Genomic DNA, 49,385 nt, shown 5'->3' on the forward strand with positions numbered 1-49,385 from the left:
CCCGGATCAAGCGTCATGCACGGCAATGGATCCTCGCCTTCCCGGCCAATACCGTCGCCTTTACCGCCTTCACCCGTCTCCATACGGCCTGGTCCACGCCCTGAAGTGTTCCTGAGCACCAAACCCCGTCGAGAATGCCGTCAGACGGCAGGGATTCCTTCGCTCGCATGCTGAAAAAGTCGCCTCTCAACACCTGAAAATACCTCCAGCCACCTCGGTTTGCCGCCCTGACAGGGCCAACACGCAGCAATTCGCCATCTCCTGACCCACAAAAATCATCCCTGGCGCTGACCTCACAGGAAGGTCACGGATTCAGGCGTAAAGCGCATCAATTTTCCATGGACCAGGCAGGCTGCCTCGGCCGTTACCGGAATGGGGCATGCGTACCCATTCATCCCTCCCAGCCTGCCGGGCCACCCATGGCCCTGTTTGTCAAGCAGTTTAACGGTTAAATCCGCAAACGGATAGGTTCCGGTGAATGGCCGGCCGGTAAATCCGGGAAGCACGCCATCCATGGGTGCCTCGGCCTGGCCAAAAGCGTCAGGCGTGCCGCGCATCGGCCAAACCCCGCTTCGCGACGTCCCCGGTTTGTCCCCATCCAAGCTATAATCAAGATGATAAAACCTATCACGAAGTTCAGGGGGCCATACCCGACATGCGCAGAACTTGGTGGGGGACCATACTACTGCTGTTGAACGGCATCCTTGCCGGCCCGGCGTTGGCCGGCCCGCCCCCTGCACCTTCTGCCCAGGAGCCAACCATGCAGATCCATTCCAGTGCCTTTGCCAACAATGGCATCATTCCGCACCAGTACACCTGCGAGGGGACGGACCTTTCGCCACCCCTGCGCTGGGAGGGTCTCCCCGCCGGGACCCAAAGCCTGGCCCTCATCGTCGAAGACCCCGACGCTCCGGACCCTGCCGCCCCCCAGCGCATCTGGGTGCATTGGGTCCTGTACGACATCCCCGCAGGCATCCATGATCTCCCCGCCGGAGTGCGGAAGCTTCCGCCCGGCACCCGGGAAGGCATCAACGACTGGCAGCGCACCGGTTATGGCGGCCCCTGTCCGCCCATCGGTCGGCACCGCTATTTTTTCCGGCTCTATGCCCTGGACACGATCCTGCCCGACTTGCAGGATCCCGACAAGGACCGCCTCCAGGTGGCCATGCGCGGCCATATACTAGCCGAGGCCACCCTCCTGGGCCGCTATGCCAAGGGCGATCGCTAAGTCGCGATGCCTTCTGGTTACCTCTTTTCTGCACGGCAAAGTAGCGTCACAACGGCCGCCCCGGCTTGGTTTATGGAGAGCAGGCGGACGTTCCTGCCGTTCCCATCTACCGCCTGGTCTGCGCCAGGAGAGTGCGCAGTTCGGGGAGGGAACGGGTGTTGAGCACATCCTTTTTCTCCAACCACCCGCGCCGCGCCTGCAAGACCCCCCAGCGCAGGTGATCGAAATCAAAGCGGCTATGGGCATCGGAGTTGACGGCCAGCAACACCCCCTCCTCCTTGGCCCCCTGCGCCTGGATGTCGGGCAGGTCCAGGCGTTGGGGCTGGGCGTTGACCTCCAGGAAGACGCCGCGCTCCCGAGCGTGGCGGATGATGCGCGGCAGGTCCAGATCCATGGCCGGACGACTGCCAATGAGGCGGCCGCCGGGATGGGCGAGGAGCGTGAAGGCGGGGTGATCCATGGCCTTCAATACCCGCGCCGTCTGGCGGGCGCGCGGCAGGTCGAAATGGGAATGCACCGCGCCGATGACGATGTCCAGGTCGCGCAACAGGGCATCGGGAAGATCCAGGCTGCCGTCCTCCAGGATGTCCACCTCGCAGCCCTTGAGCAGGGTGAAGCCCCGGAGCTTGCCGTTGAGAAGATCGATCTCGTCCATCTGCCGGCGCAGGCGCAGGGGATCGAGGCCGTTGGCCACCCGCAGGGCGCGGGAATGGTCGGTGATGGCCAGGTATTCCCAGCCCCGGGCCTGGGCGGCCGCGGCCAGGTCCTCCAGGCGGTCATGACCATCGCTGGCCGCACTATGGCAGTGCAGATCGCCGCGCAGATCCCCTTCCTGCACGAGATGGGGCAGCTTGCCCAGCGCCGCCGCTTCGATCTCCCCGCGGTTTTCCCGCAGCTCGGGCTCGATATAGGGCAAACCCACCGCCGCGTACACCGCTGTCTCCGTTTCGCCGGCGACCCGCTCCTTGCCCCGGAAGATGCCGTATTCGTTGACCTTGAGCCCCAGCCCCTGGGCGCGGCGGCGGATGGCGATATTATGACTCTTGGAACCGGTGAAATAATGCAGGGCAGCGCCGAAGGATTCCGCCGCCACCACTCGCAGATCCACCTGCAGATGGGAACGCAGGACGACCGTGGCGCGGGTGGGGCCCTGGGCGAAGATTTCCGCCACGTCCTCGTGATGCACGAAGCGCTCCATCACCGGGCTGTCGAGCCGGGCCGTGACCACCAGATCGAGATCCCCCACCGTCTCCTGCCCACGGCGAAAGCTGCCGGCCACCACCGCCTCCTGCACACCGGGAACGCTCCGCAACAGACGCAGCAAATCCTCAGCCACCGGGGCGGCCTGGGCGATGGAGACACGCGGGATCCGGGAAAGGTGGGCGGTGAGGAGCTCCAGGATGCGCAACTCGGTCTTCTCGCCAAATCCCGGGAGCATGCGGATCCTGCCCGCCCGGGCGGCCGCGGCCAGGTCCTCCAGGCTCTCCACCTGCAAGGCCTGCCACAAAGCCTTCACCCGCTTCGGCCCCAGGCCCGGCACCTGCAGCAGTTCCGTCAGGGCTGGCGGCTCCTGCTTTTCCAGTTGCTCCAGAAAGCGGCAATGGCCGGTCTCCAGGATCTCCACGATCTTTTTGGAGAGATCCTCGCCAATGCCCGGCAAATCCCGGAGGTCCTCACCCCGTTCCACCATTTCCCCAAGATCCCGGCTGAGGCCCTGAATCAGCCGCGCCGCATTGCGATAGGCCCGCACCCGGAAGGGGTTGGCATTCTCGATCTCCAGCAGATCGGCAATCTTGCTGAAAACCGCGGCAACTTCGGCATTATGCTTGGGCATATCAGCTCCACCTTCGGGTAAAAACCTGCCTCCGCCTAAACCCTGCCTGGTTAGGACTATTTTTATCTTAACGCGCTCTGCCCTTGAAAAATACTCATCGCATCCTGATATAGGCATTAACCAGGGAGGAACCGGCCATGACCCGTATGCGACCAGCCGCCGTGGCGGGTGCTTTTTACCCCGCTCAGGCGACGATTCTGAACAAAGACTTGCAACATTATCTCCACGAGGCGGGCGCCCGCCTGCCCAGCGGCCAGGAGGGGTCACCATGGCCCAAGGCGCTCATCGTACCCCACGCCGGTTATGTCTACTCCGGGCCCATAGCGGCCAGCGCCTATAGCTTGCTGGCTCCGGGCCGGGGAAAAATCCAGCGGGTCGTCATTCTCGGTCCAGCCCATCGCGTGCCCTTTCGGGGCATCGCCCTGCCTGGCGCGGACGCCTTCCAGACCCCCCTCGGGACGTTGCCCGTGGATCGCGCCGGGGTCGCCGCCATTGCGCACCTGCCCCAGGTCCTGGAATTGCCCATCGCCCATGCGCAGGAACACGCCCTGGAAGTGCAACTGCCTTTCCTGCAAGAGGTCCTGGGGCAGGTGTCCATCCTGCCTCTGGTGGTGGGGGAGGCGAGCCCCAGGGAAGTGGCAGAAGTGCTTGATGTCCTATGGGGTGGGCCGGAAACCGTCATCCTGATCAGTTCGGACCTTTCCCATTACCACCCCTATGCCGAGGCGCGCAACATCGACAGCGCCACGGTCCAGCAGATCCTGCGCCTCGACAGCACGCCCATCCATCATGAGCAGGCCTGTGGTGCCACACCCATCAATGGCCTCTTGCAGGCTGCCCATCGTCATCACTTGCAGCCGCGCTTGCTCGATCTGCGCAATTCCGGCGATACCGCCGGGAGTCGGGACGCAGTGGTCGGCTACGCGGCCTTTGCCTTCTTTGCGGAGCCCACAACGCCATGAGCGACATGCAGCAAACATCTCAAGAACACCGTTCTGGTCAGCTTCCGGAGAATGCCGGCCCGGTTTTGCTGGAACTGGCCCGCACGTCCATCGCCGCGGCCCTGGGCCAGACAACGGCGCCCGTCCCCGTCGCCAACTGGCTGCGCGAGCCGGCGGCGAGCTTTGTCACCCTCAACCAGCGGGGCGCCCTGCGCGGCTGCATCGGCAGCCTCATCGCCCATCGTCCCCTCGGCGAAGACATCCGCGCCAACGCCCTGGCGGCGGCCTTTCATGACCCCCGCTTTCCGCCCGTGAGCACGACAGAGTGGCTTAGCGTGCAAGTGGAAGTGTCGGTCCTGTCTCCGCTGGAACGGCTGACCGTCCGCAACGAAGTCGACCTGATCGCCCAGATTCAGCCGGGCAGGCATGGCCTCCTCCTGCGTTACGGGGCCTATCAGGGCACCTTCCTTCCCCAGGTTTGGGAAGAGTTGCCGGAGCCCAAACAATTCCTGAGCCAACTCAAGCGCAAGGCCGGGCTCCCGCCCGATTTCTGGTCGCTGGAGCTGGAAGTCTATCGCTACCATGTCGAAAAATGGCGCGAGCCCCAGGCTCCCGCCGGGAAGGCAACATGAATACCGAAAACGCCGAACATCCCGAAGGGCGGCACCCCGCCCGCTACTGGCATCGGCTGGAGGACGGGCGTATCCAGTGCGACCTCTGCCCCCGCGACTGCCGGCTCAATGACGGTCAGCGCGGTGCCTGCTTCGTGCGTCAGCGGGTGGGCGACGAGATGGTGCTCACCACCTATGGACGATCCTCCGGCTTTTGTGTGGATCCCATCGAAAAAAAGCCCCTGAACCACTTTTATCCGGGCAGCAGCGTCCTGTCCTTTGGTACCGCAGGCTGCAATCTCGCCTGCAAGTTTTGCCAGAACTGGGACATTTCCAAATCCCGGGAGATGGACCGACTGCAGGACCAGGCCAGCCCCGCGGCCATTGCGCAGACAGCCCTGGACCTGGGCTGCAAAAGCGTCGCCTTCACCTACAACGACCCCATCATCTTTGCCGAATACGCCATGGACACCGCCGATGCCTGCCACGCCCAAGGCATTCAGACGGTGGCGGTGACGGCGGGCTATGTGCATGCCGAGGCCCGGCGGGATTTCTTTGCCAAGATGGACGCCGCCAATGTCGATCTCAAGGCCTTTACCGACGAATTCTATTACCGGCTGACGGGCGCCCATCTCGCGCCGGTGCTGGAAACCCTGGAATATATCGTCCGGGAGACCTCCACCTGGCTGGAGATCACCACCTTGCTCATTCCCGGCCATAACGACTCGGAGGACGAAATCCGCGCCGAATGCGCATGGATCATGGAGCATTTGGGCCCCGACGTGCCGCTGCATTTCTCCGCATTCCACCCGGACTACCGGATGCCCGATGTGCCGCCCACTCCTGCCGCCACCCTGACCCGGGCACGGCAGATCGCCCTGGAGGCGGGGCTCCATTATGTCTACACCGGCAACGTCCATGACGCCGCGGGGGATACCACCTACTGTCCGGGCTGCGGCGCGCCATTGATCACCCGGGACTGGTACGAGATCCTCAGCTACCATCTCACCCCCGATGGTCATTGCCCCCATTGTCAGCATCCCATCGCCGGACGCTTCGAGAGCCGGGTCGGCCGCTTCGGGCGCCGCCGCATCCCCTTGCGCATGGGCGGCTGATGCCAACTGCCGATCCGGGAGAACGGTTGCCGTGTCATCTCCTCAGGGAAAGGTGACTCCCGCCCGCTGCCAGATGGGCAGCACCCCATCGGGCAGCGGCAACAGGCGGCCAATGGCCGCATGACCCATGTCGGGCCCATGAAAATCCGATCCCAGGGAGCCCGCCATCTCCAGCTCTTTGGCCAGCCGCCCCAAGTGCTCACGATCCCCTGCCGCCTGACTGCCCGAAGAGACCTCCAGTCCCGCTCCGCCCTCTGCCCGGAACTCCGTCAGCAAGGCCCGCAACTGCGTCCCGCTCAACTTGTACCGTCCGGGGTGGGCCAGCACCGCCACCCCCCCGGCATGGCGTATCCACGCCACCGCCTCGGGCATGGGGATCCAGTCGCTGGGCACATAGGCCGGGCAGCCGCGGCCCAGGTAACGGGCAAAAGCCTCGGCCGGGTCGCCGCAATGGCCCTGCCGCACCAGCCAGCGCGCAAAGTGGGTGCGTCCCACCATGGGGCTGCCGGCCATGTTCCGCGCCCCCGCGGCCGCATCGGCAATGCCCTGCCCCGCCAGCAATCGGCTTATCTCCTCCGCGCGCCAGTCGCGAAAGGCCATCACCCGCGCCAGCCCCGCCTGCAGGACCTGATCATCCGGATCGATGAACAGACCGACGATATGAATGCCCTGGTCATGCCAAACGCTGGAGATCTCCACGCCCCTGATCAGGGTCATCTCCAGCGCAGTAGCAGCGCGTTCCGCCTCGGCCAACCCCCCGGTATTGTCATGATCCGTCAAGGCCATCACCCGCACCCCCGCCCCATGGGCGCGGCTCACCAGCGCCGTCGGCGTAAGGGTGCCATCGGAGGCCAGGGAATGCATGTGGAGATCAATGGGAGAAAAGGCGAGCTGCGCTGAAGAAGCCATGACGGAATCCTGAAAAACAGCAAAAAGAGGGTTACGCCGCAGAGCGGCGAAGGAAAGTCCTGTGCTACCATACCGCATTGATCATGAATTGGCATTTTTTAGGAGAATCTCGTGCCCCTAGACATGGACATCCGCAACGCCCAGGCGCGCTTCGAGCAGTACGCCAAGCCCATTCTGGGCGCCTTCGCCAGCGCCGCCATTCCCACGGGGGAGCAGATCACCCCGCCCATGCTGGTGGATGCCCTGCGCCAGCTCTTCGCCCTGCTCGGCACCGACGTGTCCACCTGGGACCCTTCCTTGCCGCCCGACGAACCCGAGCGCGTTGGCGACATCGCCATCGGCCTGCTCATGGATCTCGCCACCTGGGCGGAGCGCCTCCAGGAACGCCAGGCCAAGGCCGCCATGGAACTCGTTGCCGTCAGTATCGCCGCCTGGGTCATCTCCCAACACGGGCAGATCCTCACCCTTGAACCCATCGTCAACGGCTTGGCCGCCCTGGCCAACACCCGAAGCGAAGCGGCTGCGCTTTACCCCCTGGCCATCCTCATGGGGCAGGTGGCCGATGCGGCCACGGCGCAGTTCGCGGCGGATCTCGACAGCGTCGATCCCCACCGCCCCTGGCGCATTTTGCTCATCAACTGGGGCATCACGGCCACCCGCGCCCATAGCCCCCAGGAAATGACCAGGGCCTTCCAGGCCATTCGCCATCACCTTCCCGCCGACGCCCGCGCCTTCTTTGCCGAAGGCCGCCAGCAGGTGGAACAGGGCGACTTCCCCGACGCCGTGCGCGCCGTCATGATCCAGGCCGCCGATGCCATCGAGCACAGCCTGCACTAACAGCAGCCGTCGGCTGCACTTTTTATGGTCTTACTCCGGGAGAATGAAGGACATCCGCCATGGCAATCTATATTTTCGATACAGAAACCACCGGCCTCAAAGAGCCCGAGGTAATTGAGGCGGCCTGGTTGCGGGTTGATCCGTCACCCTCCCAGGCCAAAACCGCCGATATCGTGGTGCAACGCTACCGTCCGGCCAAGCCCGTTGAGTTTGCCGCCATGGCCGTTCATCACATCCTGGATGAAGACCTGAGCGAATGCCAGCCCTCGTCCTCCTTTTGCCTGCCGAACGACGTCGCCTGCATCATTGGTCACAACATCGACTTCGACTGGGGCGTGGCCGGCAAGCCGGATATCCGGCGCATCGATACGGATGCCATCAGCCGGGTCCTGTGGCCGGAAATGACCTCCTACAAACTGACCGCCTTGCTCTACGCCCTGACCCCAACGGAGAAACGCCCCGCCTTCCGCGACCGCATGCGCAACGCCCACAATGCCGGCGTGGACGTATGGGCCAACTGGAAGTTGCTTTTGCACATTTTCAACAAACGCAAGGACTTGCAGAACTGGGACAAATTATGGGCTTTTTCGGAGGAGTGCCGGGTGCCCAGAGTGATGCCTTTTGGGCGGCATAAAGGGGTTCCGTTTTCGGAAATTCCCGACAGGGACCTCCGCTTCATCCTGGGTTACGATGATCTGGACGACTATTTGCGCCTCGCCATCGAAACGGCATTGGGGAAAAACGGGCCCAAGTAAACATCTTCGGGTCCCTGGCGGCGAGTCATCGGCAAGCCAGGCCGGCTGTTGGCGGGTGCTTTTTGCTCCGAATCGGGATCCATGGCAATCCCTGCCCGGCTTATTTGCCGACTGCCCCATGGGTTTCTGCCCCATAACGGTGATGAAGCGCCAGATTGAGCTTGAGTACATTGACGACGGGTTCACCGATAAGCCCCAGAAAAGGTCCCGTGGTATTATCGCGCACCAATTGCCGCAAGGTGGTTTCGCTGATGCCGCCGGCATGCGCCACCCGCGGCACTTGATAAAGGGCCGCAGCCACGCTGATATCGGGGTCCAGACCGCTTCCGGAAGAGGTGACCAGGTCGACGGGGATAGGACCCTTTGCCTGGGGGTCGGCCCTCTGCAAAACCCGGATACGCTCCCGGACATGCCGTATCAGTTCCGGATTATTGGGGCCGAGATTGGAGGCGCCGGAATTTTCCGCATCATAGGGCAGCGGCGATGTTGCCGAGGGCCGGCCCCAGAAATACTGCGGCCCAGCAGAATACTGCCCGATCAAACTGGAGCCCAGCACCCGGCCGTCCTGGCGTAGGAGGGAGCCATTGGCCTGCTGGGGAAAGAACAATTGGGCAATTCCCGTGACTACCAGGGGATAGACCATGCCGGTGCTGACCACGAGAAGCAGAAAAATGACCAAACCGGCACGCAGGGAACGAAGCATGGGCAATCCTCCTTACAACCAGGCCAAAATGAGGTCGATGAGCTTGATGCCGATGAATGGAGCAATAATCCCACCCAGGCCATAAATGAAAAGGTTACGCCGCAGCAGCGCCTGGGCGGCGACGGCCCGGTATTTCACCCCCTTCAAGGCCAGGGGGATCAGGAAAGGAATCACCAGGGCATTGAAGATCACCGCTGCCAGAATGGCGTGCTCCGGAGAACTGAGCTGCATGATGTTGAGGGCCTGAAGCTGCGGATAGGTGCTCACGAAGGCCGCCGGGATGATGGCGAAATATTTGGCCACATCGTTGGCGATACTGAAGGTGGTGAGGGAACCGCGGGTCATGAGGAGTTGCTTGCCGATGCGCACGATCTCCAGCAGCTTGGTGGGGTCCGAATCCAGGTCCACCATGTTGGCGGCCTCCCGCGCGGCCTGGGTGCCGCTGGCCATGCACACGGCCACATCGGCCTGGGCCAGGGCCGGGGCATCATTGGTTCCGTCTCCGGTCATGGCCACCATGTGGCCCTCGTCGTGGTAGTCGCGGATGCGGGCGAGCTTGGCTTCCGGTTTGGCCTCGGCGAGGAAATCGTCCACCCCCGCCTCGGCGGCGATGGCGGCGGCGGTGAGGGGGTTGTCGCCGGTGACCATCACCGTGCGGATACCCATCCTGCGCAATTCGCCGAAGCGCTCCTTGATGCCGCTCTTGACGATGTCCTTGAGTTCCACCACGCCCAGGACATGGCCGTCCAGCGCCACCACCAGGGGCGTGGCCCCGGAGCCGGCAATGCGCTCCAGATCACCGTCCACCGTCTCGGGCCAATCACCGCCCTTTTCCTTGACCCAGGCCTTGATGGCATCCGGCGCGCCCTTGCGCCAGGATTTTCCCTTTTCGTCTACCCCGCTCATGCGGGTTTCCGCCGTGAAAGGCACCCACTGGGCATCCCCGCTCAGCGCCTCGCGATGCTCCGGGAAGCGCTTTTCCGCCAGCACGACGATGCTTTTGCCCTCGGGTGTCTCGTCGGTAAGGGAAGACAGCCGGGCAGCCTCCGCCAAGTCTTCCTCCACCACGCCGGGAACGGGATAAAAGGCGGCGGCCTGGCGGTTGCCATAAGTGATGGTGCCCGTCTTGTCGAGGAAAAGGATATCGGCATCACCCGCCGCCTCGATAGCCCGTCCCGACTTGGCCACCACATTGGCTTGCAAAAGACGCATGATGCCGGCAATGCCGATGGCCGGGAGCAGGGCACCAATGGTGGTGGGAATCAGACAGACCAACAGGGCCACCAGGACGGTGGTACTGATCACCCGGCCGGCGTGCTGGGCGTAATGGACGCTATACCAGGAGAAGGGATACATGGTGACCGTCACCACCAGAAACACGATGGTGAGCAATACCAGGAGCACGGCCAAGGCGATCTCGTTGGGTGTCTTGCGCCGGGCGGCGCCCTCCACCATGCGGATCATGCGATCCAGAAAGGTCTCGCCCGGCGCGCTGGTGATCCTGACCACCAGCCAATCGGACAGGATGTGCGTACCGCCGGTAACGGCGCTGCGGTCGCCGCCGCCCTCGCGGATCACCGGGGCGCTTTCACCGGTGATGGCGCTTTCGTCCACCGAGGCCACCCCCAGGATGGCCTCGCCGTCGGCGGGGATGGCATCTCCTGCCTCCACCACGACCAGATCACCGGGCCGCAACGTCGCGCCGGCCACCTCCTCCCAGGGCGCATCCCGACGCGCTTCCCGGAGGCGCTTGGCGGTCACCTCCTGCCGGGCCTGGCGCAAACTGGCCGCCTGCGCCTTGCCCTGCCCTTCCGCCAAGGCCTCGGAAAAATTGGCGAAAAATACCGTCAACCACAGCCAGAAATCGATGGCCAAGGCGAAACCCGCCATGGACCAGTGTTCCTTCAGCAGATCGTCCAGGCCGATGGCCAAGACCAAAATGGCGCCGATATACACGACAAACATCACCGGGTTGCGGATTTGCTTGCGCGGATCCAGTTTGTAGACACTTTCCTTGAGGGCCTCCCGCCCCAGCCGCCGCCAGGAAAAAGTCGCTTGGTGTATATGATGCTTCGTCATTTCTCTTTACCTCAGTGCGCAAGGATGGGAGCGCTGAGCGGCGGGGTCGCCAATTGCTCGGCAATGGGACCGAGGGCCAGGGCGGGAATGAAGTTCAAGGCACCCACCAGCAATACCACCCCGATGAGGAGGCCCACGAAGAGGGGGCTGGCCGTCCGGAGCGTCCCGGCGCCCGCGGGAATGCGTTTTTTGCGGGCTAGGGAACCGGCCATGGCCAGCAGGGGCAGATAGGCCAGGTAGCGATTGAGGAGGATGCACAGACCGGTGATGATGTTGTAGAAGATGGTATCGGCATCCAGGCCACCGAAGGCGCTGCCGTTATTGTTGGCGGCGCTGGTGAGGGCATAGAGGATTTCCGCGAAGCCGTGGGGGCCGGGATTCACGGCCCCTTCCCGCCCACCCAGCGTGCCGACGGCAACGGCAGTCCCGATGAGCACCAGAAGGGGCATGATGAGAATGGCCAAAGAAGCCATCTTGATCTCGTAGGATTCGATCTTTTTGCCCAGGAACTCCGGGGTGCGGCCGATCATGAGGCCTCCCAGGAACACCGCAATCACCGCAAAGGCCAGCATGGACGCCAAGCCCGTCCCCACCCCGCCGGGCGTCACCTCGCCCAGTTGCATGAGGAAGAGGTTCACCATCCCCGACAGGGGCATGAAGGAATCATAGGCGGAGTTCGCCGCCCCCGTGGAGGTGCCGGTGGCCATGGCGCCGAAGAGGGCGCTGCCCGCCACCCCGATACGGTCTTCCACTCCCTCCATGTTGCCGCCCCCCGCCAGGGCCGGCGTATGGGCCTGATCCACAGAAAGAGCCGCCAGTTGGGGATTGCCGGCCAAGTCCGCTTTTTCGCTCCACAAGGCCAAAGGCGTGAAGAGCAACATCATGGCGGCGAGTATGGCCCAGCCCTGCCGGCGATCTTTGACCTCGTGGCCGAAATAAACGGCCAGGGCAAAGGGGATGAGAAACATGGCCACCATCTGGAAGAAATTCGTCAGGGCGGTGGGATTTTCAAAGGGATGGGCGGAATTGGCGCCAAAAAAGCCGCCGCCGTTGGTGCCCAGGAGCTTGATGGCCTCTTGGGAGGCCACCGGTCCCATGGCGATGACCTGCTCCGTGACGGCCTTGCCATTTTCTCCGAAGGGTTGGATCAGATGCGCATGGACGTAGGCAGTGAAATTCTGGATGGCCCCCTGCTCCACCAGGAACAGGGCCCCAAGGAGGGACAAAGGAATCAACAGATACAAGATGCTGCGGGTCAAATCCACCCAGACATTGCCGATGCCGTCCTTCTCCGCACGGCTGAAGCCGCGGACCATGGCAACGGCTAGGGCGATGCCCGAGGCAGCGGAGAGGAAGTTCTGCACCGCCATGCCCAGCATCTGGCTGAGATAACTCATGGTGCTTTCACCGCTATAGTCCTGCCAGTCGGTGTTGCTAATGAAGCTCGCCGCGGTATTGAAAGCCGAAGGCGCCGGAAGATCCGGAAAATGCTGGGGATTCAAGGGCAGATATCGTTGCAGCAGAAGGAGGAGGAAGAGGAAAGCACCGCCGATCGCATTGAACAGAAGCCACAGCAGGGCATAGCGCTTCCAGGACATTTCTTCCTGGGAATCGATCCCGGCGAGGCGATAAAAACCGTGCTCCACGGGCGCCAGAATGCGGAAAGCCCAGCATGGGCTGCCGGAGAAGATCTTGGCCATATACCCCCCCAGGGGCCAGGCGAGGATGATGGCGATCAACAGGACCATCGCCGTCAAAAGGAGCGCGGCATTCATAGAAAACGTTCCGGATTAAGGAGAAAGAACAAAAGGTACACGAGCAGGCCCACGGCTAGCCCCAGGCCGATCCAGGTAAATATTGTCATTACCACTCCCTCATGCGATCCAGTAGCTCCACGAAACCAGCCGCCAGGAAAAATGGCAGTAGCAGTAGGAGCAAATAGGCGATGACCATTGCTGCTTCCCCTCGTAATGGATGCCGGGAAAGCGCCGCGCTTCCCTGCTCTGCTCTTAAGGTAATGCCCAAGGCCGTAAAAAATCCATAAAAAAGGCATAAAATATCCGTCAAACAGGCGGACCGGACCCCAAGCCCCGGCGCTTGGCTGCCACACCCCCTTGGGCTATCATCCTCCCCTACGCTCGGCGCGAGGCGCTGCGCCCCGCCGTGATCATGGGCACGCTGCTCTTATCCAGGGATCAGCGTGCAACAGAGAGGAGAGAGTAGCAATGACGGCCTTGACCATGTCCGGCATCCACGGCCTCCTTACGGTGGGGCTGCCGCTGCTTTTGCTCTTGGGCGGTATGTTGCGTTACCTCATCCCCGGTTGCTTCTCCCTTCCGAACCGGCAAACATGACTCTCCAGCCGCGAACGGCATCGGCAGGAGCCGGGGCATGGGCATAGAAGAAGACGAACGTCCCAATCCCGACGCCCTCCTGGCGCAAGTGCAGGCGGAAGAGCGCAGCCAGGAGCGGGGACGCCTGAAGATCTTTTTCGGCGCCGCCCCGGGAGTGGGGAAAACCTATGCCATGCTCCGCTACGGCCAACAGGAAATGGCCAAGGGGAGCGATGTGGTGGTGGGCATCGTGGAGACTCACCAGCGCAGCGAAACCCAGGCCCTGGCCGACACCCTCCCGATCCTTCCCCGGCGGCGGGTCCCCTACAAAAACATCACCCTGGAAGATTTCGACCTGGATGCCGCCCTGGCGCGCCGCCCCGCGCTGCTGCTCGTGGACGAGCTGGCCCACAGCAACGCCCCGGGTCTGCGCCACAAAAAACGCTGGCAGGATGTGGAAGAACTCCTCAACGCCGGCATCCACGTGGCCACCACCGTCAATGTCCAGCACCTGGAAAGCGTCAATGAGACCATCCGCCAGATCACCGGCATCCAGGTCCGGGAAACCGTGCCCGACCGGATCATTGCGGAGGCCGACGAGCTGACCCTCGTCGACATCAGCGATGAGGATCTCCTGCAGCGCCTCAAGGAAGGCAAGGTCTATCTCGGCGAGGGCGGGCAACGCGCCATGGCGAATTTCTTCCGCAAGGGCAACCTCATCGCCCTGCGCCAACTCGCCCTGCGCCTGGCCGCCGACCGGGTGGATCTGGAATTGCGCAACTTCCGCAACCGCAACCCCGAAGAGGGAAGCCGCGCCGGCGGTCGTGACCGGATCCTGGTGGCGGTGAGCGGCCGACCGGAGGATGAGCACCTGGTGCGCGCCACCTATCACCTGGCGACGGCCCAACGGGTGGAATGGCTGGCCATCCATGTGGATACCCCCAAAGGGCTCCTGCATCGGCCCCAAGCCCAGGCCTGGGTATGGAACCACCTCCATCTGGCGGAAATCCTCGGGGCGGAAACGGCGCGGCTCACTGGCGTCAATGTGGCCGACGAGATCCTCGCCTACGCCAATTTACGGGATGTTACCCAAATCGTCGTCGGACAGTCGCAGGGCTTGCGCAAATTCCTGTGGTGGTGGCCGGGCTCCCTCATGGCCAAGCTGCTGAGCAGCGAGCGCAGGATGGATGTGGTCATCCATCCCTTGCCGCGCAAAGGGGCTCCCGGCGAAGAACGGCGCTCCCTCAACCGCCAGTACCTCGGCATGGTGGACAGCCCGGAGCGCCGCCGCAAGCGCAATATTCAGTACCTCATCAGCGCCGCGACGGGCGCCGCCCTGAGTGGATTGGCCGCGCTCATGGGAAGCTACCATCTGGGACTGGCCGGCATCTTTGTCCTCTATCTCCTGGGGGCCGTCGGCACGGCCCTTTTCTATGGCCGCTGGCCCGCCATCATCACCCTCTCCGTGGCGGTAATCACCTATTATTCCTTTGGACTGAGCCGCAACCTGCCCACCACCTTGGGTTCCCTCCTATCCTTCTCCATCATCCTGTCCCTTTCCCTCCTGATCAGCCAACTGGTAGCGCGCTCCCGCGAACAGGAAACCATGGCGCGCCTGCGCGAACGAAGGGCACGGAATCTCTACCAATTGGTGCAAGATCTCAGTCGCGCCCGCAAGGTGGAGGACATCCTCCAAACCAGCATAGACCAGCTCCACCGTACCTTGGGCATCAGCGTCGCCTTTTGGCTGCCCCCCGACAACGCGGCGGCGGGAGAGCATTTGCATCTTTTCCCTGAAGATATGGAATTGCCTGCCTCCAAACGCCACCTTTTTGCCGCCGCCCACTGGAGCTACCTCAACAAGAAAAATGCCGGCATGAGTACGGATACCTTGCCCGATCTGCCGGCCCTCTTCATGCCCATGCTATCCGGCGATACGCCTCTGGGAGTGATGATGGTGACGGATCTGGACCTGCGCCGCGCGCCATCGGATTGGCTGCGCTTTTTGGAGACCGTAACCCGCCTCGTCGGCGTGGCGCTGGAATCGGCGCGGTCCTTCACCCAGCGCCGAGAGGTGGATGTCCGCCTGCGCGTGGAGCAACTGCAAAACGCCCTCCTCGGCGCCGTCTCCCATGACCTGCGCACGCCCCTCGCCGCCGTACTGGGGGCCGCCACCACCCTGCAGCGCAATGCCGACAGTCTTTCCCTGGAGGAGCGGGACTCCCTCATTAAAAATATCCGCGGCCAGACGGAGAAGATGTCCGGCATGGTAGAGCGCATACTGCACATGGCCGCCCTGCAATCGGGCCGGCTCGAACTCAAGAAGGACTGGGTACCCCTGGATGACCTCCTGGTCGCGGCGCGGGACCAGATAAAAAACCTCTGTAGCGAGCGCGAATTCCGGGTGCGCATCCCGCGCGATCTCCCCCTCCTGCATGTCGATCCCCAGCTCATTGAGCAGACCCTCGCCAATCTCCTGGAAAATGCCTGCAAATATACGCCGGCAGGAACAATGATCGAGGTGGAAGCCCGCACCACGGAGAGCGAGATCGAGGTTTGCGTCATCGATCACGGCTATGGGGTCCCGCCGGGCCGGGAAGAAGAAATATTCACCCGCTTCAGCCAGGTAAAGCCACCCATCGGCGAAGGCGGCAGCGGTCTCGGCCTGGCCATCTGCGCCGCCATTGTCCAGTTGCATGGCGGCAAGATCTGGGTACGGAACAGGGTCATGGTGCGGGGCGCCGTTTTCTGTTTTACCCTGCCGCTGGAGCAGGAGCCGCCGGCGCCGGCGAAGGATGAATGAGGAATGGAATCCCCCGTGGAAATCCTGATCATCGAGGACGACCAGGGAATCGGCAACTTCCTCCAAACGGCCCTGCGTCACGAACCCCAATACCAGGCGCGGCACACGGCTACCCTGCGGGATGCCTGGCGGGAGATGGAAAAACGCCAACTCCATGGCGGCGAGCCCTTTGCGGTGATTCTTCTGGATCTGGGGCTGCCCGATGGCAATGGCCAGGACTTCATCACCCGGGTACGCGCCCGGTACGCCGACGGTCCCCTCATCATCGTCCTCTCCGCCCGCAACAACGAAGCCGACAAAATTCAGGCCCTGGATGCCGGAGCCGACGACTACCTGGCCAAACCCTTCACCATCGGCGAACTCCTGGCCCGCCTGCGCGCCCACCTGCGGCGGCGCGGATCGGCGGAGCCGGCGGAAAAGATTTGGCGGGTCGGAGGGCTGGAAATAGACGACAGTGCCCACACCGTCAAAAAAAATGGCGATGAGGTGGCCCTCACCCCCACCGAGTACCGGCTTTTATGTCTCCTTGCCGAGCATCGGGGCAGCGTCCTCTCCCATCGCAAGATTCTTTCTTCCATCTGGGGAGACAACAACCGCGAGCAGGCCCACTATGTGCGTATCTATGTCAAGCGATTACGGGAAAAACTCGAGGACGACCCCGCCGCACCGGAATATATCCGCACCGAACAGGGCACCGGTTACCGCCTGTGCAGCGGACGGACGGAGTCTTGATATCCATGGCAATGTCCGGCGGCCCATGCGCCTCTCCCATGCCGGAAGACCTCCTGCCATCCACTACCGGAATAATCACGTCATAAAAAAGAGGCGCAATGTTATCCCGTAACTATTTGATTATTAATGTGGTGCCCAGGGCCGGACTCGAACCGGCACGGGAAAACCCGAGGGATTTTAAGTCCCTTGCGTCTACCGATTTCGCCACCTGGGCATGGCTACAAAGATGTGGAGGCTGAGGTCGGAATCGCTTTATTGATCTGGGTATTTTGTCGATGGATTATTTGATGATCCTAACTGCTTATGTCACCCAAATATGCCAACGCCAACGGTGCTTCCTCCGCTACGCGAACCCCTTACCTATGGCGATTATCCATGGGTCACGGCCAACAGTCAAAAATGCAGCCGGCGCCACGGGCCGGGCAATGAAATAATCCCGGCGGATGCGGGCAGATCCGGATGAGCGTCGAGGACGGCCTGCAGGTCGGACCGAAAGCACTGGTCCAGAAGATCGCGGGCGCTGATATCCTCTGAGACGCGCAAGGGGGCATTGCATTCCATGCCGTCCCGTCCGCCCGGCCAGCGGCGTCCCTGGAAGCCACGCCGGTCCGGGAACATCCCCCACTTGACCTGTTTCATTAATGCGCCTTATTATCATTAGCGTTCGTATCAACCAGGGAAGATGGCTTATGTTCCGACGGCAATGGGCTTTGGCGGTGATGATCATGGTTTTTTCGCAAACCGCTCCTGCGGCAACTTGCGAGGTGGATGAATACGTCACCAGGGCCATCGGCATTGAGGAACCCTGGCTGGAAAATGCCGCCTACCTGTTTTCACAAACGGCCAACCAAGCCGGGGGCGCGTGGGTTCTGGCGCCCGAGATGGACCTGCGCCTTTCCGACCGGGTGGGGCTGGAGATAGACCCTCCTGCCTATGTCATGAATTATCCCGTCGGCCGGGGACCGGCGGCCTTCGGCCCTGCGGGCCTGGGCCTGAAGGTGCCGGTACCGCAGCGTTGCAATCAGTTGGGCCGGGGGCGGGCCACCATCGTGACGGCGGAAGTGGAAGGGCAGTTCTGGCCGGCCCCCCAACGCAACGCCATAGACGGAGCGGGCAGCTCCATTACCGCGCAAGTCGAATGGGCCCAGTTGTGGTGGCCATGGTTCAACCAGGGGGAGCTGGGATACACCCAGCGCGTGGGCACCGGCGTCACCAGCGGCGGCTTCGTCAATACGAGCCTCGGCAGGGCCCTCGACGCCACCACGGCGATTCAAGTCGAATTGGAGCTGGACGACCAACTGATCAGAGGCGACGAAAAACGGGGTCTGGAGGGCAGCGTCATGCCGCAGGTGGCCTATCGACCCGGCCCCCAATGGCTGCTCGCCATCGGGGAGGAGTTCGCGGTCCGGGAGAATGATTGGCACCCCCAGATAAGCACCATGTTGATGGCGGAAAGGGAGTTTTGAACGGCGGAAGAAATGGATCCGCAATTGGCAAACTGCATGCCGCTCCCGGCTTATGGATTTGGCGCCGGCGCCACCCTTGACCAGCGCACATCCGCCCGACAAGGAAGACGGCAACCCGCCATCCCCGGCTTAATAGAGCAGGTAGCGGCCGCGCAGCCGTGCGAAATCCCGCAGCTCCCGGTGCCATTGCGCCACGATGAGCCTGGGGTCTTCGCCCCTCCGGATGGCCGCCAGGACCCACCGCGCGCCGACCATGCCCAGGATACGCCGCGTCTGGAATTTTTCCGGGTACAAGCGGGTGAGCGCACTGGCGATCTCCACGCCGAGGGCGGGCGCGTCGAGGGTCTGGCGGTCGATAAGGACAACGCGCACACCGCGACACAACCGCCCCTGGTAGCGGCTCGCACCGGGCGTAAAGGCCGTCGGCACGAACCGTACTCCCGGTATGTCCCTGTCGTTCAGGTACTGCGCAAGCCTCTCGGCGTCGATCCATGGCGCTCCGACCAATTCGAAGGGCATATCCGTCCCCCGCCCCACGCTCACATTCGCGCCTTCGACCAGGCCTACGCCGGGATAAAGGGCGGTTTCCGCAAGCGTGCGCAAATTCGGCGAAGGGGCCACCCAGCGGAGACCCGTTTGGTCATACCAGTCGCTGCGCCGGTAGCCCCGCATGCGGATGACATGGAGATCGGCCCCCAGGTGGTCTTCGGCATTGAACATTTCGGCGAGCTCGCCGATGGTCATGCCATAGCGCACGGGAAGGGGGAAACAACCCGTGAAGGACTCCAGGTCGGCATCCAGGATGGGGCCCTGCACGACATTGGCGCCGATGGGGTCCGGGCGGTCGAGGACATAGAAAGGGATGCCGTGCTTCGCCGCCGCCTCCATGGCATAGGCCATGGTGGTGATGTAGGTGTAGAAGCGGGCCCCCGCATCCTGCATATCGAAGACCAGCGCATCGACCCCCTGGAGCATTGCGCCCGTGGGCCGTCTGACCTGGCCGTAGAGGCTGTAGACGGGCAGCCCCAGGGATGGCTCCATGCCCGAAGCCACTTTTTCGTCCAAATCTCCGTACAGCCCGTGTTCGGGGCTGAAGATGGCCACGAGCCTCACGCCGGGCGCCCTGGCCAGCAGGTCGGCCGTGCGGTTGCCATGGGCGTCAACCCCGGTCTGGTTGGTGATCAGGCCCACGCGCAGGCCCTTCAGGGGAGCGAAGCGTTCCGCCTCCAGGACATCCACGCCCGCCTGGACCGGGCCCGCTCCATTGGGCCCGCCCACCTCCGCATAATAGCGCCCCAGGAGGGGCCGTCGCGCTGCCACCTGGGCGTCGGTCAAGGGGGCGAGATGGGCAGATAGCAGATTGATCACCGCTTCCCTGAGGGGGCCGGCGTTGCCCTTGCCGAAGGGATAGACCCGGTTCGTCAGGATGATCACATAGGTCCTGGACACCGGGTCGATCCACAGGAGCGTCCCGGTAAACCCGGTATGATCGTAGGCCCCCACCGGCAGCAGGTCGTCCCGGTTGGGAGCAAAAGGGGCGGCCAGATCCCAGCCCAGCCCGCGCAAGCGCACTTTCCCGGGCGGGGATTGGGGGATGGTCATCCGCTCCACGATGGGGCCGTCCAATATCCGCACGCCGTGATAGCTTCCCCCATCGAGAAGCGCCTGGGCAAAAACGGCGAGATCGCCGGCGGTGGAAAAGAGCCCGGCATGGCCCGAAACTCCTCCCATGCGGTAGGCCGTGGGGTCATGCACCTCGCCCCAGCGCAGCTTGCCATCCAGGTATTCCGTGGGAGCGATGCGATATCGCTCCCACGCGGGGGGGCGAAAGGTGGTTTCGCGCATGCCCAGCGGCCCGAAGATATGCTTTGCGCAGTAGACATCGAGCGCTTCGCCGGAAACCCGGTGAATGATTTCGCCGAGTGCCTCGAAGTTGATGTCGCTGTACACATAGCGGGTGCCCGGTTCGGCCACCGGCTTTTCCGCGATGATCGCCCGGAGCGCCCCCCGGTAGCCGCTCCATGGCGTTGCCAGATTGAGGTCGGGGGCCAGTCCCGAGTAATGGGTGAGCAGCTCCCGCACCGTGATGGCGCCCTTGCCGTTCTCCCCGAAGGCCGGCCAGTATCTGGCCGCCGGGGCGTCAAGCTCCAACCTGCCCTGTTCCACGAGTTGCATGACCGCCGTGGTGGTGGCGACGACCTTGGTGAGGGACGCCAGATCGAACAGCGTCCCGACGGTCATGGGCATCCTTTCCGGCCCCAACGCGGCATAGCCGAAGGCCTTGCGGTAGACGATCCGGCCCTCGTTGCCCACGAGCACGACGGCCCCCGGGATCCTGCCGGCCCGGATTTCCTTTTGCACGATCTGCGCGATGCCGGACAACTCCGCCCGCCGGAGGTTTTCCGGGTCACCCGCCCGGGCGGGCAAAATGCCCGTGCCCAGCAGGACGGATAGCAGCAGCGCCCCTGCCGTCCCTTTCCCGATCAGCGCCCAAGCCGCGGCGCATCTTCCGCGATATTGCCCGAACATGTTTCCGTCCCGATCCCGCCCAGATTTCCCGGGGACCCGCCATGGCCCTTCATCACCATTCCCGACCTTGGGGGGAGCCCTGCTGCAGCATAGACATTGCGGGGGTTCCACAGCATCCAGCCGTCCGTTCCGATGCTTTGCGCCGCGTCGATCTGCGCCGCGATCTCCTCGCCCCCGAAGGGTTGCCCGCCAAAGGCGTAGTCGCGAAACGCCTGCAGCCAGGGGCGAAAGCGAACCGCAGGCAAATCCGTTTTATCCTCGGCCTTGCGCAGCGAAAGGTAAACCACCTGGCGCGGATGGCGAACGGGATCGCGGTAGCCGGGGATGCCGTACTGAAAACCCGAAGGATAGAGCATGGGAGAGAGATAATCGACCTGCTGCGCCAGATCCTTCAGTCTCTGACCGATCCCCGTGTCGTTGCGGTTCCAGATCACGTAACCAAAAATATCCGCGGAAAGAAAGACGTTGTAGGGCACCAGCCGCTTGCGGGCTGCCGCGAGAAATCCGGAAATTGCCGCAATCCTGTTCTCCTCGGTGTTGGGCTCCGAAAATACCAGGCCCTTGGCGTCGGGAAAGCGGACGTAGTCGAACTGGATCTCATCGAATCCGTCCCTGGCGGCCTCAACGGCAATGTCGATGTTGTAGTCCCATGCCTGCCTGGCGAAGGGATCGGTCCAGGCGAGGCCTTCCCGATCCCTCCAGATGGCGCCACCTGCGGTCCGCACCGCCCAAGCCGGTCTCGCCAGCGCGAGGACGTTGTCTTTGAAAACGACGATCCTGGCAATGGCATAGATGCCTTCCTTGTGCAAATCGTCCAACAGTCGCCTGACATGTTTGATGGTGACGATCTTTTGGGCCCCGATTTCCGTCGCCAGAGGAATGTCGGCCCGGTACGCAATCATCCCCCGGTCGCTTTTCACATCGATCACCACGGCATTGAGGCCGGTTTTCCTGATGAGATCCAGGGCCGATTCGCGCAGGCGCATATCGCCCGCTCCATAGGAAGACAAATAAAGCGCCTTGGGCCGAAACGGCGCAAGGGATAGGGTTTGACCCGCCTTGAGATCCCCCACGGGAAGCTCGCTCCTCCCGTAGCCATACGCCCTGAGGCCAAGCGCCGCCCCTTCCCCGCCGATCTGAAAACGGCCATCCAGGCTGGTGCGCGCGACCGCGTCCCCCAAGGTCACGAAAGCCCCCGGGATCGGCTTGCAGGTCAAGGCGTCCACCACCGTCCCGCTGTAGGCGGCAGCGCTCCCCGGGGCGAGCAACAGGACTGCAAACAACGAAGCGCATATATTCTTGATCTTCTGATGGCTCCCCACAGCCCACCTCGTTCATCTGGAGTTCGTTTTCAGCAGCCTCCCCAAGGCCTTGCCCGAGTCCTGGTCCGTGACCAGATAGCGCGGGAGTGCCACCTTGTCCGCTTCATGCCAAGTCATGGCGGAGGGGCGGAATGTCCACGGGTGTCAGGGCTTCGGTCGCTCCCGGTAATAGGCGCCGGGCGTCGACCCTCGCGCGGGCGAGGGGCGAAAATTGACCCAGGCCAGCCCTTCCGGTGGAGAGCCGCAGTTAGAAGCGAAAATCAACATGCGCTTCCATTGTTGCCGGTGCATTTATGACGATGGTTTGATTTTGTTTGGAGGCTGGGGCCGGAATCGAACCGGCTTCCACGGCTTTGCAGGCCGCTGCATGACCACTCTGCCACCCAGCCGGAAGCAAGAAAGGGGAAAGACTGGCTTTCCCCTGAAATTGGAGCGGGAAACGAGGCTCGAACTCGCGACCCCAACCTTGGCAAGGTTGTGCTCTACCACTGAGCTATTCCCGCATGGGTGCAAAGATTACCGGCGGTGCTGGTCACTGTCAAGGGCGGACCCGGCGCTTCCGCTCAAGCTGGGCCAGGCGGCGCGCAGGTAGGCGAGCATGCTCCACAGAGTCATGGCGGCCGCAACGATCAACAACACCATGCCCACATCCCGGCTGGGAAACCAGCCGATGGGTTGGGCATAGAGAAGGAAGATGATGGACAGCATCTGCATCACGGCCTTGCCCTTCCCCAGCCAGGAAACGGCCACCTTCTTGCGCTGGCCGATCTCGGCCATCCACTCGCGCAGGGCCGAAACGGTGATTTCCCGGCCAACAATGATGCTCGTCAGGATACCCGCCAACAGCGCCGGCATTTCTCCGGCGGCAGTGATGAGCACCAGGGCCGTAGCGACCATGAGCTTGTCGGCAACCGGGTCCAGAAAGGTACCGAAGGGCGAAACCCCCTGATAGCGGCGGGCCAGAAAACCATCCGCCCAGTCGGTCAGGGCAGCCAGGGTAAATACCGCCGTCGCGCCCAGATAACGGGCCGGCCCGCCCCAGTAAAACAGCCCGACGAAGACCGGCACCAGGACGATGCGCAGGATGGTGAGGAAGTTGGGTAGTCGCGCCATCACGAGCGTTGTGGCCCCGCATGAAAGAAATCGTAGATCCGCTGCGCCAACTGCTGATCGATGCCGCTCACCCGCTGCAGATCTTCCACGCCCGCGTCGCGCACCCCCTTCAGCCCGCCAAAGGCCCGCAGCAGGGCTACCCGGCGCTTGGGCCCCACCCCGTCCACCGCATCCAGTTGCGACTCCTGACGCCCTTTGGCGCGGCGCGCGCGATGGCCGGTGATGGCAAAGCGATGGGCCTCGTCGCGAATCTCCTGGATCACCAGGAGGGCGGGGTCATCATCGGCCAGTTGCAGAGCCTCCGTGCGCCCGGGCAGGTGCAGCAACTCCAGACCGGGCCGTCGCGTCGTTCCCTTGGCCACGCCGCAGAGCTGTACCGCAGACACACCCAGTTCCTGAAATACCCCTTCCGCCGCCCGCAACTGCCCGGCGCCGCCATCGATGAGCACGATATCCGGCAACGCCAGACCCTCATCGCACAAGCGCCCATACCGGCGCGTCAGGGCCTGGGCCATGGCGGCATAGTCATCGCCGCCGGTGACACCACGCACATTGAAGCGCCGATATTCCGCCTTGAGCGCCCCTTCGGCGCCAAAGACCACACAGGATGCCACCGGCAATTCCCCCCGCGTGTGGCTGATATCGAAACACTCCACCCGCTCCGGTGCGGCATCCAGGTCAAAAAGCTCCTGCAACAGGAGCATGCGCCGCCGCGCCACAGAGCCGTTCTCGGCACGCTGGCGCAGGGCCCCGCGGGCGTTGAGTACGGCCATGTCCATCCAGCGCTTGCGCGGCCCCCGCTGCGGTTGGCTCAACTGCACCCGCCGCCCCGCCTGCTCGCTGAGGCCGGCGCTCAGGATACCGGGGCCCCGGGGGAGCACATTGACGAGGATATTGCCGGGGATTTCCTTGTTCACATAAAACTGCCCGAGAAAGGCCGCCAGGATATCCACTTCCCGCTCCTCCTCCACATGCCGCGGGAAGACCGTGCGGCCGCCCAACTGCCGGCCATTGCGGATGAAACTGACGTAGATACCCACCGCCCCCATTTCCCGGAAAATGGCGATGACGTCGAAGTCTCCACCCCCGGCCTGGGCCACATACTGCCGCTCCTGGATCTTGGACAAGGCCGCGATCTGATCCCGCCATTGAGCCGCCGCTTCAAAATGCAGCGCCTCGGCAGCGCCCTGCATGCGTTGCCCCAGGCTCTGGATCACTTCGTCGCTCTTGCCCTCCAGAAAACGCAAGGCGTCCTGCACGTCCTGGGCATAGGCAAGGGCGTCGATATGGCCCACGCAAGGCCCGCTGCAGCGGCGAATCTGATACTGCAGGCAGGCGCGGCTGCGATTGCTGAAGGTATGCTCGTCGCAGGTGCGCAAACGAAAGGCCTTTTGCAGCAGGACCATGCTCTCGCGCAAGGCGGTCACCGCCGGGTAGGGGCCGAAATAGCGGCCGCGGCCCTTCTGGGCTCCACGATGAAAACCCATGCGCGGAAAGGCGTTGGGCGTATCCACATAGAGATAGGGGTAGCTCTTGTCGTCGCGCAGCAGGATGTTGTAGGGCGGCTGGTGACGCTTGATGAGGTTGGCCTCCAGCACCAGGGCCTCGGTTTCGGTGTGGGTGACCACCACCTCCACCCGCGCCACCTGCGCCAGCATGGCCAGGGTTTTGGGGCTGTGGCGCTGTTTCTGAAAGTAGGAACTCACGCGCCTCTTGAGGTTGCGGGCCTTGCCCACATAGAGGATGCGGCCGCGGCAATCGAGCATCTGATAGATGCCCGGCTGGCTGCTCAACGTCCGTAAAAAAAAGGCCCGATCAAAGTCCGCGTCCGGGACAGCCGAGGCCGCGACGCCATCGGCACCGTGCGCGTCTACCGCGGGCGCGTGGCGCACTGCTTCCGGTTCAGGCACCAGCACCCTCTTCGTCGAGAAAACGCAAGTATTCCCAGGTGAAGATGCCCGTATTGTGGCCGTCGCTGAAATGGAGCTGGATGGCATAGTTGCCCACCGGCTGCACATCGCTGATGGAGACATCCTCCTTACCCGTAATGGTCTTGGCCTCCGCCGGGCTATGCCCCTTGCACTCGGCGCAGGGACACTCCACCCGCAGGCGCTCAAAGCTGACCCGGCTGGTATGGCCATCGGCCCAGTCCACCTCCAGAATGCGGCTGATCATCAGGGGACGGATCTCCAGGGGCTGGGTGCGGGCGTCGGACATGGCTTCCTCGGGGTTACGGCTAGTCAGGGAAATATCCCTAGGGTACAATTCGCGCCCTGTAAAGGGAATGCCCGAAGGGAACACGATCATGAAAATTTCTGCTTTTGACATCCGCCCCGGCAATATTCTGGAGTACGAAAAGGGCCTGTGGCGCGTGCTCAAAACCGATTTCGTCAAGCCCGGCAAGGGCGGCGCCTTCATGCAGGTGGAGATGAAGAATATCGAAACCGGCACCAAGACCAACACCCGCTTCCGCTCCGAAGAAAAAATGGAAAAGGCCGTGGTCGAACCGCGCACCATGCAGTTCCTCTACATGGACACCAACGGCTACGTTTTCATGGACAACGAGAGCTACGAGCAGATGACCCTCTCCGCCGAACTCCTGGAGGGGCAGACCGGCTATCTCCTCCCCAACACCGAGATCCAGGTGAACATGCACAACGACCGGCCCATCGGTGTCGAGTTGCCGCCGGTGGTCGTCCTCGAAGTGGTCGAATCCGAACCCGCCATCAAGGGGCAAACCGCCACCGGCTCCTACAAGCCGGCCAAGGTGGAGACGGGCATCACCGTCATGGTCCCCCAGTTCGTCAATAGCGGTGAGAAGATCCGCGTCAACACCGTCGACGGCAGCTACATCGACCGCGCCTGACGCAGAGCCTGCAAGGGCAGCGAATACCCCTTAGGGTTGCCCCTGGAGGTCCAGATCCGCCTGGACCGTGTCCACCCCGGCTTGGGCGCAGACGGCGTCCTGTTCTCCGCTGGCGGCGCCGCTCACCCCTACGGCCCCCAGCAACTGGCCGCCGGCGCGGATGGGTACGGCACCGGCGCTGATGAGCAGGCCCGGGCTCTTGGGCACCGAATAGGCCCCCGGAAAGCGCCCCTCCAACCGGGCCGTCGGCTGATTGAAGGACACGGCCGTATACGCCTTCTCCCTGCTGATCCGGAGGGTAAGGCGCGGGGCCAGGGTATCGCGCAGGACGACCTGGGGAATCCCATCCAGGTCCACCACCGTCACCCCTGCGGCAATCCCCTTGGCCCGGCAGGCGTCCACCGCCCCCTGCGCGATATGCAGCGCCGTGTCCATGGTCAACTGCGGCCGCTGCACCAGCAGGTCGGCGGCCTGGGCCGGGCAAATTGCGCAAGGGGCCATGACCAGCAGAAGCGCTGCTCCCAGTCGGTTGAATTTGGTGTTCACGTGATCCTCCTCCATCCTTCCCGCAGTGCCCCGCCAACCGGCGATCCCGGCCCCCTCCAGACGGGAGGAAAGTCCACGCCGGTTTCAGCGCCGCCGATCGTATTCAGGATAGTCCAAAAAATTCCAGGCCCATTTTCACTCCCTCCCCGCCAAGGCGCCCAGGGCGAGAGCCTCTTCGCGCAGGCGCTCGCCGTCCATGAGGCCATCGATAAAGCGCCGGGGAATAGCGTCCAGACCGACCTGCGCGCCCACCAGGGCGCCCGTGAGCATGGCCCGGGACATGTTTTGACCACCACCATTGATGGCGTGCAAAACAGCGGATTCGTAATCATCGGCAAAACGGCTCGCCAGATAGTAGGCCGCCGGCAACTGCTGATAGATGGCGCAGGGCAGGCCGTAGACCAGCGCCGCCTTCCAGGCGGGTTCAATGCGGATTCCCGGGTCCCGGGCGGCGATGGCGGCGTAATGGGGCAGCAGCAGAGCGTCGGGGGAGGCAAAGGTTCCCGCCCTTGGGGCCTCTCCCTCCCCGGGACCGGGCGGCTGGAGATTTTGCCGGGTGACGGCGTGGAAAGGCAGTTCACCGTCATGCACCAGCCCGAGAAGCGCCGGGACCAGATCCGGGCCCAAGCGCTGTCCGGCGATCAACTGCGAAAGGACGATATTATAGGCGGTGGACATGGCGATGATGGCCTCATCCCCCTGGGTCAGGGCCACATGGCCGCTTACCGCTTCGGCCACCCGGCGCGGCCGCCGGGCATGGAGGGCCGCCAAGACGATGGCGCGTTCCGCCCCTTCCGTCGTATCCGCGTGGCCACTGCAGTCCTGCCAGGATTTCCCTTCCCGGACACGGCATCGCCAGGCTTCCCGGATGGACTGATTGGTATAGCCGCCCGGACCGCAAAAAGGCGTGCCATCGAGTTGAGGAAAGAGATCCTCATCCAGGCGGCGGGTAAAGTCCGCCTCGGAATACTCCCCGTGGGCAAGTACGGAATGCAGGAGCATACGCAGCAGGATGGCCGACTGGGAGGGTTCTCCCGCCGCCATTCCCCCGTGGTAACGGCCCGGGCGCGGTGCCAGATAGCCGTCGATCCACGCGCCGCAATCCCGCCGCATTTCGTCGAGATCGTAATACCAGTGGCAACCCAAGCCCAGGGCGTCACCGATGAGGGACCCCATGATGGCCCCTGCCGCTCTTTGCTGTATCATCGGAGACTCCTCGCCCCTTGGCAGAATGAAGGATGCATCGGCATCATGCCGGATTTCTTATCCTAGCGGGATTTTTCCATGGCCGCGCACGGGCATCCAGCCGGCCCATGGGTGGCGATCGTACCGGCGACAGGAGAAGCTCATGCGCCTTTTGGGCAATATCATCTGGTTCGTGTTCGGCGGCTTCCTCATGGGACTGGGATGGTGGCTGGCGGGACTCTTGTCGGCCATTACCATCATCGGGATCCCCTGGGCCATTGCCGCTTTCCGGATCGGGTCCTTTTCTTTTTGGCCCTTTGGCCGGGAGATAGTGGATCAGGCAGCAGGCGGGCTGGGGAAAAGCATCAGCCTGCTGGGAAACGTGATCTGGATCCTGCTCTTTGGCTGGTGGCTGGCGCTGGGGCATTTGCTCAGTGCGCTATTGTGCGCCATCACCATCATCGGCATCCCCTTTGCCCTGCAGCACATCAAGCTGGCCGGATTGGCCCTGGCGCCTTTCGGCAAGCAGATCGTGCCCATCGCCTAGGGGCGAATCAGGACAGACCGGCCTGCCGCGCGGGGAGAGGGGAAGGATTGGCCGCGGCATGGGCGGGAACCACCCAGACGAAGATCTCGCCTTTGCCCACCATGCCCAGATGGCGCCGGGCCAGTTCCTCGATGGCGCCGTTGCCGGTCTGCAGATCGGCCACCTGCGCCTGGAGCTTGGCGTTGCGCGCCTCCAGTTGACCGAGAACGGCCTCCTTGCCCTGCAGCTCCCGATGCAGAGACAAGACATTCCACCAGCTACCAGAGCCCAGCCAGAGGGGGTACTGGAGGGCGCAGAGCAGGGCGAGGAGCACAAAGTCCACGAAGCGCATCTCTGCGCTGCGCCCCTTGAGCCACAGCCACATCCCTTGCCTTTCCCCTTCCATGGAGCGCCCTCGGTACGACTTGGTAAAGTTCTTTTTTAGTCCAAGTTGTAGAAAGCCGCAAGGCCGGGATAGACGGCCATCTCACCCAGTTCTTCCTCGATGCGCAGCAGGCGGTTGTACTTGGCCACGCGGTCCGTGCGTGAGAGGGAGCCGGTCTTGATCTGACCGCAGCCCGTGGCGACGGCGACATCGGCGAGGGTGGTGTCCTCGCTTTCGCCGGAGCGGTGGGAAACGATGGCGGTGTAGCCGTGGGTCTTGGCCATCTCCACCGCCGCCAGGGTCTCCGTCAGGGTGCCGATCTGATTGAGCTTGATGAGAATGCTGTTGGCCACGCCGCGATCGATGCCCTGGCGCAGGATCTCGGTGTTGGTGACGAAAAGGTCATCGCCGACGAGCTGGATCTTGTCGCCCAAACGATCCGTCAGCAGGCCCCAGCCCTCCCAATCGTTCTGGTCCATGCCGTCCTCGATGCTGATGAGGGGGTAACGGGCGGCCAGATCGGCTAGGTAATCCACAAACCCGGCGCTGTCCAGATCGCGCTTTTCGCTGGCGAGATGGTAACGGCCATGCTGATAAAACTCGCTGGAGGCCACGTCCATGCCCAGCCAGACCTCCTTCCCCGCCACGTAACCCGCCTTGGCGATGGCTTCCATGAGGAGTTCCAGGGCCGCCTCGTTGGAGGGGAGATCGGGAGCGAAACCGCCTTCGTCGCCCACGGTGGTGCCGAGGCCGCGGGCATGGAGGACGCCTTTGAGGCTGTGAAAGACCTCCACCCCCATGCGCAGGGCCTCGGAGAAACTTGGGGCACCCGCCGGGATGATCATGAACTCCTGCATGTCGATGGCATTGTCGGCGTGGGCGCCGCCGTTGATGACATTCATCATGGGCACCGGCAACTGCAGGGGTCCCAAGCCGCCGATATAGCGGTAAAGGCGTTGCCCCGCGGCGTGGGCGGCGGCGTGGGCGCAGGCCAGGGAGACGGCGAGGATGGCGTTGGCCCCCAGACGCGATTTGTTGGCGGTGCCGTCGAGACTGCAGAGGGCGGCATCGATGCGGGCCTGGTCGGCCACATCCATGCCGATGAGGGCGTCCTGGATCTCGCCGTTGACGTGGCCCACGGCCTTGCGCACGCCCTTGCCTCCATAACGGCCGCCGCCATCCCGCAGCTCCACGGCCTCCCGCTCGCCGGTGGAGGCCCCGCTGGGGACGATGGCACGGCCGACCATGCCATTTTCCACAAAGACTTCGGCTTCGACGGTGGGGTTGCCGCGGGAATCGAGGACTTCACGGGCGGCGATGCGAATGATGGCGGTCATGGATGCTCCTCTAAAAATGTTTCGGGAAATGCTTCGGCTTTGACGCGGGCGTCGATATCCTTGAGGACCCGCAACAGGGTCTCCATCTGCCCCAGCGGCCAGGCGTTGGGTCCGTCGGAAAGGGCCTGATCGGGATCGGGATGGGTTTCCATAAAGAGGCCCGCCACTCCGGCGGCCATGGCGGCGCGGGCCAGAACCGGCACGAATTCGCGCTGGCCGCCGGAGCGTTCGCCCTGCCCTCCCGGCAGTTGCACCGAGTGGGTGGCGTCAAAAACCACCGGACAGCCGGTATTCCGCATCACGGCCAGGGAACGCATGTCGGAGACGAGGTTGTTGTAACCAAAGGAAACGCCACGTTCGCAGACGAGAATGTCGTCATTGCCGGTGGCCTTGGCCTTGGCCACCACCTGCTGCATATCCCAGGGGGCGAGGAACTGGCCCTTCTTGATGTTGACGGGCTTGCCCGCCGCCGCGACGGCCTGGATGAAATCGGTCTGGCGGCAGAGGAAGGCGGGCGTCTGCAGGACGTCCACCACGGCGGCGACGGCGGCGACGTCTTCCTTTTCATGGACGTCGGTAAGGACGGCCACGCCGATTTCGCTGCGCACCTTTTCGAGAATACGCAGGCCTTCCTCCATGCCCGGCCCGCGGAAGGTCCGGCTCGAGGAGCGATTGGCCTTGTCATAGGAACTTTTGTAGATGAAGGGGATGCCCAGGCGCGCGGTGATGTCCCGCAACTGCGCGGCCGTCTGCAGGGCGAGGGCCTCGGACTCGATGGCGCAGGGGCCGGCGATGAGGAAGAAGGGCTGGTCGAGACCTACCGCGAATCCGCAGAGCTTCATGATGTCTCCCCTGTTGGGGCCTCCATTCGGGCCTTTTGGGCCATGGCCGCGTGCAGATAGGCATCAAAGAGGGGATGCCCCTGGCGCGGGTTGCTGGTGAATTCGGGATGGAACTGGCAGCCCAAAAACCAGGGATGATCGGGCAACTCCACGACTTCCACCAATTCGCCATCGCCGGAAAAACCGGTGTAACGCAGCCCCGCGGCGGCCAGAGGGGCGCGAAAACGATTGTTGAACTCGAAGCGGTGGCGATGCCGCTCATGGATGGACTGGCTGCCGTAGGCCTGGGCCGCCAGGCTGCCGGGCAGCAACCGGCACTCCTGCTCCCCCAGGCGCATGCTGCCGCCGAGATTCCCGCCCTCTTCCCGATAGGCCTTGTGGCCGTCGGGAGCGGTCCATTGGGTCATCAGGGTAATGACGGGGGCGGAGGTGGCGGGATCCAGCTCGGTACTGTTGGCGTCGCCAAGTCCGGCGCAATGACGGGCAAACTCGACCACGGCCAATTGCATGCCCAGACAGATGCCCAGGTAGGGGACACGCTGCTCCCGGGCGTAGCGGATGGCGGCAATCTTGCCTTCCGTGCCGCGGCCGCCAAAGCCGCCGGGAACGAGGATGGCATCGGCCTCGGCCAGCGCGGCGGGGCCGTTCTGCTCGATGTCTTCGGCATCCACATAGAGGAAGCGCACCCGCCGCCGGGCGCGCAGACCGGCGTGCAGCAGGGCTTCGGCCAGGGATTTATAGGACTCGGTCAGGCCCACATACTTGCCCACCAGGGCGATGCAGACCTCCCCTTCAGGGTGTTCCAGGGCGTCGATGATCCTCTGCCAAACCGACAGATCCGGGGGCGGCGTCTCCATGCCCAGGCGTTGCACCACCAGGGTATCCAGGTGTTGCGCATGGAAGAGCAAGGGGATGCGATAAATGCTGTCGGTGTCGATGGCGGAGATCACCGCCTCTTCCGCGAGATTGGAAAAGAGGGCGATCTTGGCCCGATGGTCGGCGGGTATGGGCCGGTCGGCGCGGCACAGGAGGAAGTCGGCTTGGATGCCGATGGCGCGCAGTTCGCGTACGGAGTGCTGGGTCGGCTTGGTCTTCATCTCCCCGGCGGAGGGCAGGTAGGGCACCAGGGTGAGATGGAGAAACAGGGTATTGCCCCGCCCTTCTTCCACGGCCATCTGGCGAATGGCCTCCAGAAAAGGCTGGGATTCGATATCGCCCACGGTACCGCCGATCTCCACCAGGGCCACGTCCGCGCCTTCGGCACCGAGGCGAATGCGGCGCTTGATCTCGTCGGTGACATGGGGAATGACCTGCACCGTGCGCCCCAGATAGTCGCCGCGTCGTTCCTTTTCGATGACCGTCTGATAGACAAGGCCGGTGGTGAAGTTGTTGCGCTTGCCCATGCGGGTGGAAATGAAGCGCTCATAATGACCGAGATCCAGGTCCGTCTCGGCGCCGTCGGCCGTGACGAAGACTTCGCCATGCTGGAAGGGGCTCATGGTGCCGGGATCGACGTTGATGTAGGGATCGAGCTTGAGCATGGTGACCTTGAGGCCGCGCGCCTCCAGGAGCGCGCCCAGGGCGGCACCCGCCGCGCCTTTGCCAAGAGAGGAAACCACACCGCCGGTAACGAAGATATATTTGCTCATGGATGCTTACCAGTGCCTTGCGACCGCCCGCTGCATGGTAGCCAATTCGGCGATGCGGCACAACGCAGGGAGCGGCGCGGGCGAAGACCTTGTCGACGAATCGCCCCACTTGACGCCCGCGGGGCATGGGCAAATGCTATATGCATCGTGTATTGCGGATAACCCCCATGAAAACCATCTCTTCCCTCTTGACAGCCACCCTATTGCTCGGCGCAAGCAACCTGGCCTTGGCCGATGGCCCGCCCATCAGCCTGCAATTGAATGTGGGCACCACGCCCGTCTATCTCCCCCCCGCCTACCCCCCCATGGACGTGCCTCCGGTCATGGTCTGGCTGCCGCAACTTCAGGTCTATGCCGCCCTGGGCGCGCCCCAGCCCATCTTTTACCTGGGGCAGAGCTACTACTATTATTATGGCAATCGCTGGTATGCCGGACCCGGGTATCGCGGGCCCTGGCGCCCCTTGGCGGCGCCGCCGCCTCCCCTGCGCGGCTACCGGGGGCGCGACTGGGGACGCTATCAGGAGCGCGCCCGGGAGTATTACCGGCAACCCGACTGGCGGCATTTTCGCGCCGGTGAAAGGCCGCCCGCTTTCCGCGGCGAGGGACCCCAAGGTCACGGGGGACCCGGCCATGGTCCCCAAGAACGCGGGCCGCAGGGATATGGCCCCGAAAGACCGGGACCTGGTCCCGGGGGGGATCGCGGGCCGGCTGGGGATCATGGCCCCGGCGGCCATGGCGATGAGCATGGGCCGGGAGGCCGGGGTGATGGGCCGCGGGGGCCGGGAAATTAGGGATCCGTAACGCAGGCCCGCACCCGCGAGCCGCGCTCCGGAATCTCAGCCAAGGCGTTCGGCAATCCAGGTCCGGGCCTTGGCCAAGGCTTCCGGAAGCCGCTCGGGATGGCCGGCCCCGGCCTGGGCCATGTCGGGGCGACCGCCGCCCTTGCCGCCCAGGGGCTGCGCCACGGCGTTGACGAGATCGCCGGCCTTGATCCGCTCATGCAGTTCTTTGCTGACACCGGCAATGAGGGCCACCTTCTCGCCCTCCACGGCCGCCAGGACGATGACGGACTGGGGTAGTTGCGCCCGCAGGCGATCCAGCGCCTCGCGCAAGCCCTTGCCATCGACACCCTCCAGACGCGCCAGCAGGACCTTGATCCCTCCCAGATCCTCGGCTTGCAGGGCCAGATCCGCACCGGCCTTGGCCGCCTCCTTGCGCTTGAGGTTTTCCAGCTCTTTCTCCAGTTGCCGCAGGCGATCCAGGGTCTGCTGGAGGCGCTGATCGAGTTCGGCCGGCGGGACCTTGAGCATCCCGGCCGCAGCCTGCAAACGCCGTTCGTCGCGCTGCACCATCTCCAGGGCGGCGGCCCCCGCCACCGCCTCGATGCGCCGCACTCCGGCCGCCACGCCGCTTTCCGCGAGGATCTTGAACAGGCCGATGTCACCGAGGCGGCCGACATGGGTACCGCCGCATAATTCCAAAGAAAAATCTCCCATGCGCACCACCCGCACCGTATCGCCGTATTTCTCACCGAAGAGGGCCATGGCCCCCAGGGCCTGCGCCTGGGCGATGGGCAGCACATCCGTTTCGGCATCGGCATTGGCGCGCACCTCGGCGTTGACCAGCCGCTCGATTTCCTGCAATTGCGCCGCCGTCACCGGTTCGGGATGGCTGAAATCAAAGCGCAGGCGCTCGGCGGAGACCAGCGAGCCCTTCTGCTGGACATGGGTGCCGAGAACCCGGCGCAGGGCGGCATGGAGGAGATGGGTGGCCGAATGATGGGCGGCGGTGGCGCGGCGGGCCGCCTCGTCCACCAGCGCATGAATGGCATCACCGACCCGCAGGGCGCCCGCTTCCATCACTCCGAGATGCACATGCAGGCTGCCCAGGGGCTTGTGCGTATCGTCCACCCGGAAGCGGGCGCCGCCCTCTCCTTGCAGGATGCCGCGATCTCCCGCCTGTCCCCCGGATTCGCCATAGAATGGAGTCCGATCGAGGACCACGGCACCGGCCTGACCAGTCTGCAGGGCGGAGGCTTCCTCCCCATTGCACAAGATGGCCAATACCTTGGCGCTGTCCTGGCATTGTCCGTAACCGGTGAATTCCGTGGCCGGCAGGCGCATGGCCAGGTCATGATAGACGCGCTCGGCCTTGACCTCGCCGCTGCCCGACCAGGCGGCGCGGGAGCGGCGGCGCTGCTCGTCCATGGCCGCCGCAAAGCCCTCCATGTCCAGGAGCAGACCCTTTTCCCGGGCAATATCGGCGGTGAGATCGACGGGGAAGCCGAAGGTATCGGCGAGTTTGAAGACGACGGCGCCGGGAATGGCTGCCCCCGCAGGCAGTTGGGCAATGGCCTCTTCCAGCAGGGTGAGGCCTTTTTCCAGGGTTTCGCGGAAACCGCTTTCCTCCTTGGCCAAGACCCGTTCCACCTGCCCCTGCGCCTGTGCCAGTTCGGGGTAGGCATGCCCCATGTTCGCCACCAGCGGCGCCACCAGCCGGTGGAAAAAGACCTCTTCCAGACCCAGCTTGCGCCCATGGCGCACGGCGCGGCGGATGATCCGGCGCAGCACATAGCCGCGCCCCTCGTTGCCCGGCAGGACGCCGTCGCTGATGAGGAAACTGCAGGCGCGAATATGGTCCGCCAGCACCCGGAGGCTGGTGTCCGTCGCTGCATCCACGCCATAGTCCTGGTGGCAAAGGCCCGCGGCGGCGTGAATGAGAGGACGGAAGAGGTCGGTGTCGTAATTGTTGTGCACGCCCTGCAGGACGGCGGCCAGGCGCTCCAGACCCATGCCGGTATCCACGGAGGGCTTGGGTAGAGGAGTCATTTTGCCGCTGCTGTCGCGATCAAACTGCATGAACACGAGATTCCAGATCTCGATGTAGCGATCGCCGTCGGCCTCGGGGCTGCCGGGAGGTCCGCCGGGGATATGGGGGCCGTGGTCGTAAAAGATCTCCGAGCAGGGGCCGCAGGGGCCGGTATCCCCCATGCTCCAGAAATTGTCCTTTTCGCCGCAACGGGAGAAGCGCCGGGGGTCGATGCCCATCTCATCCAGCCAGATGGCAGCGGCCTCCTCGTCCTCCTGATAGACCGTCACCCAGAGCTTTTCGGCCGGCAGGCCGAGGCGCCCGGTGAGAAATTGCCAGGCGAAACGGATGGCTTCGCGCTTGAAGTAATCACCAAAGGAAAAATTGCCGAGCATCTCGAAAAAGGTGTGGTGGCGGGCGGTATAGCCGACGTTTTCCAGGTCGTTGTGCTTGCCGCCGGCGCGCATGCAGCGTTGCGCGGAGGCCGCCCGCCGGTAAGGCCGCGCCTCCAGACCGAGGAAGACATCCTTGAACTGCACCATGCCGGCATTGGTAAAGAGCAGCGTGGGGTCATTGCGCGGGATGAGGTCGCTGGAGGGGACTATGCTATGCCCGTTTTCGGCAAAGTAATCGAGAAAGGCCTGACGAATCAATTCCGCTTGCATGTGTCTTCCATTGTCAAAAAAATCAATATGCGTCGGGATCGCCGTCGAGGGCCCGGCGGATCAGCTCGCTGGTGAAGCCCCGTCCTGCCAAAAAACGTGCGCGGCGCTCCCATTCCCGCCGGTTCTCGGCGGGGGCATCCCCAAAGCGCTTGTGCAGCGCTGCGCGTGCCTGGATCAACCAGTCCGCCTGGGGGATGGACGGTTGTTCCAGTTCCACCCCGGCCCGCGCCAGGTCCCGGCGCAGCCGAAGGGGACCGTGCCCCTGACGCAAACGGGTCCGGCCGAGCATCTCGGCATAGCGGGCGTCATCCTGACAGCCTTCCCTGGCCAGGGCGTCGAGGGTGCCATCGATCTGCCCGGCGTCATAGCCGGCCCGGCTCAAACGGTCCCGGAGCTCCGCCCGGCTGTACTCGCGGCGGGCGAGGAGGCGCAGGGCATGGGCCCTGGGGTCTGGCGCAGCCGCGGACAATCATTCCCCCGCGACAACGTCTTCCGCCGTCCGGGGCTCTTCGGCGAAGGCCAGGGGGTGTCCCGAAGCCGCCGCCCGGACACGCTCGTCAATCTCCTTGGCCATGTCCGGATGCTCTTTGAGGTAGACGCGGGCGTTGTCCTTGCCCTGGCCGATGCGCTCGCCCTTGTAGCTGTACCAGGCGCCGCTTTTCTCCACGATGTCGAACTTGACGCCCAAATCCACCAGTTCCGAGAAGCGGGAAATGCCCTCGCCGTAATAGATGGCGAATTCGGCCTCGCGAAAGGGCGGGGCCACCTTGTTTTTGAGCACCTTGACGCGGGTTTCGCTGCCCACCACTTCATCGCCCTTTTTGATGGCGCCGATGCGGCGGATATCCAGGCGCACCGAGGCGTAGAACTTGAGGGCATTGCCGCCGGTGGTGGTCTCGGGGCTGCCGTACATGACGCCGATTTTCATGCGGATCTGGTTGATGAAGATGACCAGGGTGTTGGTGCGCGAGATATTGGCGGTGAGCTTGCGCAGGGCCTGACTCATGAGCCGGGCCTGCAGGCCCACATGGGAGTCGCCCATGTCGCCTTCGATTTCCGCCTTGGGCGTCAGGGCCGCCACCGAGTCCACGACGATGAGATCCACGGCGCCGGAGCGTACCAGCATGTCGGCAATCTCCAGGGCCTGCTCGCCGGTGTCGGGCTGGGAGATGAGGAGGTTTTCCAGGTCTACGCCCAGTTTTTGCGCATAGGTGGGATCGAGGGCGTGCTCGGCGTCGATGAAGGCGGCGGTGCCGCCGGCGGCCTGGCAGTTGGCGATGACATGGAGGGTGAGGGTGGTTTTGCCCGAAGACTCGGGCCCGTAGATCTCCACCACCCGCCCACGCGGCAGACCGCCTACGCCCAGGGCGAGGTCGAGACCCAGGGAACCAGTGGAATAGACGGCAATGTCCTTAATGGCATTCTGATCTCCCAGGCGCATGATGGCGCCTTTGCCAAACTGCTTGTCGATCTGCGACAGGGCGGCACTGAGGGCCTTGCTACGCTGCTCATCCATGGGCATTCCTTGTATGGTTGGGGACTACCTGCGGCAAAAATTGCCGTAACACCCGCCGCAGGATGCTACTTCGTATCGTCTTCCCTATTCTAGCGAAGGCCGGGGAGATGGGAAACGGGGCAGGCCAAAAATCTTGGCGGATCGCCGGATACCGCCTATATTTCCACCGGACCACCGCCACGATCAAAGGAAACAACCCATGCGCCGCGCCAGCAAAGGAATGATCAGCCTCCTCCTTCTCCCCCTCTCCGCTTCCGCCTGGGCGGGCATCATTACCCCCGGCCTATGGGAGTTGCAGGAACACGGCACCATACAGATACAAAATCCGCCGGTGTCGGAACCCTTCCGGCACAGCGCTCAGCTATGCATCCGGCCGGAGACGGAAAAAAGCCAGATTCTTCCCAATTTTTCCGGACATTGCAGCAAACCGGTCAGCACCCCGGGCGCGGCCGGGAAAACCCTGTGGCACTGGCACTGCAGCATTCCCCAGGGGACCGTCACGGGTAGCGGCTGGATACAAAGCACCCCCGACAGCTACGACAGCCAGTGGGTAGTGACGACCCAGGCGGGAGCGTCCAGCTCCACCGTGCATAGCAGCATTTCCGGCCGGAAACTCGCCGGCCGATGCGCCCCCAAACAGCCTTGACGGCCGGCGGCCTCCTCAGCCCAAGAGGCCAAGAAGGCCGCCCAGGGCGACGGAACCCGCAGCATACTGCACGGCCCAACGGTCCCCGCTAAAATGGCAGGTCCGTACCTGGCCGGAGGCGCCGTGCTGGCCCCAGGCGATGCAGACGGTGCCCACGGGCTTGCCCGGCACCGCGCCGCCGGGGCCGGCAATGCCGGTGATGGCCGCGGCCAGATCGGCCTCCCGCAAGGCCCCCTCCAGCATTTCCAGTGCCGTCGCTTCCGCCACGGCGCCGACGCGCGCGAGGGTCTCTTCGCGCACATTCAGGAGCGCCATTTTGGCGGTGTTGCTATAGCTCACGATGCCCTGCTGCAGGAGGGCCGAAGACCCCGGCAAGGCGGTAAGGCGGGCGGCAAGGCCGCCACCGGTGCAGGATTCCGCCAGGGCCAAACGCCGTTTTTCGCGCCGCCAGCGCCGCAACAGCGCCCACTCCGGCGGTGCAAAGTCCAGGGCAATGGCCCCGGCCTGCCCCGCTGCCACCCAATATTCGCCCGGCAAAACCGCCTCCTTGCCCGGCAGACCATCGGTAAAACAGGTCCAGGGCCTGGCCACGGCGGGCAAGTGCGCCTCCGCCCAGATGCTCAGGGCTGCCCAGTCACTGGCGGGCAACTGCCAGCGCTGGGTGCCGACCCATCGGGCGCTGTTGGCAAATTCACCCAAAGCCAAGGCTGGCCCTCCTTGGTCCGGCAGGGTCTGGACCAGTTCTATCCGGCAAGACCAGCCCGCCAGATGGGCCCAGGCGGCCAGTCGCTGGGCGTCGGGCAGGGCCGCCGGCCGCCAGGGAAGGTAGAGAGAGAGTTCGGTCATAACCATCCTCCATACAGGAGCCCGCGCAGGACCACGGTAGCCGCCAGCGCCGCCGCCAGATCATCGAGCATGATGCCCATACCGCCGTGGATGCGACGATCCAGCCAGGAGATGGGCCAGGGTTTGAGCATATCGAAAAAGCGGAACAGCAGAAAACCGGCCAGCAGCGTGGACCAGGAAAAGGGCAGCCCCCAGAGCGTGAGCAGCAGACCGGCCCACTCGTCCCAGACAATGGCGGGCGGGTCGATGGCCCGTGCGCCGCCCTGTTGTGCCTGCAGATCCCGCGCCGTCCGGCCGCAGAGCCAGGGTCCCACGGCCAGGATGAGGAGCAGAACCGCGCTGTAGAGCATGGGATAGGGGACGACGAGCCAATAAATGGGGATAACCGCGAGGGTGCCCATGGTACCGGGCAGCCAGGGCGAAAGACCGCTGCCCAGACCGAAGGCCAGCCAGTGATACCAGGACCTAGAAGACATGCTCATGCCCCCCTTGCGCGGGCAGGGGCATGGCACTGCCCTGCCAGGACAATTGCACACTGCCCGCCGGCAGATCCCTCCCGGGCGCGACGACCTCGCCCACCCGCGTCAGGGCCAGACCAAGGGTACGGGCCCGGGCTTGCAAGCCCTCCTCAAGGGCCGGGGCTACGCCGAGGATCAGTTCATAATCGTCGCCGCCGCGCAGCGGCCAACGGCTCCATAGTTGCGGATCCCGGCCCGCCACCCGCCGGACGGCCGCGCTCACGGGCAAGGCCTCCAGGGCAATGCGGGCGGTCATCCCCGAGGCCTCCAGGATATGGCCGAGATCCGCCAGGAAACCGTCGGAGCAGTCGATGCCCGCCCGCACCCCCAGCGCCGCCGCCTGACGGCCAAATGCCAGACGCGGTTCGGGCCGGAGCCGGCGCTGCTCCAGAAAATGGCGCTCCTCCCTGGTCCAGTCGGCCGCCATACCCCCCATCCCGCGCTCGGCAAAGGCGGCATCCAGGGCTGCGGCGGCATCCCCCAGACTGCCCGTCACCCAGATGCCGTCCCCGGCCTGCGCCCCGGCGCGGGTCATGACCGCATCGCCCGACCAGAGTCCCAGGGCGGTCACCGACAAGGTCAAAGGACCATCCGTGGCCACGGTATCGCCGCCCACCAGGGCGACCTGCTGCGCCTGCGCCAGGGCCTGCCAGCCCGCCATGAAGGCCGCCAGCCACGTTTCCCAATCGCGCTGACCCGCAGGCAGGGCAAGGCCCAGCAAACACCAGGCCGCCTCGGCCCCCATGGCGGCGAGATCGCTGAGATTGACCGCCAGCGCCTTCCAGCCCAGATCGGCGGGGTCCGCATCGGCGAAAAAATGCCGCCCGGCCACCAGGGTATCCAGGCTCACCGCGAGCTTGCGTCCGCCGGGGTCCAGCAGGGCCGCGTCGTCCCCCATCCCCAGGCCCACATCCGCCCGACCGACGCACGGCATCCGCCGCAACTGTTCAATGAGAGCAAACTCCCGTCCTGCCATGCCCCATCCTCGCTGTTCACAACGGCGTTCAAAGGATGTCCACTATAACCCTTGCCAGATCGACCCCCAAGCCGGGAAAATCTACCCATGGAATCGGCTCCTCTTCCCCCCATCGGTCGCTTCGCCCCCTCTCCCAGCGGCCCCCTCCATCGCGGCTCCCTGGTAGCGGCCATCGGCAGCTACCTCAGCGCCCGCAGCCGGAATGGGCAATGGCTGCTGCGCATGGAGGACGTGGATGGGGGACGGGTCCGGCCGGGGGCGGCGGACGCCATTCTTCGCCAATTGACGGATCTGGCCCTGGATTGGGATGGGCCGGTGCTTGTCCAGTCCCGCCGCAGCGATCTGTACCGGGAGGCCTTAGGGGTCTTGCAGGCCTCCGGCCATGCCTATCCCTGCGCCTGCACGCGGGCGGAGGTTCACGCCGCCGGCGGGGTCTATCCGGGCACCTGCCGCCATGGGCTGCCCGCCGGCCGTTCCCCTCGGGCCTGGCGACTGCGCCTGCCGCAGACCCCTTCCTCCTGGCAGGACCGTTACCTGGGTCGGCAGCGCGGACGGAACGGGGGCGACCCCGTTCTCTTGCGGGCCGATGGCTATTTCGCCTATCTGCTGGCCTGTGTGGTGGACGATGGCGCGCAGGGGGTAAGCGAGATCATCCGCGGCGCTGATCTCCTCCCTTTCACCCCCAGCCAACGGACCTTGCAGCGGGCCCTGGGCCTCCCCTCCCCCGCCTACGGCCACCTGCCGGTAATCCTCGGCCCCGATGGCCGCAAGCTGTCCAAGAGCAGTGGCGCCGCTCCCTGGCAGGGCAATGCCGGGGATGCCTGGGGGCGCGCCTTGCAGGATCTCGGCTGGTCGGTTCCCCGGGACCTGCATGGAGCCTCGGCCCGACAATGGCGGGATTATGCCCTGGCGGAACTGCGCCAAGGCAAGCCCCTATGGGACGGCAAGGCCCAATAAATCAGCCGCCGGCCAAGACTTCCACCCCGAGCAGTTGCCGCTCCAGACCCTTGATCTGGTCGCGTACCCGGGCGGCCTGTTCGAACTCCAGATTGCGCGCGTGCCGATACATGCTTTCCTCCAATTCCTTGATCCGCTTGCCCAGCGCCTTTGGGTCTCCGGGCTGGCCATAGGATTGCGCCGCCGGTTCGGCGGCACGGGCGGCTAGGGGGGCGTTGCGCCGATAGACGCCATCGATGAGATCCGCCACCGGCTTGACGATGCCCTTGGGGGTAATGCCGTGGGCGAGGTTGAAGGCCACCTGCTTTTGCCGCCGCCGCGCCGTCTCGCCCATGGCCCGCTCCATGGAGCCGGTGACGGTATCGGCATAGAGGATGGCCCGGCCGTGGAGATTGCGGGCGGCGCGGCCGATGGTCTGCACCAGGGAACGCTCGGAACGGAGAAAGCCTTCCTTGTCGGCATCGAGGATGGCCACCAGGGCCACCTCGGGCATATCCAGGCCCTCGCGCAGCAGATTGATGCCGATGAGGACATCAAAGACCCCGGCGCGCAGGTCGCGGATGATCTCCACCCGCTCCACGGTCTCGATGTCCGAATGCAGATAGCGGCACTTGATGCCCAGTTCGTGCAGATAATCGGCAAGATCTTCGGACATGCGCTTGGTCAGGGTCGTCACCAGCACCCGCCAGCCGGCGGCCACCACCACATGGATCTCGCCCACCAGGTCATCCACCTGACCGCTGGCCGGCCGCACCTCCACTTCGGGATCCACCAGACCCGTGGGCCGCACCACCTGCTCTACCACTTGTCCCGAGCGTTGCAGCTCGTAAGGGCCGGGGGTGGCGGAAATGAAGATGGTCTGGGGCATGAGAGACTCGAACTCGCTGAACATCAGGGGCCGGTTGTCCAGGGCCGAGGGCAGGCGGAAACCGTATTCCACCAGGGTCTCCTTGCGCGAGCGGTCGCCCTTGTACATGCCCCCGATCTGGGGCACTGTGACGTGGGACTCGTCGATGAAAAGCAGCGCCCCGTCAGGCAGGTAGTCCATCAGGGTGGGGGGCGGCTCGCCGGCGGCCCGGCCCGAAAGATAACGGGAATAGTTTTCGATGCCCGAGCAATAGCCCAGTTCGGCCATCATTTCCAGATCGAAGCGCGCGCGCTGTTCCAATCGCTGCGCCTCCACCAGCTTGTGCTGTTGACGGAGGAACGCCAAGCGTTCGCGCAACTCGTCCTTGATGGCCTCCAGGGCACCCAGAATGGTCGCCCGCGGCGTTACATAATGACTCTTGGGAAAGACCGTGTAGCGCGGCAGGCGGGTGAGGATTTTGCCCGTGAGGGGATCAAAAAGGGAGACGCGCTCGATTTCATCGCCGAAGAGTTCCACCCGCACCGCCTCGTCCTCGCTCTCCGCCGGCCAGATGTCGATGACATCGCCATGCACGCGAAAGGTGCCGCGCTTGAGCTCCACGGGGTTGCGGGCATACTGCATGTCGGCCAGGCGATGGAGGATGGCGCGCTGATCCATGCTGTCCCCTTCGCGCAGGTGCAGGATCATGCCATGGTAGGCGGCGGGATCGCCCAATCCATAGATGGCCGAGACGGTGGCCACGATGATGACGTCCGGCCGTTCCAGCAGGGCCTTGGTGGCCGACAGGCGCATCTGCTCGATATGGTCATTGATGGAGGCGTCCTTCTCGATAAAGGTATCGGAGGACGGCACATAGGCCTCGGGCTGATAATAATCGTAATAGCTGACGAAGTACTCCACGGCGTTGCCGGGGAAAAAGGCGCGCAACTCGGCGTAGAGTTGCGCCGCCAGGGTCTTGTTGGGGGCCATGACAATGGCCGGGCGCTGGGTTGCGGCAATGATGTTCGCCATGGTGAAGGTTTTCCCGGAACCGGTGACGCCGAGCAAGGTCTGATAGACCTCACCGGCCAGCAAACCGGCCGTCAGCAGACGAATGGCCTCGGGCTGATCACCCTGGGGGGAAAATTGGCTCTTGAGTTCGAAGCGCTTTTGCATATCATCTTGCCCTTTGCGTGCCGAAACGGTTCGGCCCGTCTGACCTCGCCCATTTGGAGTCGAAAATAGTGGACATCCGCCTTTCCCGCCGCGTCAATGCCGTGCGCCCCTCTCCCACCCTGGCGGTTGCCGCCCGTGCGCAGCAGTTGCGGCGGGAAGGCAAGGACATCGTCAGCCTGGGCGCCGGCGAACCGGACTTCGATACTCCCGAATATATCAAAGAAGCGGCCATTGCGGCCATCCACCAGGGCTTCACCAAATACACGGCCGTTGGCGGTACCCCCGAACTAAAGGCTGCCATCATCCACAAATTCCAGGGCGACAACGGCCTGAGCTACCGCCCCGACGAGATCCTCGTCTCCGTGGGCGGCAAGCAGAGTTTTTTCAACCTTTGCCAGGCCCTCCTGGATGCGGGGGACGAGGTCATCATCCCGGCACCCTACTGGGTGTCCTACCCGGACATGGTGCTGCTGGCCGAAGGCCGGCCGGTGATCCTCCCCACCGATGCCACGCAGCACTTCAAGATCACGCCGGAACAACTGGCGGCCGCCATCACCTCCGCCACCCGGCTGTTGGTGCTCAACAGTCCTTCCAACCCCTCCGGCGTAGCCTACAGCCGGGACGAACTGGCCGCCCTGGGCGAAGTCCTGCGCCACCATCCGCAAGTGCTCATCGCCAGCGACGATATGTACGAGAAGATCCGCTTCCATGACGAGGCCTTCGTCAATATCGCCAATGCCTGTCCGGACCTGACATCCCGTTGCATCGTCATGAACGGCGTTTCCAAGGCCTATGCCATGACCGGCTGGCGCATCGGCTACTGCGGCGGCCCCCGGGCACTCATCGCCGCCATGACCACGGTGCAATCCCAAAGCACCTCCAACCCCACCTCCATCGCCCAAGTGGCCGCCCAAGTGGCCCTGGAGGGGGGCGACAGCGCCATCCACCCCATGGTCCACGCCTTCCGCCGCCGCCACGACTACGTCTATGGCCGCCTGCACGCCCTGCCGGGGGTGCAGATACTCCCATCTGATGGGACCTTTTACAGCTTTCCGGGCTTTCAGGGGGTCATGGCCGCCAAGGGTCTGTCGGACGATGTCGCCGTGGCCGATGCATTGCTGGAGGCCGGGGTGGCAGTGGTGCCGGGATCGGCCTTCGGCAGCCCCGGCCATATCCGCCTGTCCTTCGCCACCAGCGACGACAACCTGCGCCTGGCCCTGGATCGCATCGCGGCCTTTGTCCATGGGGCATCCTGACGCCCCGGAAGCTCACGGCGCCGGCATGGCCCTGACCAGGGCAGCGGCCGCCTGTGCCCGCTCGCGGGCGGTGTCGGTATCGGGCGCCGTGGCCAGGGCCACCCCCAGACGGCGCAGCTTCAGGGCCTGCGGCTTGCCGAACAGGCGCAAGTCCGCTTCGGGCACGCTCAAGGCCTCCGTCACACCCGTATAAACGGGGCCCCAGCCCAGCCCCTTGGCCCGGATCACCGCCGAGGCGGCCGGCTGACGGAAACCGGGGCGGACCGGCAGGCCGAGGATGGCGCGCAAATGCAGGTCGAACTCGCTCTGCGCCTGACTCGCCAGGGTAACGAGGCCGGTGTCGTGGGGGCGCGGCGAGAGCTCGCTGAAGATCACCTGCTCTCCCCGCACGAAAAATTCCACGCCGAAGATCCCCTGGCCGCCGAGATTGTCCGTGACCACTTGCGCCATTTCCTGGGCCGCCGCCAGCGCCGCGTCGGACAAGGCCTGGGGCTGCCAGGACTCCACGTAATCCCCCGCCTCCTGGCGATGGCCGATGGGCTCGCAAAAAACCGTGCCGAAGGCGCTGCGCACCGTGAGCAGGGTGATCTCGAAATCAAAATCCACAAAGCCCTCGACAATCACTCGCCCGGCCCCCACGCGCCCGCCCGACTGCGCCTCCTGCCAGGCCAAGCTTAACTCCGCCGGCGTCCGCACGACGGACTGGCCCTTGCCGCTGGAGGACATCACCGGCTTGACCACGCAGGGGAAACCCAGGGCAGCGGCCGCCGCCTCCAGTTCCGCCAGGGATCCGGCAAAGCGATAGGGGGAGGTGGGCAAACCCAGATCCTCGGCAGCCAGGCGGCGGATGCCCTCGCGGTCCATGGTGAGCTGCACCGCCCGCGCCGAAGGCACCACCGTCGCCAGCCCCCGGGCCTCGATCTCCGCCAGGGCGCCGGTGGCAATGGCCTCGATCTCCGGCACCACGTAATGCGGCTGCTCCCGCGCCACCAGGGCGAGGATGGCCGTCGGATCGGTCATGTCGATGACATGGGCGCGGTGGGCCACCTGCATGGCCGGGGCGTCGGCATAGCGATCCACGGCGATGGTCTCCACCCCCAGGCGCTGGGCGGCGATGAGGAGCTCCTTGCCCAACTCTCCCGAGCCGAGCAACAAGAGGCGGGTGGCGTGCGCCGAGAGGGGGGTGCCGATCTTCATGGATGCTCCTTGGCAATTGCGCTCTATAATGAAAAGATGGCCGGATAGTGATGGCCCAATTCGGATGATACGTTTCTTGAGGTATGACGGCGAGAGCCGGGGAGACTCCATGAAAAACGCCATTGGCATGGTGGGCTTGGGGCGCATGGGCGCCAACATGGCACGGCGCCTGCATCAGGGCGGCGCCCGGGTGGTGGTCTACAATCGCCATGGGGACAAGGCCGAGGCCTTGGCCCGGGAAAACGGCATGGTGGCGGCCGGGACCCTGGAGGCATTGGTCGCGGCCCTTCCCTTCCCCCGGGTCCTATGGCTCATGCTCCCCGCCGGCGACGCCACCCAGAGCCACGTCGATGCCTTGGTTCCGCTGCTGTCCGCCGGCGATGTCCTGGTCAACGGCGCCAACGCGCAATACGAGACTTCCATAGCCCAGGCCGCCAGCGTCGAGCAGGCGGGGGTGCATTACGTGGATGCGGGGGTTTCCGGCGGCGTCTGGGGCTTGCAGGAAGGCTACGCCTTGATGGTCGGCGGCAGCCGGGAGGCGGTGGCGGCAGTGGCGCCTTTTCTGCAGATCCTCGCCCCCGCCCCCGACCAGGGCTGGCTGCACTGCGGCCCCGTGGGCAGCGGTCATTTCGTCAAGATGGTCCACAACGGCATCGAGTACGGCATGATGCAGGCCCTGGCGGAGGGGTTCGCCATTCTCAGGGGCAAGGAGGCCTTCCACCTGGACCTCGCCCAGGTCGCCGAGATGTGGCGCCATGGCAGCGTGGTGCGCTCCTGGCTGCTGGACCTCAGCGCCGATTTCCTCAAAAAGGACCAGACCCTGGACAGCATCGCCCCCGTGGTGGCCGACTCCGGCGAGGGCCTGTGGACGGCCCAGGCCGCCCTGGACCTCAAGATCCCGGCGCCGGTCATCACCCTCGCCCTGCAGATGCGCTGGGCCAGCCAGGGCCACACTGACTACGCCGCCAAGATGCTGGCCATGATGCGCAACGAGTTCGGCGGCCATGCCGTGCAGAAGGAGGCCTGAATGCCGGCCTGCAATTGCCAGTTCGTCATCTTTGGCGCCACCGGCGACCTCGCCAGCAAAAAGCTCCTCCCCGCCCTCTATCACCTGCAGTGCGCCGGCCGCATGCCCGAGGCCATGCGCATCTTCGCCTTTGGCCGCCGCCCCTGGGACGACGCCGCCTGGCAGGCGTTTTTGCGCGCAGAGCTGGAAAGCCATGCCTCCGGCTTCCATCCCGAGCACTTCGACGCCTTCTGCCAGCATTTCCAGTACGTGCAGGGCGAACTGCACGATCCCGAATCCTATGGGAAACTCTCCGCATTGCTCACCCGCGAAGGGGCCGAGCGGCCCGACGACACCACCTTTTATCTCGCCATCCGCCCGGGCGAATTCGTCCCCGTCGTCCAGCAACTCTCCGCTGCGGGTTTCAACCGCGACTCGGGCAGTCACCGCATCGTCATCGAAAAGCCCTTCGGGGACGACCTCGAAAGCGCCATTCAGCTCAATGAGCAACTCCATCGCCATTTCAACGAAGACCAGATCTACCGCATCGACCACTATCTGGGCAAGGAAATCGTCCAGAACCTCATCGTCTTCCGCTTTGCCAACCTGCCCATCGAATCGGTGTGGAACCGCAATTACATCGACCACGTGCAGATCACTGTCGCCGAGGACTTCGGCATCGAGAACCGCGCCGGTTACTATGATCAGGCCGGCGCCCTGCGCGACATGCTGCAGAACCACCTCATGCAGATCCTCACCCTGGTAGCCATGGAACCGCCTCCCTCCCTGGAGGCCGACGCCCTGCGCGACGAAAAGGTGAAGGTCCTGCGCTCCATCCGCCCCATCCCCAAGACCGCCATCCATGCCTACGCCATGCGCGCCCAATATGGACCGGGCCAGATCAACGGCAAGCATGTGCCGGGCTATCAGAACGAACCGGGAGTGGAGGCCAACTCCGTCACGGAAACCTATGTCGCCGCCAAGTTCTACATCGACAACTGGCGCTGGCGCGGCGTGCCCTTTTATTTGCGCACCGGCAAACGCCTGGCCGCCAAGACCTCCAGCGTCGCCATCCGCTTCCGCCATACCCCCCAGCAACTCTTTCGCGAAACCAGCATCGAGCACATCGAGCCCAACTGGATCCTCCTTTCGCTACAGCCAGAAAGCCTGAAGATCGAGATCTACGTCAAGGAACCGGGCCTGGAAATGCGCATCCGCCCCATCCAGCTCAACGCCTCCTACCGCCGCGACGGAGAAAAGGAGCTGGACGCCTACGAGGCCCTGCTCCTGGACGTCATGCAGGGGGATCGCGCGCTCTTCATCCGCTTTGACGAGGTGGAATGGGCGTGGCGGGCCGTGGACCCCATCCTCAAGGCCTGGAGCCGCGAGACCGACTATATCAGCACCTACCCCGCCGGCAGTTGGGGCCCCGAGGAGGCCAGCCGCATCATGGACCAGGAAGATCAATACTGGCGCAGCGTTTTTTGACCGGGCAAGAGGGTGGCCAGAAATGCCTTTGCCCTTTGGGAGGGCTTGCTGTCCCCCCTCACAGACAATAGTTATCTGCTATAAAACAATATGTTATAGATTTCATTGGAAAAAGCGTAGCCCGGCGTCGACAGCCATCGCTTCTTCCTAGCGGATCCTGCACCCAAGGGAGAGGCAGCATCGGCAGGCAGAAAGTACCCGCAGCGGGGACGGGGATCCCCACCAGAACCTTTCCCCACCGGCTTCCAGCAGCAGTTCGGGGGATTTCCCGCAGCGCCGCTCGAGGCCGGTTTTCCCGAATCAGATCCATAGTGGCATATTAATTGCTTTGATTGCTCCAATGAATCTCGATGAGGAGCAAATCATGCCAAGACTTCCCCTTTGCGAAACCGACATCATCCAGTTGTCCGACGCCATCAAGGCCATGGCCCATCCCTTACGCTACAAAATGGTATGCCTGCTCGGCAACGGTGAAATGAGGGCGCGCTCCAGAATGAACTGCAACACCTATGGTCCAAAGGGACCGGAGGTGATAAATGAGCAAGCATTACAATCAGTTGAGTGTCGATGAGAGAAATCAGATGCAGAGAGGGCTGAATGCCGGGCAGAGCCTGAGAGCCTTGGCCCGGAGCATGAATCGCAGTCCTGGCACCTTGAGTAGGGAATGCTGTCGTGGTGGCTCAAGGCACAGCTACGATGCGGTCCGTGGTCGGGATTGGGCGCAGACGCAACGTCGGCGTGGCCCGTGCAAGCTACTGCCTGGAAACCCCTTGACGGAGCAGGTGCATGCGCTGATTCTGGAACGTACCTGGTCACCAGAGCAGATTGCCGGGAGGC

General features: G+C 64.2%; 46 protein-coding genes and 3 tRNA genes. 20 read left to right on the forward strand and 29 right to left on the reverse strand.

Features of this window, described 5'->3' with window-relative positions; translation table 11 throughout:
• Positions 1-760: 760 nt before the first annotated feature.
• Positions 761-1,228: a YbhB/YbcL family Raf kinase inhibitor-like protein gene (locus tag ACP5MM_RS04515; RefSeq protein WP_427934169.1), complete on the forward strand. Its 468-nt coding sequence runs from the start codon at positions 761-763 to the stop codon at positions 1,226-1,228.
• Positions 1,229-1,334: 106 nt separating this feature from the next.
• Here ACP5MM_RS04515 and polX read toward each other — a convergent pair whose 3' ends face one another.
• Positions 1,335-3,062 carry a DNA polymerase/3'-5' exonuclease PolX gene (gene polX, locus ACP5MM_RS04520; RefSeq protein ID WP_427934170.1) on the reverse strand — a complete coding sequence of 576 codons (1,728 nt, stop codon included), beginning with the start codon at positions 3,060-3,062 and terminating at the stop codon, positions 1,335-1,337.
• Positions 3,063-3,199: 137 nt separating this feature from the next.
• On the opposite strand from polX, the gene amrB reads away from it, so the two are divergent.
• The 3 genes from amrB to amrS are packed head-to-tail and all read left to right on the forward strand — an operon-like array spanning position 3,200 to position 5,729.
• A complete protein-coding gene (gene amrB, locus ACP5MM_RS04525; protein WP_427931791.1) occupies positions 3,200-4,024 on the forward strand; it encodes an AmmeMemoRadiSam system protein B in 825 nt (274 codons plus the stop codon).
• On the forward strand, positions 4,021-4,635 hold the full coding sequence (amrA, locus tag ACP5MM_RS04530; protein ID WP_427931789.1) for an AmmeMemoRadiSam system protein A: 615 nt from the start codon (positions 4,021-4,023) through the stop codon (positions 4,633-4,635). Before amrB ends, amrA begins: the two co-directional genes overlap by 4 nt.
• Positions 4,632-5,729: an AmmeMemoRadiSam system radical SAM enzyme gene (amrS, locus tag ACP5MM_RS04535; protein ID WP_427931787.1), complete on the forward strand. Its 1,098-nt coding sequence runs from the start codon at positions 4,632-4,634 to the stop codon at positions 5,727-5,729. The genes amrA and amrS overlap by 4 nt, the downstream gene beginning before the upstream one ends.
• A 42-nt stretch (positions 5,730-5,771) precedes the next feature.
• Here amrS and ACP5MM_RS04540 read toward each other — a convergent pair whose 3' ends face one another.
• A complete protein-coding gene (locus ACP5MM_RS04540) occupies positions 5,772-6,638 on the reverse strand; it encodes a PHP domain-containing protein (RefSeq protein ID WP_427931786.1) in 867 nt (288 codons plus the stop codon).
• Between the two features lie 111 nt (positions 6,639-6,749).
• Between ACP5MM_RS04540 and ACP5MM_RS04545 the strand changes: the two genes are divergently transcribed.
• Complete coding sequence (locus ACP5MM_RS04545) at positions 6,750-7,475, forward strand: hypothetical protein (protein ID WP_427934171.1); 726 nt, start codon at positions 6,750-6,752, stop codon at positions 7,473-7,475.
• 59 nt (positions 7,476-7,534) lie between these two features.
• Positions 7,535-8,230, forward strand: coding sequence for a 3'-5' exonuclease (locus ACP5MM_RS04550; protein ID WP_427931783.1), 696 nt, complete (start codon positions 7,535-7,537; stop codon positions 8,228-8,230).
• Positions 8,231-8,330: 100 nt separating this feature from the next.
• On the opposite strand, the gene kdpC is transcribed toward ACP5MM_RS04550, so the two are convergent.
• The 4 genes from kdpC to kdpF are packed head-to-tail and all read right to left on the reverse strand — an operon-like array spanning position 8,331 to position 13,065.
• Positions 8,331-8,933, reverse strand: a complete 603-nt coding sequence (gene kdpC / locus ACP5MM_RS04555; protein ID WP_427931781.1) for a potassium-transporting ATPase subunit KdpC — start codon at positions 8,931-8,933, stop codon at positions 8,331-8,333.
• A 12-nt stretch (positions 8,934-8,945) separates the two neighbouring features.
• Positions 8,946-11,012: a potassium-transporting ATPase subunit KdpB gene (gene kdpB / locus ACP5MM_RS04560; RefSeq protein ID WP_427934172.1), complete on the reverse strand. Its 2,067-nt coding sequence runs from the start codon at positions 11,010-11,012 to the stop codon at positions 8,946-8,948.
• An 11-nt stretch (positions 11,013-11,023) separates the two neighbouring features.
• Positions 11,024-12,787 (reverse strand): potassium-transporting ATPase subunit KdpA, encoded by a 1,764-nt coding sequence (kdpA, locus tag ACP5MM_RS04565; protein WP_427934173.1) that lies wholly within the window; start codon positions 12,785-12,787, stop codon positions 11,024-11,026.
• On the reverse strand, positions 12,784-13,065 hold the full coding sequence (gene kdpF, locus ACP5MM_RS04570) for a K(+)-transporting ATPase subunit F (protein WP_427934174.1): 282 nt from the start codon (positions 13,063-13,065) through the stop codon (positions 12,784-12,786). The genes kdpA and kdpF overlap by 4 nt, the downstream gene beginning before the upstream one ends.
• Positions 13,066-13,237: 172 nt before the next feature.
• Between kdpF and ACP5MM_RS04575 the strand changes: the two genes are divergently transcribed.
• From ACP5MM_RS04575 to ACP5MM_RS04585, 3 genes are read left to right on the forward strand one after another with little or no spacing between them, the layout of a single operon-like run.
• Entirely contained in the window at positions 13,238-13,366 is a 129-nt protein-coding gene (locus ACP5MM_RS04575) for a hypothetical protein (protein WP_427931776.1), read from the forward strand.
• Positions 13,367-13,403: 37 nt separating this feature from the next.
• On the forward strand, positions 13,404-16,148 hold the full coding sequence (locus ACP5MM_RS04580; RefSeq protein WP_427931775.1) for an ATP-binding protein: 2,745 nt from the start codon (positions 13,404-13,406) through the stop codon (positions 16,146-16,148).
• Positions 16,149-16,151: 3 nt separating this feature from the next.
• Positions 16,152-16,880 carry a winged helix-turn-helix domain-containing protein gene (locus tag ACP5MM_RS04585; RefSeq protein ID WP_427934175.1) on the forward strand — a complete coding sequence of 243 codons (729 nt, stop codon included), beginning with the start codon at positions 16,152-16,154 and terminating at the stop codon, positions 16,878-16,880.
• Positions 16,881-17,009: 129 nt separating this feature from the next.
• Here ACP5MM_RS04585 and ACP5MM_RS04590 read toward each other — a convergent pair.
• Together ACP5MM_RS04590 and ACP5MM_RS04595 are read right to left on the reverse strand one after the other, a co-directional pair.
• Positions 17,010-17,094: transfer RNA gene (locus tag ACP5MM_RS04590), tRNA-Leu, on the reverse strand.
• Positions 17,095-17,273: 179 nt separating this feature from the next.
• Positions 17,274-17,519, reverse strand: coding sequence for a hypothetical protein (locus ACP5MM_RS04595; RefSeq protein WP_427931771.1), 246 nt, complete (start codon positions 17,517-17,519; stop codon positions 17,274-17,276).
• Positions 17,520-17,569: 50 nt separating this feature from the next.
• Here ACP5MM_RS04595 and ACP5MM_RS04600 point away from each other — a divergent pair, with 50 nt between their 5' ends.
• Complete coding sequence (locus ACP5MM_RS04600; protein ID WP_427934176.1) at positions 17,570-18,346, forward strand: hypothetical protein; 777 nt, start codon at positions 17,570-17,572, stop codon at positions 18,344-18,346.
• 129 nt (positions 18,347-18,475) lie between these two features.
• Here ACP5MM_RS04600 and ACP5MM_RS04605 read toward each other — a convergent pair whose 3' ends face one another.
• The 7 genes from ACP5MM_RS04605 to ACP5MM_RS04635 form a co-directional block, all read right to left on the reverse strand.
• The gene (locus ACP5MM_RS04605; protein WP_427934177.1) at positions 18,476-20,875 is read right to left on the reverse strand and encodes an exo-beta-N-acetylmuramidase NamZ domain-containing protein; all 2,400 of its coding nucleotides are present in this window, start codon (positions 20,873-20,875) and stop codon (positions 18,476-18,478) included.
• Positions 20,830-22,143, reverse strand: a complete 1,314-nt coding sequence (locus ACP5MM_RS04610; protein ID WP_427934178.1) for a putative glycoside hydrolase — start codon at positions 22,141-22,143, stop codon at positions 20,830-20,832. The genes ACP5MM_RS04605 and ACP5MM_RS04610 overlap by 46 nt, the downstream gene beginning before the upstream one ends.
• Positions 22,144-22,512: 369 nt before the next feature.
• A tRNA-Cys gene (locus tag ACP5MM_RS04615) sits at positions 22,513-22,586 on the reverse strand.
• A gap of 39 nt (positions 22,587-22,625) precedes the next feature.
• Positions 22,626-22,700 (reverse strand) — tRNA-Gly (locus ACP5MM_RS04620).
• A gap of 13 nt (positions 22,701-22,713) precedes the next feature.
• On the reverse strand, positions 22,714-23,310 hold the full coding sequence (gene pgsA, locus ACP5MM_RS04625) for a CDP-diacylglycerol--glycerol-3-phosphate 3-phosphatidyltransferase (protein WP_427932033.1): 597 nt from the start codon (positions 23,308-23,310) through the stop codon (positions 22,714-22,716).
• A complete protein-coding gene (uvrC, locus tag ACP5MM_RS04630; RefSeq protein WP_427932031.1) occupies positions 23,310-25,220 on the reverse strand; it encodes an excinuclease ABC subunit UvrC in 1,911 nt (636 codons plus the stop codon). Before uvrC ends, pgsA begins: the two co-directional genes overlap by 1 nt.
• On the reverse strand, positions 25,213-25,527 hold the full coding sequence (locus tag ACP5MM_RS04635) for a gamma-butyrobetaine hydroxylase-like domain-containing protein (protein WP_427934179.1): 315 nt from the start codon (positions 25,525-25,527) through the stop codon (positions 25,213-25,215). Before ACP5MM_RS04635 ends, uvrC begins: the two co-directional genes overlap by 8 nt.
• 88 nt (positions 25,528-25,615) lie before the next feature.
• On the opposite strand from ACP5MM_RS04635, the gene efp reads away from it, so the two are divergent.
• Positions 25,616-26,176: an elongation factor P gene (gene efp, locus ACP5MM_RS04640; RefSeq protein ID WP_427932027.1), complete on the forward strand. Its 561-nt coding sequence runs from the start codon at positions 25,616-25,618 to the stop codon at positions 26,174-26,176.
• A gap of 30 nt (positions 26,177-26,206) precedes the next feature.
• On the opposite strand, the gene ACP5MM_RS04645 is transcribed toward efp, so the two are convergent.
• Together ACP5MM_RS04645 and ACP5MM_RS04650 are read right to left on the reverse strand one after the other, a co-directional pair.
• Positions 26,207-26,722: a GlcG/HbpS family heme-binding protein gene (locus ACP5MM_RS04645; RefSeq protein WP_427932026.1), complete on the reverse strand. Its 516-nt coding sequence runs from the start codon at positions 26,720-26,722 to the stop codon at positions 26,207-26,209.
• 135 nt (positions 26,723-26,857) lie between these two features.
• Positions 26,858-27,928, reverse strand: coding sequence for an ADP-ribosylglycohydrolase family protein (locus ACP5MM_RS04650; RefSeq protein WP_427934180.1), 1,071 nt, complete (start codon positions 27,926-27,928; stop codon positions 26,858-26,860).
• Positions 27,929-28,070: 142 nt separating this feature from the next.
• Here ACP5MM_RS04650 and ACP5MM_RS04655 point away from each other — a divergent pair, with 142 nt between their 5' ends.
• Entirely contained in the window at positions 28,071-28,454 is a 384-nt protein-coding gene (locus tag ACP5MM_RS04655) for a YccF domain-containing protein (protein ID WP_427932022.1), read from the forward strand.
• Positions 28,455-28,461: 7 nt separating this feature from the next.
• Here ACP5MM_RS04655 and ACP5MM_RS04660 read toward each other — a convergent pair whose 3' ends face one another.
• Genes ACP5MM_RS04660 through ACP5MM_RS04675 form a run of 4 tightly spaced genes read right to left on the reverse strand, consistent with a single transcriptional unit; the run spans position 28,462 to position 32,646 of the window.
• On the reverse strand, positions 28,462-28,839 hold the full coding sequence (locus ACP5MM_RS04660) for a septum formation initiator family protein (RefSeq protein WP_427932020.1): 378 nt from the start codon (positions 28,837-28,839) through the stop codon (positions 28,462-28,464).
• Positions 28,840-28,874: 35 nt separating this feature from the next.
• Positions 28,875-30,155 (reverse strand): phosphopyruvate hydratase, encoded by a 1,281-nt coding sequence (gene eno / locus ACP5MM_RS04665; protein WP_427932019.1) that lies wholly within the window; start codon positions 30,153-30,155, stop codon positions 28,875-28,877.
• Positions 30,152-30,997 (reverse strand): 3-deoxy-8-phosphooctulonate synthase, encoded by an 846-nt coding sequence (gene kdsA / locus ACP5MM_RS04670; RefSeq protein WP_427932017.1) that lies wholly within the window; start codon positions 30,995-30,997, stop codon positions 30,152-30,154. The genes eno and kdsA overlap by 4 nt, the downstream gene beginning before the upstream one ends.
• Positions 30,994-32,646, reverse strand: coding sequence for a CTP synthase (locus tag ACP5MM_RS04675; protein WP_427932016.1), 1,653 nt, complete (start codon positions 32,644-32,646; stop codon positions 30,994-30,996). The genes kdsA and ACP5MM_RS04675 overlap by 4 nt, the downstream gene beginning before the upstream one ends.
• A gap of 167 nt (positions 32,647-32,813) precedes the next feature.
• Between ACP5MM_RS04675 and ACP5MM_RS04680 the strand changes: the two genes are divergently transcribed.
• Entirely contained in the window at positions 32,814-33,437 is a 624-nt protein-coding gene (locus ACP5MM_RS04680) for a hypothetical protein (protein ID WP_427932014.1), read from the forward strand.
• Between the two features lie 45 nt (positions 33,438-33,482).
• On the opposite strand, the gene alaS is transcribed toward ACP5MM_RS04680, so the two are convergent.
• Genes alaS through recA form a run of 3 tightly spaced genes read right to left on the reverse strand, consistent with a single transcriptional unit; the run spans position 33,483 to position 37,635 of the window.
• Entirely contained in the window at positions 33,483-36,119 is a 2,637-nt protein-coding gene (alaS, locus tag ACP5MM_RS04685; protein ID WP_427932012.1) for an alanine--tRNA ligase, read from the reverse strand.
• A gap of 22 nt (positions 36,120-36,141) precedes the next feature.
• Positions 36,142-36,588, reverse strand: coding sequence for a regulatory protein RecX (locus ACP5MM_RS04690; RefSeq protein ID WP_427932010.1), 447 nt, complete (start codon positions 36,586-36,588; stop codon positions 36,142-36,144).
• Positions 36,589-37,635 carry a recombinase RecA gene (gene recA / locus ACP5MM_RS04695; protein ID WP_427932008.1) on the reverse strand — a complete coding sequence of 349 codons (1,047 nt, stop codon included), beginning with the start codon at positions 37,633-37,635 and terminating at the stop codon, positions 36,589-36,591. It abuts the gene before it with no gap.
• Positions 37,636-37,834: 199 nt separating this feature from the next.
• On the opposite strand from recA, the gene ACP5MM_RS04700 reads away from it, so the two are divergent.
• A complete protein-coding gene (locus ACP5MM_RS04700) occupies positions 37,835-38,281 on the forward strand; it encodes a DUF3617 family protein (protein WP_427932006.1) in 447 nt (148 codons plus the stop codon).
• Between the two features lie 15 nt (positions 38,282-38,296).
• On the opposite strand, the gene ACP5MM_RS04705 is transcribed toward ACP5MM_RS04700, so the two are convergent.
• From ACP5MM_RS04705 to thiL, 3 genes are read right to left on the reverse strand one after another with little or no spacing between them, the layout of a single operon-like run.
• Positions 38,297-39,127 (reverse strand): CinA family protein, encoded by an 831-nt coding sequence (locus tag ACP5MM_RS04705; protein ID WP_427932005.1) that lies wholly within the window; start codon positions 39,125-39,127, stop codon positions 38,297-38,299.
• The gene (locus tag ACP5MM_RS04710; protein ID WP_427934181.1) at positions 39,124-39,609 is read right to left on the reverse strand and encodes a phosphatidylglycerophosphatase A family protein; all 486 of its coding nucleotides are present in this window, start codon (positions 39,607-39,609) and stop codon (positions 39,124-39,126) included. The genes ACP5MM_RS04705 and ACP5MM_RS04710 overlap by 4 nt, the downstream gene beginning before the upstream one ends.
• Complete coding sequence (thiL, locus tag ACP5MM_RS04715; RefSeq protein WP_427932001.1) at positions 39,593-40,621, reverse strand: thiamine-phosphate kinase; 1,029 nt, start codon at positions 40,619-40,621, stop codon at positions 39,593-39,595. Before thiL ends, ACP5MM_RS04710 begins: the two co-directional genes overlap by 17 nt.
• A gap of 87 nt (positions 40,622-40,708) precedes the next feature.
• Between thiL and gluQRS the strand changes: the two genes are divergently transcribed.
• Positions 40,709-41,578, forward strand: a complete 870-nt coding sequence (gene gluQRS, locus ACP5MM_RS04720; protein WP_427931999.1) for a tRNA glutamyl-Q(34) synthetase GluQRS — start codon at positions 40,709-40,711, stop codon at positions 41,576-41,578.
• A 1-nt stretch (position 41,579) separates the two neighbouring features.
• On the opposite strand, the gene uvrB is transcribed toward gluQRS, so the two are convergent.
• A complete protein-coding gene (gene uvrB / locus ACP5MM_RS04725; protein ID WP_427931997.1) occupies positions 41,580-43,601 on the reverse strand; it encodes an excinuclease ABC subunit UvrB in 2,022 nt (673 codons plus the stop codon).
• A 68-nt stretch (positions 43,602-43,669) separates the two neighbouring features.
• Between uvrB and ACP5MM_RS04730 the strand changes: the two genes are divergently transcribed.
• Positions 43,670-44,857, forward strand: coding sequence for a pyridoxal phosphate-dependent aminotransferase (locus ACP5MM_RS04730; RefSeq protein ID WP_427931995.1), 1,188 nt, complete (start codon positions 43,670-43,672; stop codon positions 44,855-44,857).
• A 12-nt stretch (positions 44,858-44,869) separates the two neighbouring features.
• Here ACP5MM_RS04730 and purT read toward each other — a convergent pair whose 3' ends face one another.
• The gene (purT, locus tag ACP5MM_RS04735) at positions 44,870-46,054 is read right to left on the reverse strand and encodes a formate-dependent phosphoribosylglycinamide formyltransferase (RefSeq protein ID WP_427934182.1); all 1,185 of its coding nucleotides are present in this window, start codon (positions 46,052-46,054) and stop codon (positions 44,870-44,872) included.
• 109 nt (positions 46,055-46,163) lie between these two features.
• Between purT and gnd the strand changes: the two genes are divergently transcribed.
• The 4 genes from gnd to ACP5MM_RS04755 form a co-directional block, all read left to right on the forward strand.
• Positions 46,164-47,081 carry a phosphogluconate dehydrogenase (NAD(+)-dependent, decarboxylating) gene (gene gnd, locus ACP5MM_RS04740; RefSeq protein WP_427931991.1) on the forward strand — a complete coding sequence of 306 codons (918 nt, stop codon included), beginning with the start codon at positions 46,164-46,166 and terminating at the stop codon, positions 47,079-47,081.
• Entirely contained in the window at positions 47,082-48,548 is a 1,467-nt protein-coding gene (zwf, locus tag ACP5MM_RS04745) for a glucose-6-phosphate dehydrogenase (protein ID WP_427931990.1), read from the forward strand.
• Positions 48,549-48,912: 364 nt separating this feature from the next.
• Positions 48,913-49,119: a hypothetical protein gene (locus ACP5MM_RS04750; RefSeq protein WP_427934184.1), complete on the forward strand. Its 207-nt coding sequence runs from the start codon at positions 48,913-48,915 to the stop codon at positions 49,117-49,119.
• On the forward strand, positions 49,085-49,385 hold a 301-nt coding region (locus ACP5MM_RS04755), incomplete at its 3' end, for a helix-turn-helix domain-containing protein (RefSeq protein ID WP_427934183.1). The genes ACP5MM_RS04750 and ACP5MM_RS04755, both read left to right, overlap by 35 nt.

The organism is Acidithiobacillus sp. (genome assembly GCF_049965315.1).
Lineage (GTDB): Bacteria > Pseudomonadota > Gammaproteobacteria > Acidithiobacillales > Acidithiobacillaceae > Acidithiobacillus_B.

Excerpts from the sequence above, each read along its gene's own strand:
- gnd (WP_427931991.1), top strand. The coding sequence starts at position 46,164 with ATGAAAAACGCCATTGGCATGGTGGGCTTGGGGCGCATGGGCGCCAAC.
- ACP5MM_RS04550 (WP_427931783.1), top strand. The coding sequence starts at position 7,535 with ATGGCAATCTATATTTTCGATACAGAAACCACCGGCCTCAAAGAGCCC.
- gluQRS (WP_427931999.1), top strand. The coding sequence starts at position 40,709 with ATGGAATCGGCTCCTCTTCCCCCCATCGGTCGCTTCGCCCCCTCTCCC.
- ACP5MM_RS04580 (WP_427931775.1), top strand. The coding sequence starts at position 13,404 with ATGGGCATAGAAGAAGACGAACGTCCCAATCCCGACGCCCTCCTGGCG.
- kdpC (WP_427931781.1), bottom strand. The coding sequence starts at position 8,933 with ATGCTTCGTTCCCTGCGTGCCGGTTTGGTCATTTTTCTGCTTCTCGTG.
- eno (WP_427932019.1), bottom strand. The coding sequence starts at position 30,155 with ATGACCGCCATCATTCGCATCGCCGCCCGTGAAGTCCTCGATTCCCGC.
- ACP5MM_RS04700 (WP_427932006.1), top strand. The coding sequence starts at position 37,835 with ATGCGCCGCGCCAGCAAAGGAATGATCAGCCTCCTCCTTCTCCCCCTC.
- ACP5MM_RS04750 (WP_427934184.1), top strand. The coding sequence starts at position 48,913 with ATGCCAAGACTTCCCCTTTGCGAAACCGACATCATCCAGTTGTCCGAC.
- ACP5MM_RS04600 (WP_427934176.1), top strand. The coding sequence starts at position 17,570 with ATGTTCCGACGGCAATGGGCTTTGGCGGTGATGATCATGGTTTTTTCG.
- ACP5MM_RS04675 (WP_427932016.1), bottom strand. The coding sequence starts at position 32,646 with ATGAGCAAATATATCTTCGTTACCGGCGGTGTGGTTTCCTCTCTTGGC.
- ACP5MM_RS04660 (WP_427932020.1), bottom strand. The coding sequence starts at position 28,839 with ATGGAAGGGGAAAGGCAAGGGATGTGGCTGTGGCTCAAGGGGCGCAGC.
- ACP5MM_RS04655 (WP_427932022.1), top strand. The coding sequence starts at position 28,071 with ATGCGCCTTTTGGGCAATATCATCTGGTTCGTGTTCGGCGGCTTCCTC.
- ACP5MM_RS04515 (WP_427934169.1), top strand. The coding sequence starts at position 761 with ATGCAGATCCATTCCAGTGCCTTTGCCAACAATGGCATCATTCCGCAC.
- efp (WP_427932027.1), top strand. The coding sequence starts at position 25,616 with ATGAAAATTTCTGCTTTTGACATCCGCCCCGGCAATATTCTGGAGTAC.
- ACP5MM_RS04595 (WP_427931771.1), bottom strand. The coding sequence starts at position 17,519 with ATGAAACAGGTCAAGTGGGGGATGTTCCCGGACCGGCGTGGCTTCCAG.
- ACP5MM_RS04680 (WP_427932014.1), top strand. The coding sequence starts at position 32,814 with ATGAAAACCATCTCTTCCCTCTTGACAGCCACCCTATTGCTCGGCGCA.
- ACP5MM_RS04650 (WP_427934180.1), bottom strand. The coding sequence starts at position 27,928 with ATGATACAGCAAAGAGCGGCAGGGGCCATCATGGGGTCCCTCATCGGT.
- zwf (WP_427931990.1), top strand. The coding sequence starts at position 47,082 with ATGCCGGCCTGCAATTGCCAGTTCGTCATCTTTGGCGCCACCGGCGAC.
- polX (WP_427934170.1), bottom strand. The coding sequence starts at position 3,062 with ATGCCCAAGCATAATGCCGAAGTTGCCGCGGTTTTCAGCAAGATTGCC.
- ACP5MM_RS04635 (WP_427934179.1), bottom strand. The coding sequence starts at position 25,527 with ATGTCCGACGCCCGCACCCAGCCCCTGGAGATCCGTCCCCTGATGATC.
- alaS (WP_427932012.1), bottom strand. The coding sequence starts at position 36,119 with ATGCAAGCGGAATTGATTCGTCAGGCCTTTCTCGATTACTTTGCCGAA.
- amrA (WP_427931789.1), top strand. The coding sequence starts at position 4,021 with ATGAGCGACATGCAGCAAACATCTCAAGAACACCGTTCTGGTCAGCTT.
- thiL (WP_427932001.1), bottom strand. The coding sequence starts at position 40,621 with ATGGCAGGACGGGAGTTTGCTCTCATTGAACAGTTGCGGCGGATGCCG.
- pgsA (WP_427932033.1), bottom strand. The coding sequence starts at position 23,310 with ATGGCGCGACTACCCAACTTCCTCACCATCCTGCGCATCGTCCTGGTG.
- ACP5MM_RS04540 (WP_427931786.1), bottom strand. The coding sequence starts at position 6,638 with ATGGCTTCTTCAGCGCAGCTCGCCTTTTCTCCCATTGATCTCCACATG.
- ACP5MM_RS04710 (WP_427934181.1), bottom strand. The coding sequence starts at position 39,609 with ATGAGCATGTCTTCTAGGTCCTGGTATCACTGGCTGGCCTTCGGTCTG.
- ACP5MM_RS04605 (WP_427934177.1), bottom strand. The coding sequence starts at position 20,875 with ATGTTCGGGCAATATCGCGGAAGATGCGCCGCGGCTTGGGCGCTGATC.
- purT (WP_427934182.1), bottom strand. The coding sequence starts at position 46,054 with ATGAAGATCGGCACCCCCCTCTCGGCGCACGCCACCCGCCTCTTGTTG.
- kdpF (WP_427934174.1), bottom strand. The coding sequence starts at position 13,065 with ATGCCTTTTTTATGGATTTTTTACGGCCTTGGGCATTACCTTAAGAGC.
- uvrB (WP_427931997.1), bottom strand. The coding sequence starts at position 43,601 with ATGCAAAAGCGCTTCGAACTCAAGAGCCAATTTTCCCCCCAGGGTGAT.
- amrB (WP_427931791.1), top strand. The coding sequence starts at position 3,200 with ATGACCCGTATGCGACCAGCCGCCGTGGCGGGTGCTTTTTACCCCGCT.
- ACP5MM_RS04585 (WP_427934175.1), top strand. The coding sequence starts at position 16,152 with ATGGAATCCCCCGTGGAAATCCTGATCATCGAGGACGACCAGGGAATC.
- ACP5MM_RS04705 (WP_427932005.1), bottom strand. The coding sequence starts at position 39,127 with ATGACCGAACTCTCTCTCTACCTTCCCTGGCGGCCGGCGGCCCTGCCC.
- kdpB (WP_427934172.1), bottom strand. The coding sequence starts at position 11,012 with ATGACGAAGCATCATATACACCAAGCGACTTTTTCCTGGCGGCGGCTG.
- amrS (WP_427931787.1), top strand. The coding sequence starts at position 4,632 with ATGAATACCGAAAACGCCGAACATCCCGAAGGGCGGCACCCCGCCCGC.
- ACP5MM_RS04575 (WP_427931776.1), top strand. The coding sequence starts at position 13,238 with ATGACGGCCTTGACCATGTCCGGCATCCACGGCCTCCTTACGGTGGGG.
- kdsA (WP_427932017.1), bottom strand. The coding sequence starts at position 30,997 with ATGAAGCTCTGCGGATTCGCGGTAGGTCTCGACCAGCCCTTCTTCCTC.
- kdpA (WP_427934173.1), bottom strand. The coding sequence starts at position 12,787 with ATGAATGCCGCGCTCCTTTTGACGGCGATGGTCCTGTTGATCGCCATC.
- recA (WP_427932008.1), bottom strand. The coding sequence starts at position 37,635 with ATGGATGAGCAGCGTAGCAAGGCCCTCAGTGCCGCCCTGTCGCAGATC.